This window comes from Micromonospora sp. NPDC048930 (assembly GCF_043197935.1).
Lineage (GTDB): Bacteria > Actinomycetota > Actinomycetes > Mycobacteriales > Micromonosporaceae > Micromonospora.
The window spans coordinates 280,788-336,768 of sequence record NZ_JBICUB010000005.1 but is presented as its reverse complement, the minus strand read 5'-3'; the positions used below and the strand labels follow the sequence as shown (position 1 = coordinate 336,768).

The 55,981-nt window shown below is 72.8% G+C and carries 55 protein-coding genes (2 of these 55 only partly in view); 26 read left to right on the top strand and 29 right to left on the bottom strand.

The genetic code is table 11. The features are described from left to right. Positions 1–671: the 3' portion of an MFS transporter gene (locus ACGFI9_RS16240; protein WP_393178755.1), read on the top strand. Its footprint begins 586 nt before the window's first position; only the last 671 of its 1,257 coding nucleotides appear in the window; its start codon lies off the left edge, out of view; the stop codon is at positions 669–671. A gap of 382 nt (positions 672–1,053) precedes the next feature. Here ACGFI9_RS16240 and ACGFI9_RS16235 read toward each other — a convergent pair whose 3' ends face one another. From ACGFI9_RS16235 to mshA, 3 genes are all read right to left on the bottom strand, one after another. Further along, positions 1,054–2,016: a hypothetical protein gene (locus tag ACGFI9_RS16235; RefSeq protein ID WP_393178754.1), complete on the bottom strand. Its 963-nt coding sequence runs from the start codon at positions 2,014–2,016 to the stop codon at positions 1,054–1,056. A 76-nt stretch (positions 2,017–2,092) separates the two neighbouring features. Then, entirely contained in the window at positions 2,093–2,626 is a 534-nt protein-coding gene (locus tag ACGFI9_RS16230) for a YbjN domain-containing protein (RefSeq protein ID WP_393178753.1), read from the bottom strand. Positions 2,627–2,677: 51 nt separating this feature from the next. Next, complete coding sequence (gene mshA, locus ACGFI9_RS16225) at positions 2,678–4,042, bottom strand: D-inositol-3-phosphate glycosyltransferase (RefSeq protein ID WP_393178752.1); 1,365 nt, start codon at positions 4,040–4,042, stop codon at positions 2,678–2,680. 171 nt (positions 4,043–4,213) lie between these two features. Here mshA and ACGFI9_RS16220 point away from each other — a divergent pair, with 171 nt between their 5' ends. Both ACGFI9_RS16220 and ACGFI9_RS16215 read left to right on the top strand, forming a co-directional pair. Next, positions 4,214–4,978 carry an SDR family NAD(P)-dependent oxidoreductase gene (locus ACGFI9_RS16220; RefSeq protein WP_393178751.1) on the top strand — a complete coding sequence of 255 codons (765 nt, stop codon included), beginning with the start codon at positions 4,214–4,216 and terminating at the stop codon, positions 4,976–4,978. After that, complete coding sequence (locus tag ACGFI9_RS16215; protein ID WP_393178750.1) at positions 4,978–5,757, top strand: class I SAM-dependent methyltransferase; 780 nt, start codon at positions 4,978–4,980, stop codon at positions 5,755–5,757. Before ACGFI9_RS16220 ends, ACGFI9_RS16215 begins: the two co-directional genes overlap by 1 nt. A 139-nt stretch (positions 5,758–5,896) precedes the next feature. On the opposite strand, the gene ACGFI9_RS16210 is transcribed toward ACGFI9_RS16215, so the two are convergent. Next, positions 5,897–6,988: a UDP-N-acetylmuramate dehydrogenase gene (locus ACGFI9_RS16210; RefSeq protein ID WP_393178749.1), complete on the bottom strand. Its 1,092-nt coding sequence runs from the start codon at positions 6,986–6,988 to the stop codon at positions 5,897–5,899. Between the two features lie 70 nt (positions 6,989–7,058). On the opposite strand from ACGFI9_RS16210, the gene ACGFI9_RS16205 reads away from it, so the two are divergent. From ACGFI9_RS16205 to ACGFI9_RS16180, 6 genes are all read left to right on the top strand, one after another. Then, a complete protein-coding gene (locus ACGFI9_RS16205; protein ID WP_393178748.1) occupies positions 7,059–7,814 on the top strand; it encodes a maleylpyruvate isomerase family mycothiol-dependent enzyme in 756 nt (251 codons plus the stop codon). A 209-nt stretch (positions 7,815–8,023) separates the two neighbouring features. Then, a complete protein-coding gene (locus tag ACGFI9_RS16200; protein ID WP_393178747.1) occupies positions 8,024–9,334 on the top strand; it encodes an ABC transporter substrate-binding protein in 1,311 nt (436 codons plus the stop codon). A 72-nt stretch (positions 9,335–9,406) separates the two neighbouring features. Then, complete coding sequence (locus tag ACGFI9_RS16195; RefSeq protein ID WP_393178746.1) at positions 9,407–10,396, top strand: carbohydrate ABC transporter permease; 990 nt, start codon at positions 9,407–9,409, stop codon at positions 10,394–10,396. Beyond that, positions 10,393–11,226, top strand: a complete 834-nt coding sequence (locus ACGFI9_RS16190; RefSeq protein ID WP_393178745.1) for a carbohydrate ABC transporter permease — start codon at positions 10,393–10,395, stop codon at positions 11,224–11,226. Before ACGFI9_RS16195 ends, ACGFI9_RS16190 begins: the two co-directional genes overlap by 4 nt. Next, entirely contained in the window at positions 11,223–12,593 is a 1,371-nt protein-coding gene (locus ACGFI9_RS16185; RefSeq protein ID WP_393178744.1) for a GH1 family beta-glucosidase, read from the top strand. Before ACGFI9_RS16190 ends, ACGFI9_RS16185 begins: the two co-directional genes overlap by 4 nt. A 19-nt stretch (positions 12,594–12,612) precedes the next feature. Next, the gene (locus ACGFI9_RS16180; protein WP_393178743.1) at positions 12,613–13,620 is read left to right on the top strand and encodes a LacI family DNA-binding transcriptional regulator; all 1,008 of its coding nucleotides are present in this window, start codon (positions 12,613–12,615) and stop codon (positions 13,618–13,620) included. A gap of 66 nt (positions 13,621–13,686) precedes the next feature. On the opposite strand, the gene ACGFI9_RS16175 is transcribed toward ACGFI9_RS16180, so the two are convergent. Continuing rightward, positions 13,687–19,338, bottom strand: a complete 5,652-nt coding sequence (locus ACGFI9_RS16175) for a ThuA domain-containing protein (RefSeq protein ID WP_393178742.1) — start codon at positions 19,336–19,338, stop codon at positions 13,687–13,689. Between the two features lie 175 nt (positions 19,339–19,513). Between ACGFI9_RS16175 and ACGFI9_RS16170 the strand changes: the two genes are divergently transcribed. Then, positions 19,514–20,413 (top strand): GNAT family N-acetyltransferase, encoded by a 900-nt coding sequence (locus ACGFI9_RS16170; protein ID WP_393178741.1) that lies wholly within the window; start codon positions 19,514–19,516, stop codon positions 20,411–20,413. A gap of 67 nt (positions 20,414–20,480) precedes the next feature. Here the strand turns inward: ACGFI9_RS16170 and ACGFI9_RS16165 are convergent, their stop codons facing one another. From ACGFI9_RS16165 to ACGFI9_RS16155, 3 genes are all read right to left on the bottom strand, one after another. Further along, positions 20,481–21,938: a hypothetical protein gene (locus ACGFI9_RS16165; RefSeq protein WP_393178740.1), complete on the bottom strand. Its 1,458-nt coding sequence runs from the start codon at positions 21,936–21,938 to the stop codon at positions 20,481–20,483. Between the two features lie 208 nt (positions 21,939–22,146). After that, positions 22,147–22,662, bottom strand: a complete 516-nt coding sequence (locus tag ACGFI9_RS16160; RefSeq protein WP_393178739.1) for an O-acetyl-ADP-ribose deacetylase — start codon at positions 22,660–22,662, stop codon at positions 22,147–22,149. A gap of 1 nt (position 22,663) precedes the next feature. Beyond that, positions 22,664–23,455, bottom strand: a complete 792-nt coding sequence (locus ACGFI9_RS16155) for an EI24 domain-containing protein (protein ID WP_393178738.1) — start codon at positions 23,453–23,455, stop codon at positions 22,664–22,666. Between the two features lie 64 nt (positions 23,456–23,519). Between ACGFI9_RS16155 and ACGFI9_RS16150 the strand changes: the two genes are divergently transcribed. Continuing rightward, on the top strand, positions 23,520–24,509 hold the full coding sequence (locus tag ACGFI9_RS16150) for a helix-turn-helix transcriptional regulator (RefSeq protein WP_393178737.1): 990 nt from the start codon (positions 23,520–23,522) through the stop codon (positions 24,507–24,509). Here the strand turns inward: ACGFI9_RS16150 and ACGFI9_RS16145 are convergent. Continuing rightward, the gene (locus ACGFI9_RS16145) at positions 24,500–25,414 is read right to left on the bottom strand and encodes an SDR family oxidoreductase (RefSeq protein WP_393178736.1); all 915 of its coding nucleotides are present in this window, start codon (positions 25,412–25,414) and stop codon (positions 24,500–24,502) included. The two genes, ACGFI9_RS16150 and ACGFI9_RS16145, sit on opposite strands and share 10 nt — an antisense overlap. Before the next feature lie 57 nt (positions 25,415–25,471). Here ACGFI9_RS16145 and ACGFI9_RS16140 point away from each other — a divergent pair, with 57 nt between their 5' ends. After that, on the top strand, positions 25,472–26,161 hold the full coding sequence (locus ACGFI9_RS16140) for a DNA polymerase beta superfamily protein (RefSeq protein WP_393178905.1): 690 nt from the start codon (positions 25,472–25,474) through the stop codon (positions 26,159–26,161). Positions 26,162–26,183: 22 nt separating this feature from the next. Here the strand turns inward: ACGFI9_RS16140 and ACGFI9_RS16135 are convergent, their stop codons facing one another. From ACGFI9_RS16135 to ACGFI9_RS16115, 5 genes are all read right to left on the bottom strand, one after another. Next, positions 26,184–26,921, bottom strand: a complete 738-nt coding sequence (locus tag ACGFI9_RS16135; protein ID WP_393178735.1) for an alanyl-tRNA editing protein — start codon at positions 26,919–26,921, stop codon at positions 26,184–26,186. Between the two features lie 11 nt (positions 26,922–26,932). Further along, on the bottom strand, positions 26,933–27,820 hold the full coding sequence (locus ACGFI9_RS16130) for an alpha/beta fold hydrolase (RefSeq protein ID WP_393178734.1): 888 nt from the start codon (positions 27,818–27,820) through the stop codon (positions 26,933–26,935). Then, on the bottom strand, positions 27,817–28,137 hold the full coding sequence (locus ACGFI9_RS16125; RefSeq protein WP_393178733.1) for a DUF2516 family protein: 321 nt from the start codon (positions 28,135–28,137) through the stop codon (positions 27,817–27,819). The genes ACGFI9_RS16130 and ACGFI9_RS16125 overlap by 4 nt, the downstream gene beginning before the upstream one ends. A gap of 72 nt (positions 28,138–28,209) precedes the next feature. Next, positions 28,210–28,878 (bottom strand): hypothetical protein, encoded by a 669-nt coding sequence (locus tag ACGFI9_RS16120; RefSeq protein ID WP_393178732.1) that lies wholly within the window; start codon positions 28,876–28,878, stop codon positions 28,210–28,212. Further along, a complete protein-coding gene (locus ACGFI9_RS16115; RefSeq protein WP_393178731.1) occupies positions 28,875–29,507 on the bottom strand; it encodes a helix-turn-helix domain-containing protein in 633 nt (210 codons plus the stop codon). The genes ACGFI9_RS16120 and ACGFI9_RS16115 overlap by 4 nt, the downstream gene beginning before the upstream one ends. 111 nt (positions 29,508–29,618) lie before the next feature. Here ACGFI9_RS16115 and ACGFI9_RS16110 point away from each other — a divergent pair, with 111 nt between their 5' ends. Continuing rightward, positions 29,619–30,416 (top strand): alpha/beta fold hydrolase, encoded by a 798-nt coding sequence (locus ACGFI9_RS16110; protein ID WP_393178730.1) that lies wholly within the window; start codon positions 29,619–29,621, stop codon positions 30,414–30,416. A 253-nt stretch (positions 30,417–30,669) separates the two neighbouring features. Here the strand turns inward: ACGFI9_RS16110 and ACGFI9_RS16105 are convergent, their stop codons facing one another. The 4 genes from ACGFI9_RS16105 to ACGFI9_RS16090 form a co-directional block, all read right to left on the bottom strand. Further along, positions 30,670–31,629, bottom strand: coding sequence for an asparaginase (locus ACGFI9_RS16105; protein WP_393178729.1), 960 nt, complete (start codon positions 31,627–31,629; stop codon positions 30,670–30,672). 94 nt (positions 31,630–31,723) lie between these two features. After that, a complete protein-coding gene (locus ACGFI9_RS16100; RefSeq protein WP_393178728.1) occupies positions 31,724–32,551 on the bottom strand; it encodes a 3-keto-5-aminohexanoate cleavage protein in 828 nt (275 codons plus the stop codon). 118 nt (positions 32,552–32,669) lie between these two features. Continuing rightward, positions 32,670–33,782, bottom strand: coding sequence for a YgfZ/GcvT domain-containing protein (locus ACGFI9_RS16095; protein ID WP_393178727.1), 1,113 nt, complete (start codon positions 33,780–33,782; stop codon positions 32,670–32,672). After that, on the bottom strand, positions 33,779–34,207 hold the full coding sequence (locus ACGFI9_RS16090) for a Fur family transcriptional regulator (RefSeq protein WP_393178726.1): 429 nt from the start codon (positions 34,205–34,207) through the stop codon (positions 33,779–33,781). Before ACGFI9_RS16090 ends, ACGFI9_RS16095 begins: the two co-directional genes overlap by 4 nt. 69 nt (positions 34,208–34,276) lie before the next feature. Between ACGFI9_RS16090 and ACGFI9_RS16085 the strand changes: the two genes are divergently transcribed. Continuing rightward, positions 34,277–35,140 carry an aminotransferase class IV gene (locus ACGFI9_RS16085; RefSeq protein ID WP_393178725.1) on the top strand — a complete coding sequence of 288 codons (864 nt, stop codon included), beginning with the start codon at positions 34,277–34,279 and terminating at the stop codon, positions 35,138–35,140. 27 nt (positions 35,141–35,167) lie between these two features. On the opposite strand, the gene ACGFI9_RS16080 is transcribed toward ACGFI9_RS16085, so the two are convergent. After that, positions 35,168–35,758 (bottom strand): FABP family protein, encoded by a 591-nt coding sequence (locus ACGFI9_RS16080; protein ID WP_393178724.1) that lies wholly within the window; start codon positions 35,756–35,758, stop codon positions 35,168–35,170. Further along, entirely contained in the window at positions 35,752–35,856 is a 105-nt protein-coding gene (gene mtfM, locus ACGFI9_RS16075; RefSeq protein ID WP_274534545.1) for a small membrane protein MtfM, read from the bottom strand. The genes ACGFI9_RS16080 and mtfM overlap by 7 nt, the downstream gene beginning before the upstream one ends. A 12-nt stretch (positions 35,857–35,868) precedes the next feature. Between mtfM and ACGFI9_RS16070 the strand changes: the two genes are divergently transcribed. From ACGFI9_RS16070 to ACGFI9_RS16060, 3 genes are all read left to right on the top strand, one after another. Continuing rightward, positions 35,869–36,243, top strand: a complete 375-nt coding sequence (locus ACGFI9_RS16070; protein WP_123240135.1) for a DsrE family protein — start codon at positions 35,869–35,871, stop codon at positions 36,241–36,243. 87 nt (positions 36,244–36,330) lie between these two features. Then, a complete protein-coding gene (locus ACGFI9_RS16065; RefSeq protein ID WP_393178723.1) occupies positions 36,331–36,711 on the top strand; it encodes an SCP2 sterol-binding domain-containing protein in 381 nt (126 codons plus the stop codon). Further along, complete coding sequence (locus ACGFI9_RS16060; RefSeq protein ID WP_393178722.1) at positions 36,708–38,762, top strand: glycogen debranching N-terminal domain-containing protein; 2,055 nt, start codon at positions 36,708–36,710, stop codon at positions 38,760–38,762. The genes ACGFI9_RS16065 and ACGFI9_RS16060 overlap by 4 nt, the downstream gene beginning before the upstream one ends. A gap of 12 nt (positions 38,763–38,774) precedes the next feature. Here the strand turns inward: ACGFI9_RS16060 and ACGFI9_RS16055 are convergent, their stop codons facing one another. The 6 genes from ACGFI9_RS16055 to ACGFI9_RS16030 all read right to left on the bottom strand — a co-directional run bounded on the left by ACGFI9_RS16055 (position 38,775) and on the right by ACGFI9_RS16030 (position 43,392). After that, on the bottom strand, positions 38,775–39,566 hold the full coding sequence (locus ACGFI9_RS16055) for a hypothetical protein (protein WP_393178904.1): 792 nt from the start codon (positions 39,564–39,566) through the stop codon (positions 38,775–38,777). A 268-nt stretch (positions 39,567–39,834) separates the two neighbouring features. Beyond that, on the bottom strand, positions 39,835–40,158 hold the full coding sequence (locus tag ACGFI9_RS16050; RefSeq protein WP_393178721.1) for a DUF1416 domain-containing protein: 324 nt from the start codon (positions 40,156–40,158) through the stop codon (positions 39,835–39,837). A 5-nt stretch (positions 40,159–40,163) separates the two neighbouring features. Beyond that, positions 40,164–41,012, bottom strand: a complete 849-nt coding sequence (locus tag ACGFI9_RS16045) for a sulfurtransferase (protein WP_393178720.1) — start codon at positions 41,010–41,012, stop codon at positions 40,164–40,166. A 205-nt stretch (positions 41,013–41,217) separates the two neighbouring features. Further along, on the bottom strand, positions 41,218–41,295 hold the full coding sequence (locus ACGFI9_RS16040) for an Ms5788A family Cys-rich leader peptide (protein WP_311202345.1): 78 nt from the start codon (positions 41,293–41,295) through the stop codon (positions 41,218–41,220). Positions 41,296–41,417: 122 nt separating this feature from the next. Further along, a complete protein-coding gene (locus ACGFI9_RS16035; protein WP_393178719.1) occupies positions 41,418–42,200 on the bottom strand; it encodes a DUF2993 domain-containing protein in 783 nt (260 codons plus the stop codon). Positions 42,201–42,342: 142 nt separating this feature from the next. Beyond that, the gene (locus ACGFI9_RS16030) at positions 42,343–43,392 is read right to left on the bottom strand and encodes a hypothetical protein (protein WP_393178718.1); all 1,050 of its coding nucleotides are present in this window, start codon (positions 43,390–43,392) and stop codon (positions 42,343–42,345) included. Positions 43,393–43,636: 244 nt separating this feature from the next. On the opposite strand from ACGFI9_RS16030, the gene ACGFI9_RS16025 reads away from it, so the two are divergent. The 7 genes from ACGFI9_RS16025 (at position 43,637) to pstB (ending at position 50,894) form a co-directional block, all read left to right on the top strand. Continuing rightward, positions 43,637–44,356, top strand: a complete 720-nt coding sequence (locus ACGFI9_RS16025) for a winged-helix domain-containing protein (protein ID WP_393178717.1) — start codon at positions 43,637–43,639, stop codon at positions 44,354–44,356. A 214-nt stretch (positions 44,357–44,570) separates the two neighbouring features. Beyond that, positions 44,571–45,410 (top strand): polysaccharide deacetylase family protein, encoded by an 840-nt coding sequence (locus ACGFI9_RS16020; protein WP_393178716.1) that lies wholly within the window; start codon positions 44,571–44,573, stop codon positions 45,408–45,410. Between the two features lie 147 nt (positions 45,411–45,557). After that, entirely contained in the window at positions 45,558–46,484 is a 927-nt protein-coding gene (gene mshD, locus ACGFI9_RS16015) for a mycothiol synthase (RefSeq protein ID WP_393178715.1), read from the top strand. Between the two features lie 301 nt (positions 46,485–46,785). Next, positions 46,786–47,889, top strand: coding sequence for a phosphate ABC transporter substrate-binding protein PstS (pstS, locus tag ACGFI9_RS16010; RefSeq protein ID WP_393178714.1), 1,104 nt, complete (start codon positions 46,786–46,788; stop codon positions 47,887–47,889). 43 nt (positions 47,890–47,932) lie between these two features. Next, a complete protein-coding gene (gene pstC / locus ACGFI9_RS16005; protein ID WP_393178713.1) occupies positions 47,933–49,012 on the top strand; it encodes a phosphate ABC transporter permease subunit PstC in 1,080 nt (359 codons plus the stop codon). Beyond that, a complete protein-coding gene (gene pstA / locus ACGFI9_RS16000; protein WP_393178712.1) occupies positions 49,009–50,097 on the top strand; it encodes a phosphate ABC transporter permease PstA in 1,089 nt (362 codons plus the stop codon). Before pstC ends, pstA begins: the two co-directional genes overlap by 4 nt. Before the next feature lie 20 nt (positions 50,098–50,117). After that, the gene (gene pstB, locus ACGFI9_RS15995; RefSeq protein WP_393178711.1) at positions 50,118–50,894 is read left to right on the top strand and encodes a phosphate ABC transporter ATP-binding protein PstB; all 777 of its coding nucleotides are present in this window, start codon (positions 50,118–50,120) and stop codon (positions 50,892–50,894) included. A 59-nt stretch (positions 50,895–50,953) separates the two neighbouring features. Here the strand turns inward: pstB and ACGFI9_RS15990 are convergent, their stop codons facing one another. Beyond that, positions 50,954–52,141 (bottom strand): epoxide hydrolase family protein, encoded by a 1,188-nt coding sequence (locus ACGFI9_RS15990; RefSeq protein WP_393178710.1) that lies wholly within the window; start codon positions 52,139–52,141, stop codon positions 50,954–50,956. Positions 52,142–52,204: 63 nt separating this feature from the next. Here ACGFI9_RS15990 and ACGFI9_RS15985 point away from each other — a divergent pair, with 63 nt between their 5' ends. Continuing rightward, a complete protein-coding gene (locus ACGFI9_RS15985) occupies positions 52,205–53,161 on the top strand; it encodes a helix-turn-helix transcriptional regulator (RefSeq protein ID WP_393178709.1) in 957 nt (318 codons plus the stop codon). Between the two features lie 105 nt (positions 53,162–53,266). Here the strand turns inward: ACGFI9_RS15985 and ACGFI9_RS15980 are convergent, their stop codons facing one another. After that, positions 53,267–54,094, bottom strand: a complete 828-nt coding sequence (locus tag ACGFI9_RS15980; protein ID WP_393178708.1) for an NUDIX hydrolase — start codon at positions 54,092–54,094, stop codon at positions 53,267–53,269. A 188-nt stretch (positions 54,095–54,282) separates the two neighbouring features. Between ACGFI9_RS15980 and ACGFI9_RS15975 the strand changes: the two genes are divergently transcribed. Next, on the top strand, positions 54,283–55,251 hold the full coding sequence (locus ACGFI9_RS15975; protein ID WP_393178707.1) for a Gfo/Idh/MocA family protein: 969 nt from the start codon (positions 54,283–54,285) through the stop codon (positions 55,249–55,251). A 42-nt stretch (positions 55,252–55,293) separates the two neighbouring features. Here ACGFI9_RS15975 and ACGFI9_RS15970 read toward each other — a convergent pair whose 3' ends face one another. Then, a protein-coding gene (locus ACGFI9_RS15970) for an anion permease (protein WP_393178706.1) crosses the window boundary here: on the bottom strand, positions 55,294–55,981 show its 3' portion. 314 nt of this gene lie beyond the right edge of the window; 688 of the gene's 1,002 nt are visible here — the last part of the coding sequence; its start codon lies off the right edge, out of view; its stop codon occupies positions 55,294–55,296.

Sequence of the window (55,981 nt, the reverse complement as noted above, 5' to 3'; positions counted from 1 at the left end):
ACCGCCGTACCCGGGTCCCGGTCGTCGCGACCGGCCGGCGGCCGGGGCTGCACACCGCGCTGACCGACCGGGTCTTCCTGGTCTTCGTCGGGCTGACCTTCCTGCTGGCCGTGCTCACCATGCAGACGTCGACGATCATGCCGCTGGCGATGCGCGACGACGGCCTGCGCCCCTCCGCGTACGGCGTGGTGGTGGCGCTGGGCGGCGCGCTGATCGTGGCCGGGCAGCTCTTCGTGCCCCGGCTGATCGCGCCGTACCGGAAGGCGACCGTGCTGTCGGTCTCCACCGGGCTGATGGCGGTCGGCTTCGGCGCGCTGGCCGTCGCCGACCAGTTGCCGCTCTACCTGGCCGCGGCGGTGGTGTGGACGGTCGGCCAGATGCTCGCCGCGCCGCCGAACGCCCAGATCAACGCCGACCTCGCCCCGCCGGAGCTGCGCGCCCGCTACCAGTCGGTCTTCTACCTGACCTTCCCGGCGGCGTCCTTCGTCGCGCCCGCGCTGGGCGGACTCAGCCTCGAGCACCTGGCTGAGCGGCACTGGCTGGTGGTGGGCGCCCTGGGGCTGGTCGCGGCGGCCGGGCACCTGCTGGCCGGGCCGTCCCGGGAACGCCGGGTCGCCGGGCTCCGGGCCGCGGAGGCCGGCCGGGAGAAGGTGCTCACGGCGGGCCGCTGAACGGGCCCGCGAAACGGCGACGAGCGCCCACCACGACCCCCGTCGTGATGGGCGCTCGCACCGTACGCCCGGCGGCGGCGGGCGACACTCACCCCCGTAAGCGTCGCCCGCTCGCGCCGCCGGTTCCACGGGTGGCACCGTCCCCCAACGGTGTGCTCCACCCGATCCCTCGCGCCTCGCCTGCGCGGATCTGATCGATCCGCCGCTCCCCCGAACGATTACAAGCGTGGCGCGGTGCAATAAAGTTAGTTCGCCCGGATCTCGGGATTCAACTCAGATCGCTGTCTCGCCCGTCACAGCACTCGTGTCGGGAATCCGGCTGTTCCTGCTCCGGGCTCTGCGATGGCCAACAGCGAATCCCCGCCAGCCATTCCCCTAAACCTCAGGCGTCCTCTCGATTCGGGTTCTCGGTGCGGAAGAAGTTGCTCTGCCGGCCGTCCCGCATCTGCTCCTGATAGATCAGGTTCAGGCCGCGCAGGTCGAAGGTCCGGAACCAGTCGTCCCAGCTGATCTCCCGGATCCGGCTGCTCTCCCGGTAACCCGGGATGTTGAACGTCAGCACGCCGGGCCGACCCTCCCGCTCGGTGCCGGCGATTGTGGCCGGCTTGGCCCCGCGCGCCCGCGCCCAACGCTGGATCACCTCGTGGTTGGCGGTCACCAGGCTCCGGCCGGGACGCTCCGGACGATCGGCCAGCGACGTGATCTGCTGGGACGAGAGCGTCGAACGGGACGAGGACCGGCCGGTACGCACACCGGTCGCCTTCGCCGCCGCCGTACCGCCGCCCCGGGACGGCGCCGCCTTCCTCGCCGCGGGAGCCTTCTTCACGGCAGGGGCCTTCTTCGCGGCAGGGGCCTTCTTCGCGGCAGGGGCCTTCTTCGCGGCGGGAGCCTTCTTCACGGCAGGGGCCTTCTTCGCGGCGGGAGCCTTCTTCGCCGCGGCCCTCTTCGCCGGCGCCCGCTTCGCGGGGGCGGCCTTCCTGGCCCGCGCACCCGTGACCTTCGCGACCGGCGCCGCCTTGGCCGCAGCGGTCTTCTTGGCCGGCGCCTTCTTGGCGGCCGCCTTCTTCGTGGCCGCGGCCCGCCCGGCCGGCCCGGTGGGCCTGCGTGCCGCGCCGCCGCGTGCCTCGGACCGCAGGGTCCGGGCCAGCGTCTTCACCAGTTCCGGCTTGCGCAGCGCGGAAATCCCCGAGACGCCGCGTCGGCGGAGCTGGTTCCGGATGTCGTCGACCTTCATCCGGGAGATCTCGGACTCGGAAATTCCCGGCGTGTTCGGGGTCTGGTTGCCGGCTTGCCGTTTGGTCCTGGTCGCAGTCGTGCCGCGACCTGAGCTGTTGCGCTGAGCCATGGGACACGCTCCTCGACAGTCCGTCCTCGGCCCGCGGTGGGTCCCAAGTGCCGCACCGCGCGGTGCGGCATACCCGTCAGGACGGGTCCGAACCTCCGACACCCGAGGCGGCACCGGAGGAGGGCTCGAAAAGGTGCGCGAAGGCGGCCAGGTTGGCGGTCGACTCGCCCCGCTTGACCCGCCACTCCCACTCACGGCGGATGGCGGTGCCGAAGCCGATCTCCAGCATGCTGTCGAAGGACTCGTCGGCGTACGTCAGCACCGCGCCGAGCAGCCGGTCCAGCTCGTCCTCGTCCACCCCGGCCAGGTTGACCCGGCCGGTCAGGTAGACGTCGCCGACCGCGTCGATGGAGAAGGACACCCCGTACATCCGTGCGTTGCGCTGGAGCAGCCAGGCCCAGAGCTCCTCGCGGCGCTCGTCGGGCTGGCGCATCACGAACGCCTCGACCCGCAGCGCGTGCTCGCCGACGATCAGGTTGCAGACCGTCTTGAGCTTGTGCGTGCCCGGCAGGGTGACCGCGTACGACGCCTCGCCGGTGGACTCCCACTCCAGCTCGCGCTCGGCGCAGACGGACTCGATCAGCGCGGCGACCTCACTCCTGCGGCTCATCGCACCCACTCTACGGTCGCGCCGCGCCCGGTGCCGCGCGGCGGCCGCCGGTCACCAGGAGCAGGAGAGGGCCGCGTCGCCGGCGAGCGCCCCGGCCAGCCGGGCCCGCTGCTCGCTGATCGCCTCGCCGTACACGGCGAGCAGGCCGGAGACCGTGCGGTGCCAGGAGAAGTCGCGGGCGTGACGCTCCGCGCCCCGGCCCAGCGCCACCCGGCGCATCCGGTCCGGCAGCAGGCGGGCCAGCGTACGGGCCCAGTCGACCGGGTCGTGGCCGTCGATGAGCATCCCGCTGACGCCGTCCCGCACGGCGGTCACCAGGCCCCCCACGGCGGCCGCCAGCACCGGCGTACCGCACGCCTGGGCCTCCAGCGCGACCAGCCCGAACGACTCGTTGTACGAGGGCACCGCGACCAGGTCGGCGGCGCGGTAGAGGGCGGGCAGGTTCTCGCCGGTCTGCGGCGGCAGGAAGCACACCCGGTCGGCGACGCCGAGCGAGTTGGCCAGCTCGATCAGGGCGGTGGGCCGGTCCAGGCCGCTGCCGCTGGGGCCGCCGCAGATCACCACGGTCAGCTCGGCGGCGAGCGCGGGATCCCGCTCGCGGAGCGCGGCGACCGCCCGGATCAGCACGTCGGGCGCCTTCAGCGGCTGGATCCGGCCGACGAAGGCCACCACGTACCCGCTGGTGGGAAGCCCGAGGCGGCGGCGGGCGGCGCGCACGGCGGCGTCCCGGTCGCCGGCGGGCGGGCGGAACCGGTCGAGGTCCACGCCCGGCTCCACCACCGCCACCCGGGCGGGGTCCGCGTCGTACCGGTCGATCAGGTCGCGGGCCTCGACCCGCGTGTTGGCGACCAGCCGGTCGGCCTCGGCGACCACCTGCTCCTCGCCGATGACGCGGGCCTTCGGCTCGGGCCGGTCACCGGCCGCGAGCTGGGCGTTCTTGACCTTCGCCAGGGTGTGCGCGGTGTGCACCAGCGGCACGCCCCAGCGCTCCTTGGCCAGCCAGCCGACCTGGCCGGAGAGCCAGTAGTGCGAGTGGATCAGGTCGTAGTGGCCCGGCGGGCGGGCCGCCTCGGCGCGCAGCACGCCGGCGGTGAACGCGCAGAGCTGCCCGGGCAGTTCCTCCTTGGTCAGCCCTTCGAGCGGGCCGGAGGTCACGTGCCGGACGTGGACGCCGGGCGCCATCTCGACCACCGGCGGCAGGTCGCCGGAGGTGGCGCGGGTGAAGATCTCCACCTCGACGTCGGCCTCGGCCAGCCGCCGGGCGACCTCGAGGATGTAGACGTTCATGCCGCCCGCGTCGCCCGTGCCGGGCTGGTGCAGGGGCGAGGTGTGCACGGAGAGGGTCGCGATGCGCCGGGGCCGCGGCCACGGCAGGGTGCCTCGCTGACGACCGACACCGGTGTGCAACTCCGCCACGTCCGCTCCCTCTGTCACGGTTGATGCCGTCCCGCACGACCGGCGCTTCTCGGTCAACCTCCGCGCCGGATGTCATCTTCCCCATCGGGCTTCGGAAATGCGTACCGGCCGGTCCCGGGCGTGACGGACCTCATCACCGCCCCGATGCGAGGTCCGGGAGAGAATGACCGGATGACCTCTGTCGCGATCGTCACCGGGGCGTCCAGCGGGATCGGTGCGGCCACCGCCCGCCGGCTGGCCGCCGAGGGTTTCCACGTGCTCGCCGCCGCCCGGCGTACCGACCGGCTGGCCGATCTGGTCACCGAGATCGGGGCGGCCGGCGGCGCGGCCACCGCGGTGGAGTGCGACGTCACCTCCGACGAGTCGGTCGCGGGCCTGGCCGCCGCGGCCGCCGCCGCGCCCGGCCCGGTCACCCTGCTGGTCAACAACGCCGGCGGGGCCCGGGGTCTGGATCCGGTGGAGTCCGGGAACGTGGGCGACTGGCAGTGGATGTACGAGGTGAACGTCCTCGGCACGGTCCGGGTCACCCAGGCGCTGCTGCCCGCGCTGGTGGCGTCCGGCGCCGGCACCATCGTGATCATCAGCTCCACCGCCGGCCAGGTGGTCTACGAGGGCGGCGGCGGCTACACCGCGGCCAAGCACGCGCAGACCGCGGTGGCCGGCACGCTGCGGCTGGAGCTGTGCGGCCGTCCGGTGCGCGTGATCGAGATCGACCCCGGGATGGTGAAGACCGAGGAGTTCGGCCTGGTCCGGTTCGACGGCGACGCCGACCGCGCCGCCGCGGTGTACGCCGGCGTGCCCGAGCCGCTGGTCGCCGAGGACATCGCCGACTGTGTCGCCTGGTGCGCCACCCGGCCGCACCACGTGAACATTGACCAGCTGGTGGTCCGCCCGCTGGCCCAGGCCGCCCAGCACAAGGTGCACCGGGTGAGCTGATGAAACCGCTCGGGGTCGTCACCCGGGGGACGACGAATCCCAACCGGCTGCGGCGGGTGGACAACTGGATCGTCGAGACCTGCGGGGAAGCCCTGCGTGCCGCCGCCGACCCGCTGGTGGTCGACCTGGGCTACGGCGCCACCCCGATCACCGCCGTCGAGCTGCGGGCCCGGCTCGCGGCCGGGGTCCGGGCCGACGTCCGGGTGGTCGGGCTGGAGATCGATCCGGTACGCGTGGCCGCCGCCCAGCCGGCAGCGGATCCACCCGGGCTGACCTTCGCCCGGGGCGGCTTCGAACTGGCCGGCCTCCGGCCCGCCCTGGTCCGGGCGTTCAACGTGCTGCGCCAGTACGACGAGAGCGAGGTGGCCGACGCCTGGCGTACGGTCACCGGGCGGCTGGCCCCGGGCGGGCTGCTGGTCGAGGGGACCTGCGACGAGCTGGGGCGGCTCGGCGGCTGGGTGCTGCTCGACGCGACCGGCCCGCGCACGCTGACCCTGGCCGCGAAGCTGACCACCCTGGAGAGCCCGGCCCAGCTCGCCGAGCGGCTGCCCAAGGCGCTGATCCACCGCAACGTGCCGGGTGAACGGATCCACGACCTGATCCGCGCCCTGGACGACGCCTGGCAGGCCGCCGCCGGCTACGCCCCGTTCGGCCCCCGCGAGCGCTGGACCCGCACGGTCGCCGCGGTCAAGCAGGCCGGCTGGCCCGTCCTGGACCGCCCCCGCCGCTGGCGCCGCGGCGAACTCACCCTCCCCTGGCCAGCAATCTCCCCCAGCTGACCCCACCCCACCCCGGGCGATCTTGCACTTCTGGCGGGGACAAAGCCGCCTATATCGGTATAAGGCGGTAGCCGCAAGTGCAAGATCGGCGAGGGTTGGGGAGGGTGAGTGCCGCGGGGACGCGGTGGGTGGGGGGGGGTCAGATGATGCAGTTGATGAGGACGGGTTCGGGGTGGAGGGTGACGCCGAAGCGGTCGTGGACGCCGTCGCGGATCTCCCGGGCCAGGGCGACCAGGGCCGCCGTGCGGGCGGTGCCGCTGCGGTTGGTGAGGGCGAGGGTGTGCTTGCTGGAGATGGCGACCCCCTCCGGGCCGGCGTACCCCTTGCCGAAGCCGGCCTTGTCGATCAGCCAGGCGGCGCTGACCTTGACCACGTCCCCGGCGCCCGGCCAGGCCGGCGGCTCGCCGAGGTCGGCCGCGCGCTCCCGCAGCAGCTCGTACGCCTCCCGTTCCAGCACCGGGTTGGTGAAGAACGAGCCCACCGACCAGGTGTCCGGGTCGTCCGCGTCCAGCACCATGCCCTTGCCGGCGCGCAGCCGCAGCACGGTGGCCCGGGCGTCGGCCAGCGGCACCCGGTCGCCCACCTCGACGCCGAGCGCGCGGGCCAGTTCGGCGTAGCGGACCGGACCGGAGAGCGGGGAGCGGGCGAGCCGGAAGTCGACCGTGAGCACGACCCAGCGGTCGCTGTACTTGAAGATGCTGCCCCGGTACGCGAACCCGCAGTCGGCCGCGTCGATCCGCACCACCGTGCCGTGGGTGCGGTCGTACGCCTCGACGCCGACGATCGTCTCGGCCACCTCCTGCCCGTACGCCCCGACGTTCTGGATCGGCGTGGCGCCCGCCGAGCCGGGGACACCGGAGAGGCACTCCAGCCCGGACCAGCCGCGCTCGACGGTGGCGGCGACCAGGTCGTCCCAGGGCTCGCCGGCCTCGACACGTACGGTGACCGTGTCGGCATCCTCGGCGACGACCCGGAACCCCCGGGACCGGATCAGCACGACGGTGCCGGCGAAGCCCTGGTCGCCGATCACCACGTTGCTGCCGCCGGCCAGCACGAGGACCGGCTCGTCCCGCGACTCCGCTTCCTGCACCTTTCGCACGATTTCCTCGGCGCTGGTGGCGGTCTCCAACCGGTTGGCGGCGCCACCGAGACGGAGCGTGGTGTAGGGCGCCAGGGTGGCCGGGTCGGTCGGGTGGGCTCCGGTGGCCGGTTCGGCGTAGACGTCTGACACGCCTTTCACCCTAGGCTGAGGGGTAGCCGCGGCACCCACTGGTGGCCCGGTCACCCCCGGGAGGATTGCGATGAGCAGACTGCACGGCACGAAGGACTTCTGGATCGGCGCGTTGCGGACCGAGGGCCCCGCGTTCGCCGCCGCCGTCGCGGAGGCGCCCCCGGAGACACCGGTGCTCTCCTGTCCCGGCTGGACGGTCGCCGACCTCGCGCACCACCTCACCCGGACCTACGCCTGGGCCCGCACGGTGGTGACCGCCGGGACGACCACTCGACCGGAGCGGCGCGACCCGGAGCCGCCGGCCGGACTGACCCCGGCACAGTGGTACCGGCAGGAGTACGACCAGCTCATGGCGCTTTTCGAGAGCCTCGACCCGGAGACTCCGGCGTGGAACTTCGCGCCGCAGCCGAAGAAGTCAGCGTTCTGGCCACGCCGGATGGCGCACGAGACGGCGGTCCACCGCTGGGACGCCCAGCTCGCCATCGGCGCCGGGGAACCGGTCGAGGCCAAGCTCGCGGCCGACGGGGTGAGCGAGGTGCTGGACACCTGGCTCCCGGCGGGTCGGCGGATCACCCCGGGCCAGTGGCACGGGGTGGTGCAGCTGGCCGCGACGGACGCGGCCCAGCACTGGTACCTGCGGCTGCGCGGCGAGGGGGTGGCCCTGCTGGACACCGCGACGATCCTGGACCACGACGACCACAACGCCCGGGCCCAGGTCACCGGCACCGCCAGCGACCTGCTGCTGGCGCTGATGGGCCGGATCAGCTTCGACGCTCTCGGGGTGGCCGGCGACCGGCGGCTGCTGGACGGACTGCGGGTGGGCTGACGCCCGCCCCGGGTGGCACCGGCCCGGACGACACGACGCGGAGAGCGGCCTTGCCCCGACGGAAGGCCGCTCTCCGCATTTTCGTAACGGCCTGAGAGCGCTCTCTTGACAGGAGCCTGTGACAGCCACCACCCTTTCGTGAGAGCGCTCTCTGAGTACCGGAAACCACTCTCCACCACCCGTAACGACCTAGAGGGGTCAGATAAGAGATGGGCACCTTCACGCGCCGCCGCCTGGCGGCGGTGGCCCTCGTCGCCACCACCGCACTGCTCGGCGCCACCGGCTGCGGTGGCGCCGACGACGAGGCCGCCGCCGACGGGCCGGTCACGCTCACCGTCGACGTCTTCGGCCAGTTCGGCTACGAGGACCTCTACAAGGAGTACATGGCCAGCCACCCCGACGTGAAGATCGTCGAGCGGGGCACCGGCAGCAACCTGGACGAGTACTCGCCGAAGCTCACCCAGTGGCTCGCCGCCGGCAAGGGCGCGGGCGACATCGTCGCCATCGAGGAGGGCCTGCTCGTCGAGTACAAGGCCAACCCGCAGAACTTCGTCAACCTGCTCGACCACGGCGCCGGCGAGCTGAAGGGCAACTTCCTCGACTGGAAGTGGAACCAGGGCCTCACCGCCGACGGCAAGCAGCTGATCGGCCTCGGCACCGACGTCGGCGGCATGGCCATGTGCTACCGCAAGGACCTGTTCGCCAAGGCCGGCCTGCCCACCGACCGCGAGGCGGTGTCCAGGCTCTGGCCCACCTGGCAGGACTACATCAAGGTCGGCGAGCAGTTCAAGGCGAAGAACACCGGCGCCGCGTTCCTCGACGCCGCGACCAACACCTTCAACACCATCCTGCTGCAGACCGCCGGCAACACCAGCGGCTACAGCTACTACGACACCAGCAACAACCTGGTCGTGGACAGCAACCCGGCGGTCAAGCAGGCGTACGACACCACGATGGACATCATCGACTCCGGCCTCTCCGGCAAGTACGGCTCCTGGTCGGAGGAGTGGGTCTCGGCGTTCAAGCAGTCCAAGTTCGCCACCATCGCCTGCCCCGCCTGGATGACCGGCGTCATCGAGGGCAACGCCGGCCCGGGCGCCAAGGGCAAGTGGGACATCGCCCAGATCCCCGGCAACGGCGGCAACTGGGGCGGCTCCTTCCTGGCCGTGCCGAAGCAGAGCAAGCACCAGGCCGAGGCGATCGAGCTGGCCAAGTTCCTGACGAGCGCCAAGGGTCAGATCGGCGCCTTCAAGGCCAAGGGCCCGCTGCCGTCCTCGCCCCAGGCGCTGGCGGATCCGGCGATCGTCGACTCGACGAACGCGTACTTCTCGAACGCCCCGGTCGGCAAGATCTTCGCCGCCGGCGCCACCAGCCTGAAGCCGGTCTACATGGGCCCGAAGAACCAGGCCGTCCGCACCGAGGTGGAGAACGCGGTCCGCACCGTCGAGCTGGGCAAGCGCACCCCGGAGCAGGGCTGGACCGACGCGGTCGAGAACGCCAAGAAGGCCGCTGCCAAGTAACCCGAGCCAGGCGTGCGGGCGGGCCCCGGCGACCCGGGGTACCGCCCGCACGGCGGAAAGGAGTCACGGGCCATGGCAGTCCAGCTCGACGCCCGCCCGCCGGTCAGACCGGCGCACCGCATCGCCCGCCCGAGCCGGGGCGCCCGGCTCAGCCGCTTCGACACGAAGTACTCGCCGTACCTCTACATCGCCCCGTTCTTCCTGCTCTTCGGGGTCTTCGGGATCTACCCGCTGGCCTACACGTTCTGGGTCTCGCTGCACGACTGGGACCTGCTCGGCGCCGACCACCCCTTCGTCGGATTCGACAACTACAGCCAGCTCCTGGCCGACCCGGACTTCTGGCACTCGGTGGTCAACACCCTCGGCATCTTCGTCATCTCCACGATCCCGCAGCTGCTGGCCGCCCTCTGGCTGGCCAACCTGCTCAACCGCCGGCTCCGGGCCCGGACCACGTGGCGGATGGCGGTGCTGATCCCGAACGTCACCTCCACCGCCGCGGTGGCGATCGTCTTCGCCGTCCTCTTCGGCCGCGAATTCGGCATGATCAACTGGCTCCTCGACCACGTCGGCATCGACGCGATCGACTGGAAGGCCAACCGGATCGCCTCCTGGGTGGCCATCTCCACCATGGTCGACTGGCGGTGGACCGGCTACAACGCGCTGATCTTCCTGGCCGCCATGCAGGCCATCCCGCGCGACCTCTACGAGTCCGCCTCGATCGACGGTGCGAGCCGATCGCGGCAGTTCTGGTCGATCACCGTGCCGCTGCTCAAGCCGACGATCATCTTCGCGGTCATCATCTCCACCATCGGCGGCCTCCAGCTCTTCACCGAGCCCCGGCTCTTCAACTCCGGCACCAACGCGATCCGCGGCGGACCGCTCCGCGAGTCGCAGACGGTGACCATGTACATGTTCGAGAACGCGTTCGCGCCGCACTACAACTTCGGCTACGGCTCGGCGATCGCCTGGCTGCTCTTCGCGCTGATCGCGGTGGTCGCGGCCGTCAACGTCCTGCTCCTCCGCCGGCTCGGCGGCGGCGCCCGCAAGGAGGGCTCCCGATGACCCGCCTCTGGTCGGCCGGCCGGCTCACCTACCTGGCCCTGACCCTCACGGCCGTCCTGTCGATCTTCCCGATCTACTGGATGTTCGTGGTGGCCAGCCGGACCAGCGACGCGATGGGCCAGGTCCCGCCCCCGGTCACCCCGGGCGGCAACCTCGGCGCCAACATCGCCCGGCTCTTCGAGAACACCGACGCGTACTTCCTCACCGGCCTGATCAACTCGGCCATCGTGGCCGGCACGGTCACGGTCTCGGTGGTCTTCTTCTCCACGCTGGCCGGGTTCGCCTTCGCCAAGCTGCGGTTCCGGGGGCGCAACGCGCTGCTGCTGGTCATCGTCGCCACCATGATGGTCCCCACCCAGCTCGGCGTCATCCCGCTGTACCTGCTGATGACCAGGCTGAACTGGAACGACCGGCTGCCCGCGGTGATCGTGCCGGCGCTGGTCACCGGGTTCGGCGTGTTCATGATGCGCCAGTACGCCGGCCAGGCGGTCAGCACCGAACTGATCGAGGCGGCCCGGGTGGACGGCTGCAACACCGCGCGGATCTACTGGAACGTGGTGCTGCCGGCGCTGCGCCCGGCCGCCGCGGTGCTGGGCCTGCTCACCTTCATGACCACCTGGAACGACTTCCTCTGGCCGTACGCGGTGCTCAACGATCCGGAGAACCCCACCGTGCAGCTGTCGCTGCGGGCCCTGTCCGACGGCTACTACCAGGACATGTCACAGGTGTTCACCGGGACGGCCATCGCCACCCTGCCCCTGCTGCTGGTGTTCATCGTGTTCGGCCGCCAGATCATCGGCGGCATCATGGAAGGTGCGGTCAAGGCGTGAGTGAGCTGCGGTTCCCCGAAGGCTTCGTCTGGGGTGCGGCCACCGCCGCGTACCAGATCGAGGGCGCCGCCCGGGAGGACGGTCGCGGCCCGTCCATCTGGGACACCTTCAGCCGTACGCCGGGAAAGGTGTTCCAGGGGCACACCGGCGACGTGGCCTGCGACCACTACCACCGGTACGCCGACGACGTGGCGCTGATGGCGGAGCTGGGCCTCGCGGCGTACCGCTTCTCGATCGCCTGGCCGCGGATCCGGCCCGACGGCACCGGTCCGGTCAACCCGCGCGGTCTGGACTTCTACGACCGGCTGGTGGACACCCTGCTGGGCCGGGGCATCGACCCGTTCGTCACGCTCTACCACTGGGACCTGCCGCAGGCGCTGGAGGACCGGGGCGGGTGGACCGTCCGGGAGACCGCCGAGCACTTCGCCGACTACGCGATCGCCGTGCACCGGCGACTCGGTGACCGGGTGCGCACCTGGACCACGCTCAACGAGCCGTGGTGCTCGGCGTACCTCGGCTACGGCAACGGGATGCACGCGCCCGGCCGGACGGACGCGGGGGACGCCTTCCGCGCCGTACACCATCTGCTGCTCGGCCACGGCCTGGCCGCCCGGGCGCTGCGCGCGGCCGGCGCGGAGATCCTGGGGATCACCCTCAACCTGGCCGACGTGCAGCCGGCGGACCCCGACAGCGCGGCGGACGCCGCTGCGGTACGGCTGATCGACGGCCTGCAGAACCGGATCTTCCTCGACCCGCTGACGGGCGCCGGCTACCCGGACGACGTGCTGGCGCACCTGAGCGGGATGGTCGAGCCGGACTTCATCCGGGACGGGGACGAGAAGCTGATCGCCGCGCCGCTCGACCTGCTCGGGATCAACTACTACTCCCCCAGCTACGTCGCCGGCCGGCCGGGCGGCGCGGGCGGCGGCGCGTACCCGGGCAGCGAGGGCAGGGTGGAGTTCCTGCCGCCGGCCGGGCCGCTGACCGACATGGGCTGGATGATCGAGCCGGCCGGCCTCACCCGGCTGCTGGAGCGGGTCGCGGCCGACTACCCCGGGCTGCCGCTGGTCATCACGGAGAACGGCGCGGCCTTCGCCGACCGGAAGGGCGCCGGCGAGGCTGGCGGGGTGGCCGACGGCGACCGGGTGGCCTACCTCGACGGCCATCTGCGCGCGGCGCACCGGGCCATCGCCCGTGGGGTGGACCTGCGGGGTTATCTCGTATGGTCATTGCTGGACAACTTCGAATGGGCCGAGGGCTACCGGAAGCGGTTCGGGATCGTCCACGTCGACTACCTGACCCAGCGGCGCACACCGAAGGAAAGTGCCCGCTGGTACCAGGAGGTGATCTCCCGGAACGGGCTGTGACGAGATGGTGGTGACGGGGATGACGACGGCACAACGGCCGACCCTGGAGGCGGTGGCGAAGCGGGCAGGCGTGTCTCGGGCCACGGTCTCCCGGGTGGTCAACGGTTCCACCACGGTCGCGGAACCGATCCAGCAGGCGGTCCGCCGGGCGGTCGAGGAGCTCGGGTACGTCCCGAACCTCGCCGCCCGCAGCCTGGTCACCCAGCGCACCGACTCGATCGCGCTGGTGCTGCCCGAGGCGGCCACCCGGGTCTTCTCCGACGACCAGGTCTTCCCGGGGATCATCCGCGGGGCGGCCCAGGAGTTGGAGGCGGCGGACAAGCAGCTCGTGCTGATGCTGGCCGGCTCGCCGGCCGGCCACGAACGGGTCGAGCGGTACACCACCGGCCGGCACGTCGACGGGGTGCTCTTCGCCTCGCTGCACGGCGAGGACCCGCTCCCCGGCAAGCTGGCCCGGCTGGGCATCCCGGTGGTGTGCAGCGGCCGGCCGCTGGACGGGGCCGAGGTGCCGTACGTCGACGTCGACCACGTCGGCGGGGTCGCCCGGGCGGTCCGGTACCTGATCGAGAGTGGTCGGCGGCGGATCGCCACCATCGCCGGCCCGCAGGACATGGTCGCCGGCATCGAGCGGCTGGAGGGCTACCGGAACACGGTCGCCGAGGCCGGCCTGCCGGAGCTGGTCGCGTACGGCGACTTCACCCGGGAGTCCGGCACCGCGGCCATGCGGCAGCTGCTCGCCGCGCACCCGGACCTGGACGCGGTCTTCGCCGCCTCCGACCTGATGGCGCACGCCGCGCTGCGGACCCTCCGCGAGGCGGGGCGGTTGGTGCCGGCGGACGTCGCGGTGATCGGCTTCGACGACATCGAGACGGCGGCGTACACCGAGCCGCCGCTGACCACGATCCGGCAGCCGATAGTGGAGCTGGGCCGGGCGATGACCCGGCAGCTGCTCCGGATCGCGGCGGGCGAGGAGGTCGAGCAGGCACTGTTGCTGCCGACGGAACTCGTCGTCCGCGAGTCGGCGTAGCCAGGGCAGGCACGGGCCGGGGCCGGGGGTGTGACACCCCCGGCCCCGGCCGTCTCGACCTGCCGGCTACGCGCCGGACAATCGCGCGATCATCGCGTCCGCGTCCCGGACCAGGACCGCCCGCACCTCGGCGTTGGGTACGACCTTCGGGTCACCGGCCAGCTCCCGGACCGAGCGGAGCTCCCGTACCGCCTGGCTGTCGAGCCCCTGGGTCGCGAACCGGCCGGCCCGGTCCAGCGGCTTGTGCAGCTTGGTCGCGCTCTCCGCCGACAGCCAACCGGTGGCCCGGAACCGGTCCACCAGGTTGCCCATGTCCTCGATCGAGGTGGTCACGGTGAAGCTGATCGACCGGGTCGACCGGTTGCCCGCCTCGTCGGTCGTCACCACCGTCACCGTGTGCTCGCCGAGCGACAGCTCGTAGAGCGGCAGCAGGGTGTTGTCCAGGATCGGCCGCCCGTCGAGCGTCCCGACCAGCGACGCGACCCCCGACGTGCCGTCGGTCGCCGAGTACGTGATCCGCACGTCCTGGCTGTCGCCGTACCGGGCGCCGGCCGCCACCCCCGACAGGAGGACCGCCGGGGCGGTGGCGTCGATCTTCAGTACGGCGGACTTCACGTCCTCGACGTTGCCCGCCCGGTCCGTCGCGCGGTACCGGAGGGTGTGGCTGCCGTCGCCGCGCACCTCCACCGAGTCCGTGTACGGCGTCCACGCGCCCCCGTCGAGCGAGTACTCGATCCTGGCCACCCCGGACGTCTGGTCGGTGGCCGTGATGGTGACCGGCACCGCACCGGCGTGCCACCCGGCGTCGCCCGGCGGGGCGAACGTCGCGGCGGAGACCGGCGCGGTCCCGTCGAGCGTGAGCACCAGCTTCCGCGGCTCCTCGACGTTGCCCGCCAGGTCCACCGAGCGGTACTCGACGGTGTGCTCGCCGTCGCCGGCCACCAGGATCGGCCCGGTGTACGGGGTCCACCCGCCGCCGGTCCGGTACTCGGTCCGCGCCACGCCACTGTCCTCGTCGGTGGCCTTGAGGGTCACCGTGACGTCGGAGCGGAACCAGCTGCCGTCGCCGTCCGGCTCGGCCGGGGAGGTCGTCGCCCGGGTGGTCGGCGCGGCCGTGTCCGCCGGCAGTTCCTTGAGCCGGATGTTGCGGAAGGAGACGTCGTCACCGTTGCCGTGGTTCTGGATGCCGATGTAGCTGGGCTGCCGCATCCGCGCCGGGTCCGTGTTGACGTACTGGTTGATCTGCACGCCGTTCAGGTAGACCCGGATGCTCTGGCCCCGCACGACGATCTCGTACGAGTTCCACTGCCCCGGCGGCTTGAGCGCGGCGTCCCGGGCGGCCAGGTCGGCCGACTGGAAGCTGTAGATCGCCCCCGTCGTCCGGTCCGGCGCGTCCGTGGCGTCGATCTGGATCTCGTACCCCTGGTTGACGGCCACCCAGGGGTCGTTGCCCGGGTTCGGGAACCCGACAAAGACCCCGGAGTTGTCGTCCCCGGCCATCTTCCAGTCCAGCTTCAGGCTGTAGTCGGTGAAGCTCTGGTCGTACCAGTGCAGGCCCAGCCCGCCGTACGACAGCAGGGTGCAGTCGGCGGCGTGCAGGAATCCGCCCGGCCCGGCCTGCTTCCAGTTCGCGAGGCTCGCGGAGGTGCCGTCGAAGAGGCTGGTCCAGCCGGCCTCCGGGGCGGTCGGCGTGCAGGCGTTCTGCGGCGCGTCGTCGAGCCGGAAGAAGTCGAACGACGCCGGATTGCCGGTGCCGTTGAAGGCGGCCAGCCCCACCTTCGGGTTCGGCACGGCGGCGAGGTCCCGGGGCCGCCCGACGGTCGTCCACTGCTCACCGTCCGTCGAGTACGCCGCGGTCAGGGTCCGCCCGTCGCTGGTCACCTTCATCCAGACGGTGTGCGGGAAGTCCACGGCCAGGTTCGGCGAGCGATCGACGGCGCCGCCGTCGATCGGCGAGCCGCCCTGCTGCTGGATGAACTCGAAGTTGCGTACCCCGCTGTCGGTCCTGATGAACGAGAACTTGACGAAGTTCGGGTCGTCGCCGTGGACGATGAGACCCGCCTGCTCCCAGGTGTCGGTGTGGTCGATGGTCACCTTGGTCACGGCCTGCCACGCCCCGTCGGGGGCGTCCTGGAGCAGGATGTTCTTCGCGTCGGTGGCGCCGCCGTACATGTCACCGGCGAGCGCGTCGATCTGCAGCGACCCGCCGACGAGCCGGTAGTGCGCCGGATCCTCGCGCAGCACGGTCCACCGGCACCGGTCGACGACCTCGCCGGTGAACTCGTCGTCCGGGTTCACCTCGGCGGACGGGTCGGCGCAGGGCGGGGCCACCCGGTAAGTGTTCACCGTGACGGTGGCCGACGCGGCCAGTCCGGACGGATCCCGCACGGTGACCTTGGCCGTGTGGATGCCGGCCTCGGTGTAGGTGTGCGTGGGGTTCTGCTCGGTCGAGGTCGCGCCGTCACCGAACTCCCAGGCGTAGCTGAGCGGGTCACCGTCCCGGTCGGCGCCGGCGGCGGTGAACCGCACGGTCGCCGGGATCTCCGCCTGCGTGACGTCGGCCGAGGCGGTCACCTCCGGGCGGGTGCTCGACGCCACGCCCTTGCCGTGGAAGGTGAACTCGTCGACGTCGAAGAGCCCGCCGCCCGAGCCCTTGAACACCAGGTAGAGCCGGTGGGTGCCGCCGGGGTCGGCGACCGGGACGACCGGGCTGTCGACGTAGGTGTCCCAGCCGCCGGTGTTCGCCACGGCCATGCTGGCGACCAGCGGGCCGTCCGGCCGGTCGGTCCGGAACTCCAGGGTGCCGCCGCCCCCACCGGAGGAGACCCGGGCCTGGACCCCGGTGATGCCGGTCAGGTTGTACGTGTCGAACGCGATCCAGTCGCCGTTGTCGATGTATCCGACGCGCTTCCCGCCGTGCGCGGTGCCCGCGTCGACGACCTGGATCCCGTTGGCCTCGGTGAGGTGCTCGCCCTGCCGCACCCGGGGCTGGAGGACCAGCCGGGTCTGCCCGGTGAGTGGCGGCACGCCCGCCGCACCCCGGTCGGTGTAGGTCGCCGCGACCACGCCGTAGAGGTTGGCGTCGGCGCTGTGGCCGTCCTCGGCGACGGTGTCGAGCACCCCCTCGCAGGCGTGCGTCTGGACCAGCCCGTGGCTGTGCGTGTCGTGGCCGAGGGCGTAGTCGATCTGCACGGTCCCGCAGTCGACCTCGCCGTCCTCGGGGTCGGTGACGGTCGCCTTGAACGGCACCCGGTCACCGAACTGGAAGACGCCGCCGGCGGGCGGGCTGGTGAACTCGAGGCGCGGCGCCGTGTTGCCGACCGTGATCTGCACGGTCGCCGTCCCGGTGGTGCCGGCCTGGTCGGTCAGGGTGAGCCGGGCGGTGAACTGGCCGTTCGTGGTGTAGGTGAAGGTCGGGTCGGGCGCGGTGGAGTCGACCGTGCCGTCACCGTCGAAGTCCCAGGCGTACGTGAACGAGTCGCCCGGGTCGGGATCCCGGGACCCGGCGGAGGAGAAGGTGACGGTGAGCGGGGCCCGGCCGGAGGTCGGGTCGGCGCTCACCGCCGGGATCGGGGCGCGCTTGCCCTTGACGTAGTCGATCCGGTAGACGGCCGAGTCCGGCGCGCCGCCGAAGTATCCGCTGCCGTAGTCGAGGACGTAGAGGGAGCCGTCGGGGCCGAACTCGATGTCCATCGGCCGGACGATCTGCTCCGGGAACGGGTTGATGCTCAGCGGCCGGCCGGCGTCGTCCAGCACGACGTTCTTGATCCAGCCCCGGCCCCAGTCCGCGGCGAAGAATGTGCCGTCGTAGTACGCGGGGAACTTGGTGTCCGACTTCAGGTCGGGGTCGTACCGGTAGACCGGGCCGCCCATCGGCGACTCGCTGCCGTCGCCGAACTCCGGCACCGACGCGCCGTCGTACGCGATCCACGCCGGCTGCGCGGCCGGCAGGTCCTGCTTGCCGGTGTTGTGCGGCGAGGTGTTCCGGGGGGCGGCGCAGTCGAACTTCGGCCCGGAGGTCCCGGTGGCGAAGTCGTAGTCGTTGTACGCGACGTTCGGACCGACGCAATACGGCCACCCGAAGTTGCCGGGGCCGCGGATCTGGTTGAACTCCACCATCCCGGCCGGGCCGCGGTTCGGGTCGGCGGCGCCGGCGTCCGGGCCGTACTCACCGAGGTAGAGCCAGCCGGTCTCCGGGTCGACGGTGAAGCGGAACGGGTTGCGGAAGCCCATCGCGTAGATCTCGGGGCGGGTGCCGGCGGTGCCGGCCGGGAAGAGGTTGCCCTCCGGCGCCCGGTAGCTGCCGTCGGCGGCCACCTTGATGCGCAGCACCTTGCCGCGCAGGTCGTTGGGGTTGGCCGAGGAACGCTGCGCGTCGTAGGCCGGGTTGCGGCTGGCCCGCTCGTCGATCGGGTTGTAGCCATTGGAGGCGAACGGGTTGGTGTCGTCGCCGGTGGAGAGGTAGAGGTTGCCGGCCGCGTCGAAGGCGATGTCGCCACCGGCGTGGCAGCAGATGCCCCGGTTGGCGGGCACTTCGAGGATCTTCTGCTCGCTGGCCAGGTCCAGGGTGCCGCCATTGAGCGTGAACCGGGACAGCCGGTTGACCCCGTCGAAGGGGGCGAAGTCGGCGCTGGTGCCGTCGTTCGGCGCGTCCCCCTCGGGGGTGTTCAGCGGTGGCGCGTAGTAGAGGTAGATCCAGCCGTTGGTGGCGAACCCGGGGTCGACCCCGATGCCCTGCAACCCGTCCTCGTCGTGGTTGTAGACCGGGACCCGGCCGGCGAGGCTGGTCACGCCCTGCGGCGTGGTGAGGAAGACCCGACCGTCACGGGAGGTGTGCAGCACCCGTCGGTCGGGCAGCACCGCGAGGTTCATCGGCTCGCCGGTGGTGTCCACGCCCTTGGCGAGGGTGACCTGCGCGAAGTTGTCGTCGACGGTCGCCCCGCAGTCCGCCGGCACGGCCCCGGCGGCCGTCTTGATCCCGCCGAGCAGGTGCTTGAGGAACTCCGGCTCGGTGTACGAGGCGTCGGTGTGGCCGCCGCCGGTGTACCAGGACCGGCCGCCGTCGTACTGCTGGCACCAGGCGATCGGGTGGCTGGTGCCCATCGCGCCCGTCCCCGGGCCGTACGACCGCTCGTCGAGGGCCGCGAGCACGTGCACCTTGCCGCGCGGGTCGGCGCGGTAGTTGTACCACTCGTCGGTACGGACCCACCGGTCCGGCAGCGGCTCGGTGGACGGGTGCACGTGGTCGTCCACCTTGACCGTGGCCTGCTGGATGGCCGGGTGGGAGTTGAAGTACGCGCCGACGAGCTTGCCGTACCACGGCCACTCGTACTCGGTGTCCGAGGCGGCGTGCACGCCCGCGTACCCGCCGCCGGAGCGGATGTACCGCTCGAAGGCCGCCTGCTGGTCGCCGTCGAGCACGTCGCCGGTGGTGGAGAGCCAGACCACCACGTCGTACCGGGCCAGGTTCGCGTCGGTGAACGCTCCGGCGTCCTCGGTCGCGTCGACCGCGAAGTTGTTCTCCTGCCCGAGCTTCTGGATCGCCGCGATCCCGGCCGGGATCGAATCGTGCCGGAAGCCCGCGGTCTTGGAGAAGACCAGGGCCCGGAAGCTCGACTCGGCCGCCGCGGCCGGCGTCGACAGACTCCCGGCTATCGGCAGCGCCAGCAGCGCACCGAGCGCTGCCGACAGCAGACGGCGTAGCGGTGTACGGGACACGGCGCCTCCTCACCCGATCGACCAACATCTACGCGGACCTTAACGGCCCCGAAACACAAAGGACAGAGCCCATCGACAAAACTTCTGATGGTGCGAGCGGAACTTTCTCTACGAGGAGGCGAAAGTGGTGTTTAACCTGTCGCACGCACCGCGGGGCCACGGCTACGGTCGGCCCGTGTCAGTGATCCGTCCCGCCCGTCCCGACGACGCGCCCGCCGTGGTGGCGCTGCGTACGGTGGTCCACCCGTACCTGGTGCGCGGCGTCGAGTCCACCCGCCGCATGATCGCCGAACCGCCGCCCGGCGAGGACTGGGCGGCCTTCGTGGCCGAGGCGGACGGCCGGGTGGTCGGCTGGGTGTCCGCGTTCCGCAACGTCCGCACCTCCGCCGAGGGCGTCGGCGAGATCGCCCTGCTGCACGTACATCCCGAACACCGTCGGCGCGGCCTGGGGCACCGCCTGCTCGACCGCGCGCTGGACCACCTCCGGCCACTGGGCGTACGCCGGATCCGCACCTGGGCCCGGGCCGAGTCGCTGGACTTCGCCCGGCGCAACGGCTTCGTGCCCAGCCGGGAGATGCGCTACTCGGCGCTCGCTCTCGACCCGGCCCCGCCGGCGCCGAAGCCGCCTCCCGGCGTACGCCTGCACCCGCTCACCGGGATCGACCCGCGCCGGATGTACGAGCTGGAGGCGGTCACCTCCGCCGACGAGCCCGGCGACCTCGCCACCGACGTGCTCAGCTACGAGACCTGGCGGTACGACGTCTGGGACAACGTCGGGCTGGACCACGCGTCCAGCGTCGCGGCCGAGGTCGACGGAGACCTGGTCGCCTACAGCCTGGTGCTGCGCGACGGCGACCGGATGTGGTCGGACTTCACCGGCACCGTCCCGGAGCACCGCGGCCGGGGCCTGGCCCGCCTGGTGAAGCAGGCCGCCCTGCACCGGGCCGCGACATCGGGGGTACGCACCGCGTACACCTCGAACGACGAGGCGAACGCGCCGATGCTGGCCGTGAACACCCGGCTCGGCTACCGGCCGGTCGCCGCCCAGTGGTCCTGCCTGCGGGAGGTGACCTAGGCAGGTTCAGGCGCACCGGTCCCGACGGGCGGCGGGCTGCCACACGCCGCCGCGGCGCCCCGAGCCGCTAGGCGGGGGCCAGCAGGGGAACCCCGTCCACCACCCGCCGGGTGCGGTAGCGCTCGGCGAGGATCCGGCCCAACTCACCGGACCTGTCCACCTTCCCGGGGTCGTTGGTCAGCACGACCAGTGCGGGGCGGTGCGGGCTGTCGAGCATGGCTCGCAGGCGGGGCAGCGCGTCCGGGATCTTCTCGATGGGCTTTCCCCACAGGTACGGGTAGTCGGTCGTCCGCTGCGCGAGGAAGTAGATGTCGCTCTGCGAGACGAGCACGAAGATCCGGTCGTGCGGGGAGGTCTCGGCGCGGATGGCCGCCGCGATCCGCTCGTCCCGGCGCGCGAGGCCGTAGTAGGGGATCCGCTGCTGCCGCTCGTCGGGGGTGGCCGGCACCAACGCGGCGAGCCAGATCAACTGGGGCAGCAGGGTGATGACGGCTGCCCCGGCCCGCAGCCGCGGCCGGCGGATGGCGGCGATCGCGGCCGCGGCCAGCACCGTGAGCGGCGGGAGCAGCTGCAGGTAGTAGTGCGGCCAGTACGAGCCACCGAGGTTCACGCCCAGGGCTGCGCCGCCGAGCCAGGCCAACAGGACCCACCTCGCCGACGGCGCGCCGCGCAGCAGCCAGAGCCCGACGCCGGCAGCCGCCGCCACGACCGCCAGGTCCCGAGCGGCGGGACCGAGGCTACCGGTGAAGTCCGTCCAGCGGGCGCCGGGACCGGCTGCGGCGCCACCCATCGCGGCGAACTGGTAGCCGGCGAGTGCCGTCCAGTAGTCGCGCCAGCCGAGCTGCCAGCCGTGCAGGGCGGACAACCCGACCGGTAGCGCGGACGCAGCCAGGAAGAGCGCCGGAGGCGACCCGGCCACCCGCCCACGCCGCGTACGGAGGCGGGCCACGACCAGACCAACGGCGATCCCGTCCAGGCCGGACGGCTTCATCGTGGTGGCGACGCCCGCCGCGAGGCCGGCCGTGACGAGCCAACCCGCCGACCGGTACCGGCACCAGAGCAGCGCGGCCGCCACGGCCAGGGTCGCCGGGGCGCTGGCGAGCAGTTCCCCGTTCAGGGTGAAGCCCTCGAGGTGGGGGGCGACCCCGATCACGGCGTACAGTCCGGCCGCGGCGACCCCGGCCCGACGACCAACCAGGAGCCAGCCGATCAATCCGACCAGCACCGTGATGGCCAGCCCCGCGAGCACCGCACCGAGCCGGATGGTCCAGCCCTCGTCGTCGATCCAAAGTAGGAACCGGTACGTCAGCAGCAGGCCCTGCGGACGGTCCAGCCACGCCTCCCCGTACAGCCGGGCCCCCCGGGACCACTGCTGTACGACGTGCGCGTAACCCCCCTCGTCCATGCCGAGCCCGGCCCAGAGGAAGGGCATGCGGAGCAGGCCGGCGAGCACCGCGCAGGCCAGGATCGCTGCGGCCGCCCGGCGGGTGGCGGGGCTGCGTCGGTCGGGCCGATGCGGCGTCATCCTCATGTCCTCGGGTTCGCCCCGGGCAGGGCCGGTCAGCGGACCGAGCGCTTACCCGCTCCGGCCCCCGTCACGCCTGCGAGCACCTCGCGCGGGTGCCTGCCGGGGCAGCCGTGGGCCCGGTCGTCGGCAGAGGGTTCCGTGAAGATCAGCCGGTGCGTCGACGCCCGTGCGCGCGCCGGCCCGGTCCGCTCTCGGCGGGCCGGGCTCAGCCGGCTTCGGCGATCCGCGCGGCGACCGCGTACGGGCCGGTCCCGAAGAGGACCAGCCGGGCCTCGGTGACGTGGGTCGGGGTGGCCGCCCGCAGCACGGTCAGCGCCTGGCGCACGGCGTCCTCGACGGGCCAGCCGTATACGCCGGCGGAGATCAGCGGGAAGGCGACGGTCGCCGCGCCCAGCTCGTCGGCGACCCGCAAGCTGTTGGCGTAGCAGGCGCGCAGCAGCGCGGACCGGTCCTCCCGGGATGAGAAGACCGGGCCGACGGTGTGGATCACCCAGCGGGCGGGCAGGTTGCCGGCGGTGGTGGCGACCGCCTGGCCGGTCGGCAGGCCCTTGCCGTACCGGGAGGCGCGCAGCGCCCGGCACTCCGCCAGGATCGCCGGCCCGCCCTTGCGGTGGATCGCCCCGTCCACTCCTCCGCCGCCGAGCAGCGACGAGTTGGCCGCGTTGACTATCGCGTCGACCTGCTGGGCGGTGATGTCCCCCTCGACCAGGTTGATCTCCATGTCAGCCCTCCTGGACGGACTGCCCGAGGGACCGGCGGGCCAGCAGGGTGGCCCCGGCGACGGCGGCCGGCATGACCAGCACCGCGCCGAGCGGGATCAGGAAACAGAGGAAGACGGCCACCCCGAAGCCCAGGGTGGTCGGCCGGTCCGCCTTGAGCAGGGAGCGACGGTCCGGCAGCCGCATGCCGCGCCGGTAGAAGGGCGCGCCAACCAGCTCCAGGGCGAGGAACCAGCCACCCACCAGGGCGCCGATCACCGGGACGACGGTCTGGCCGACCACCGGGATGAAGCCGGCGGCGAAGAGGGGTACGCCGACCAGCGCGGAGATCGCCACCAGCCGGAGCGAGTCGAGGATGCTGCGCCGCAGCGAGGCCCAGAACGGCACCTCGACCGCGCCCGGGGTGCCGCCCAGCCGGTCCTCGACCCGTTCGGAGATCTTCTCGTAGAACGGGTCGCCGATGGCCAGGGTGACCGCGGTGAAGGTGAGCACTCCGAGCAGGCCGGCCAGCCCCACGATGGCCAACCCGGCGACCACCCGGATCAGCCCCCGCCAGGTCCCCGACCAGTCGTCGGCGAACGGGGTGACCAGCGCGGCCAGGTCGTCCACGAAGTACAGCAGGGTGGCGAACGCGGCGACGAAGAGCGCCCCGGAGATCAGCGCCGGCACGATCCCGAGCAGCATCAGCCCGGGGCTGCGGACGTACAGGGCGAGGCCGCGCAGCAGCAGGCCGGCGCCGGTGAGGAAACGGGACACGGCGCCGGTCACGGGCGCGGCGAGGCGGGGTACGTCCACGACCGGACAGCCTAGTGGCCGACCGCATCCCGCCCCGGGACGCGCGGACCGGCAGGATGGTCGGGTGCGCGCGTCCCGGCTGATCTCGTTGATCCTGCTGCTCCAGTCGCGGGAGACGATGACCGCCGCCGAGCTGGCCCGCGAGCTGGAGGTCTCCGAGCGCACCGTCTACCGGGACGTGCTGGCCCTCTCCGCGGCCGGGGTGCCGGTGTACGCGGACCGGGGCCGGGCCGGTGGCTACCGCCTGCTCGGCGGCTACCGGACCCGGCTCACCGGGCTGACCCGGGACGAGGCGGAGGCGCTGTTCCTGGCCGGGCTGCCCGGGCCGGCCGGTGACATGGGGCTGGCCGACGCGGTGGCCGCCGCCGAGCTGAAGGTGCTCGCCGCGCTGCCGCCGAGCCTGCGGGACGCGCCCGCCCGGACCGGGCAGCGGTTCCACCTGGACGTGCCGGGCTGGTTCCGGGAGTCCACGCCCCCGGCGTGGTTGGCCGAGCTGGCCCGCGCGGTCTGGCGGGACCGGGTGGTCGAGTTGCGCTACCGGCGCGGCGACCGGGAGGTGACCCGCACGGTCGAGCCGTACGGGCTGGTGCTGAAGAGCGGCGTCTGGTATCTGGTCGGCCGGGTCGGCGACGGGTACCGGACGTACCGGGTGGACCGGGTGGTCGGCGTCGAGGCGGGCGACGACACCTTCGACCGCGACGAGGGCTTCGACCTGGGGGCGTACTGGCGGGAGCAGGCGGAGGCGTTCCTGCGGAGCATGCTGCGGGCCGAGGTCACCGTCCGGCTCAGCCCCGCCGGGCTGCGCGCGCTCCGGTACGTGGCCGAGGCCCCCTTCGCGTACGAGGAGGCGGTGGCCGGGGCGGGCGAACCCGACGGGCAGGGGTGGGTGGTGACCCGGCTGCCCGTCGAGTCCGTGCCGGTGGCGTACACCGTGCTGCTCGGGCTCGGTCCGGAGGTGGAGGTGCTCGACCCGCCCGAGCTGCGGGCCCGGTTCGCCGAGGCGGCCCGCCGCGCGGCGGCGCTCTACGACGTGGGGCCGGAGGCTCAGCGGTAGCCGGTGTCGTCCGCCGGCTTCCCGGGCTTGACCACCTCGTCGTGGTACCGCGCCCACTCCGGGCGGGTGCCGTCCAGGTCGGTGAAGCCGTACACCTGGGCCAGGCCGCCGCTGTCCACGGACTTCCCGTTCCAGCGGGCCCGGTCCGGGTCGGCGGCCAGGGCGGCCACGGCCCGCCCGACGAAGGCCGGCGTCTCCGACATGACGAAGTGCGGCTCCTTCGCCGCGCCGTCGCGCCAGTTGGCCTCGGTGACCCCGAAGTGCTCCAGCATCGCCTCGGAGCGCAGCCAGCCGGGGGTGAGCGCGACCGCGGTGCACCCGTGCGGCGCCAGCTCGTGCGCCTGCGTGAAGGCGAGCCGGTTGACCGAGACCTTGGCCAGGTCGTAGAAGACCGAGAGCCGGTACGCGGTGTCGTTGTACTCCTTGGTGCCGTCGCCGATCTCGACGACCAGGCCGCCCGGGTTGCGGATCAGCAGCGGCAGGGCGAAGTGGCTGGTGATGATGTGGGTGTCCACGGCCAGCCGGAGGGTGCGGAAGCCGGCGTCGAGCGGTTGCTCCCAGACCGGCTTCTCCCAGGTGATCAGCGGATCGGCACCCCAGATGTCGTTCACCAGCACGTCCAGCCGGCCCTGCTCGGCGTCGATCCGCTTCACCAGGCCGCGTACCTGCCCGGGGTCGAGGTGGTCGACCGCGACGGCGATGCCGGTGCCGCCGGCGGCGGTGATCAGCTCGGCGGTCTCCTCGATGGTCTCCGGCCGGTCCATCTCCGAGCGGCGCGCCCGGGTGGTCCGGCCGGTGGCGTAGACGGTGGCCCCGGCGGCGCCGAGCTGGACGGCGATCTGCCGGCCGGCGCCCCGGGTCGCCCCGGCGACGAGCGCGATCTTCCCTGTCAGCGGTTTCGTCATGCCCCCACCGTGGCACCGATACCTGACAGCCGAAGTCCGATTTTCCGGGTGATCCGGATCCGCCATCATGGCCGCATGCACCTGCTGCTCTCCGGCATCGTCGGCTCGGTCGCGTACGGGCTGGCCGGCCCCGGCTCGGACGTGGACCGGATCGGCGTCTTCGCCGCGCCCACGGTGGCCTTCCACGGCCTGCACCCGCCGCGGGAGTCGGTGGTCACCACCGACCCGGACGTCACCCTGCACGAGGCGAGGAAGTACGTCCTCCTGGCGTTGAGCGGCAACCCCACCGCGACCGAGCTGATGTGGCTGCCGGACGACTGCTACGAGACCCGGACTGAGTTCGGCGAGCGGCTCATCGGGATCCGCGCGGCCTTCCTCAGCGCGCCCCGGGTGCGGGACGCCTACCTCGGCTACGCCACCCAGCAGTTCCGCAAGCTGACCACCCGCGATGCCTCCACGGGTGGGCGGCAGCGTTCGGCGAAGCACGCCCGGCACCTGGCCCGGCTGCTGCACCAGGGGCGGGTGCTCTACGAGACCGGCGAGCTGGAGATCCGGCTGGCCGACCCGGAGTGGTTCCGGGCCTTCGGCGAGCGGGTCGCGGGCGGCGCGCTGGACGAGGCCGAGGCGCTGGTCGCGGCGGCCCAGCGGGACTTCGACCGGATCCGTACGCCGTTGCCGGACCGGCCGGACGAGGAGGCCGTGGAGCGCTGGCTGCTCGACGTCCGGGCCGCCCACCTGCCGCGCTGACCGCTCGCTGCGCGGACCGACCTCAGTCGACCAGTCGCACCCTGACCCGGCGGTTGGCCCGCCCCTTGCTCTCCACCTTGACCACCTGGACCTTGCCGATCTGGGCGGTGGAGGCGACGTGGGTGCCGCCGTCGGCCTGCACGTCCAGCCCGACGATGTCGACGATGCGGACCTCCTGCTCGTCCGGCGGGATCAGGTTGGACTGGGTACGGATGATGTCCGGCAGGGCCAGCGCCTCGCCTCGGGGCAGCACCCGGACCGCGACCGCCCGGTCCGCGGCCACCTCGGCGTTGACCAGCTCCTCGATCCGGGACTTGAAGTCCGGCGGCACCTCGGGAAGGTTGAAGTCCATCCGGGCCTCGCCGGGCTCCATGTTGCCGCCGGTGACCAGCGCGCCGAAGTCGCGGAAGACCACCCCGCAGAGCACGTGCAACCCCGAGTGGGTACGCATCAGCATGGTCCGCCGGGCGTCCTCGACCGCGCCGGTGACCGCCGTACCGGCCGGCGGCAACGGGTCACCCTCGGCCGGGATCAGCCACAGGTCGTCACCCTTGCGGGTGCCCACGATCCGGGTCTGCGCGCCCTGCCAGAGCAGCACCCCGTGGTCCGGCGGCTGCCCGCCACCGCCCGGGTAGAAGGCCGACCGGTCCAGCACGATGCCCTGCTCGGGATCAGCCGCCAGCACCGTGCACGCCCACTCCCGCAGGGTGGGGTCGGCGAGGTCGAGGCGGTGCGTACGGCCGTGGTGTGTGACGCCCATGGACGGGGAGGTTACCCGTTGAGGAACGTCGAGATCCGCTCCCGCAGGTCGGCGCGTTCCGTCCAGAGCACGCCCGGCCGGTCGTAGACGTGCAGGGTCGCGTGCGGGAGGGCGGCGGCCAACCGCTCGGCGACCGACACCGGGTGCAGGTCGTCGCCGGCGCAGGCGATGACCAGCGCCGGGGCGGTGACCGGGCCGAGGGCCTTGGCGTCCCGCAGCGGGGCCTGCTCCGGCAGGCTGGCCAGCCCCGGCGCGAGCCCGTCCCGGAGCAGCTGGTCCAGCCGCTGCCGCAGGTACGCCCACCCGGCCGGCGTGTTGCGGACCGACGGCGGCAGCTCCAGCGACACCACGTCGGCCAGCGCCGACGCGTCCCCGTCCGCCACCGCGTCGAGCAGGTCGGTCAGCCGGGTCCGGGCCACCTCGCCGCGCGGGGTGTCCAGCACGGCGGGCAGGAAGAAGACGAGTTTCTCGAAGCGTTCCGGGCTCTCGACGAGCAGCCGGCAGAGCGCGCCCGCGCCGAGGCTGGCCCCGAAGGCCCGGCTGGCGCCGCCGAGGTCGGCGATGGCCCGCAGGTCACGGGCCAGGTCGAGGTAGCTCCACGGGCCGGGCGGGGAGTCGGAGCGGCCGTGCCCCCGGAACTGGAAGAAGACCTTCCGCCCGGTGACCGCGCTGGCGAACGGACGGGTGGTGGCGATGCCGTTGCCGAGCCCGTGCGCGAACACCGTCACCGGGTCGCCGGTGCCGGTGACCAGCCGCTCCAGCCGTACGCCGTGCGGGGTGGTGACCAGCTCGGTCTCCGGCTCCGGCAGGGCGGGGCGGCCGGTGCGGGGCGCCCCCGGGCCGGGGCCCCACGTTCGGGGGCCGCCGTCGGGCGGCGGGGGCCAGCGGAAGCTTCTCACCAGAAGCCTCGGCCGTCGTGCAGGTCGCGCAGTCCGACCCGGACGTCCAGCAGGTAGATGAGCGCCGCCGCGATGCCGATCAGGCCGAAGATGCTCAGCACGCCGCCCCCGACGCCGAGCAGGGTCAGCACCATGCAGACCGCCAGGATCGCGATCCAGCCGCCCTTGGGCAGGGTGCCGATCGCGGCGAACGCGTCGGAGCGCTGGGTGATCGCGTGCACCAGGGAGACGGCCTCGATGACCAGGGCGAAGACGAGCAGGAGCAGCTCGATCCAGAAGCGGACGTCGTCTACGAAGATCGGCGCGGCGTAGGCCATGTCGGCAAGCTTATGCCGAGACCCCGGAAACGTCCGACAGGACGCTGTCCGGGGTCTCGGTCCAGGGTCGACTCACTCGGCGGCCGGACGGGTCCGCTTCGTGGTCTTCGGCAGCTTCGCCGACGGGGTGGCGGGCTTCGCGGCGGTGGCCTTGGCGGCGGTGGCCTTGGTGGCCCGGGTCCGCTTCACCGCGGCCGGCTTGCTCGCCACGGCCTCGGCCACCTCGACCGGGGACGGCGCCTCGGCCGGCTTCGCGGCCTCGGTGGCCGGCGCGGCCCCGGTCGCCTCGATGTCCGCGTTCACCGTGTCGGCGGCCTCCAGCACACCGGCGCCGACCATCCGCTCGCCACGGGCGACCAGCTCCGCGTACGTGGCCAGGGCGCGGGCCTGCGCGGCCTGGGCGCCGGCCAGGGCCCGCTCCTGCGCGGCCTGGGCGCCCGCCACCACGGCGGCGGCGTTGCGGCTGGCGGCCTCGCGGAGCTTGTCCAGGTCGAGGTCGGTCGGCACGCCCTTCTCCCGCAGCCCGGTGGCGGTCAGGTTGGCGGTCTTCAGCGTCGCGGTCGCCTTCTGGCGCAGCTCGACGCCGGTGACGACGGCCTTGCCGCCGAACTCGGCGACGACCCGGGTGCCGAGGTCGCTGACCACGGTGGGGAGCTTGCGCAGCTGCTGGAGGGCCAGCTCACCGGCGCCGGCAGCGGCGTAGATGGGGGCCGGGATGCGGTTGGTCTTCGGCTGGGTCATGACTTTTCCTCCTCGGCCGCACCGGCGGCCTTGCGGACCACCCGGCGGGTGGTCTTCTTCTGGGGGGCGGCGGTGGTCGGGGCGGGCGTGGCGCCCGCCTCGGTGACGGCGACCGACTCGAGGACCGCCTCGGTCGGGGTGCCGTCCGGCGTCGTGGGTCCGGTCGCGGCCGGCGCGACGGTGGCCGGGGCCTCCGGCGCGCTCCTCGGCTCGGTCGCGGCCGGGGTCGGCTCGGTGGCCCGGGTCGGCTCGGTGCCCGCCTGCGCGGCGGCGGTCGCCTCGGCCAGCCGGGCGTTCTCCCGGCGGAACGTCTCGTAGATCTGGGTGAGCGACTGCTTCTGGGCCATGGTCAGCTCGGGGTCGACGGCGATCGCCGCGAGCACACCCTGCCCCTCCTTGTCGTCCAGCAGTCCGGCCCGCAGGTACATGGCCGGGGTGGAGACGCGCAGGGCGCTGGCGAGCTGCTGGAGCACCTCGGCGCTCGGCTTGCGGAGCCCGCGCTCGATCTGACTGAGGTACGGGTTGCTGACGCCGGCCTGCTCGGCGAGCTGGCGCAGCGAGATCTTCGCGTTACGGCGCAGGTCACGAATGAACCCGCCGACGTCGGGAAGCTCCTTACCGGTGGCCATGACTCCACGCTAGCTCGCGGTGCTAGCTCCTGCAAGCAAAGTGCTAGCCAGAGTTAGCGAGGTCACGGATAGCCGCTTGCGTGCCCGGTGTCCCGTCCGTACCGTGCCCCCGTGGCAAAGATCGAAGTCAACGGCGCCCAGCTCACGTACGACGAGGCCGGCAGCGGGAGCGCGGTGGTGCTGCTGCACGCCGGCATCGCGGACCGGCGGATGTGGCGCGCTCAGCTGCCCGCGCTGGCGGCACGGCACCGGGTGATCGTCCCCGACCTGCGCGGCTACGGCGACTCCGAACTGCCACCCGCCCCGTTCGCGCACCACGACGACGTGATCGGGCTGCTCGACGCGCTGGGCCTGGACCGGGCCGCCCTGGTCGGCTGCTCGTTCGGCGGTAAGGTCGCGGTGGACACCGCGCTGGCGTACCCGGCGCGGGTGTCCGCTGTGGCCCTGCTCGGCGCGCCGGTCTCCGGCAACGAGTGGTCCGAGGAGACCGAACAGCTCTGGGAGGAGCTGGTCGGCGACGTGGACCCGCAGGACTTCACCGCCACCGCCGCCGGCGAGGTGCGGTTCTGGGTGGTCGGGCCATCCCGCAAGCCGGCGGACGTCGACCCGGAGCTGATCCGGTTCGCCGAGGAGATGGACCGCCGGGCGCTCGCCGCCGAGCTGGCGCTCAGCGCCGTGGAGGTCGGTGAGCTCGACCCGCCGGCGATCGACCGGCTGGGCGAGCTGGGCATGCCGGTGCTGGCCGGGGCCGGCGCGGACGACCTCGGGGACATCCGCCGGCTGGCCGACCGGATCGCCGCCGAGGCTCCGCACGGCGTGCGCCTGCCCGACGTCCCGGACGCCGCGCACCTGCTGCCGCTCGAAAAGCCCGAACCGGTCAACGCCGCCCTGCTCGACTTCCTCCCCTGAGCGGCGCCGGGCTCGCCGGCGCGACCTCGGAGAGCGCCACGGTAACCTGGCCGCCAAGCGTTCCGAGGCGATTCGTCCGCTCCGACGGCGTGGGGCGGCACAGACCTGAGAGCGGTATGTCTCTCAGGCATATTTATGCCTCAGAGACATACCGCTCCTGACTCATGTGCCGGCTGCTGCGGCGGTCGGGCGGCACCCCCGCCGCGCGGGCGCCGGTCGTGCCGCCACTACGGGAGCACCACCGGCGCCCGGGTCACCAGACCGGGCGGACCGCGCCCACCGGGAGGCCGCCGCCGAGCAGCGGCACGTCGGCGTACTCCGCCAGCACCGGAGCCTCGACGCCGAGCCGGCGCAGCCCCGCGACCAGCACCGGCATCCGGGCCCGGGCGGCACCGTCGTCGATCTTGAGAGCCACGGCGCCGACGCCGGGGACCGCCGCCGCGATGACGCCCTCCGCGCCGACCTTCGCCAACAGCCCGGGTACGCCCCGCATCAGCCGGGTGTCGTCGGCCTGGGTGCCGCCCACCAGCTCCGGGAACGTCCGCATCGCGTCCGCCACGGTCCGCTCGACGGTGCCCGGCTCGGCGGAGACCAGCCGCAGGTACGCCCGCGCCAGCCCGGTCAGCGACACGGCGAGGACTGGCGCACCGCAGCCGTCCACCCCGACGGCCGCCGCCGCTTCCCCGGTGAACTCCTCGATGGCGGCGGTCAACCGCTGCTGGAGCGGGTGCTCCGGCCGCCAGTAACCGTCCAGCGGCCAGCCGGCGGCGAGGCAGGTCAACAGCATCCCGGTGTGCTTGCCCGAGCAGTTCATCTGGATCCGCCGCGGCCCGCCGCCGGACCGCAGCACCGCCTCCCGGGCCGCCTCACCGACCGGCAGGTCCGGCGGGCAGTGCAGGGCCCCCTCGTCCAGCCCGGCCCGCTGGAGCAGGCCGGTGACCCGCTCCACGTGGAACCCCTCGCCCGCGTGGCTGGCCGCGACCAGCGCCACGTCCGCCGCGTCGGTCAGCGGCAGCCCGGCCCGGAGCATCCCGATCGCCTGCATCGGCTTGTTGGACGACCGGGGGAAGATCGGCGAGCCGACATCACCCGCCGCGGCCACCGGCGTGCCGGCGGCGTCGAGCACCACCACGGAACCACGGTGCAGGCTCTCCACGAACCCGGACCGGACCACCTCGGCGAGCGGCACGCCGCCCTCGTACGTCTTTCCCACGGGGTGGACGGTACCGACGGGCCGGACGAGCCCGGCACCGGGGTGACCAGCGGCGTCGGCCGGCCTCGTACAGGAGCGCCGGGCGGAGCGTGGCTTACAGGCCGAGCAGCGCCCGGGCCTCGGTGGTGGTCAGCGGCGGGCGCTGGGCGAGCTGTGCGAAGCCGACCGCGCGGGCGACCAGTTGCATGTTGGACTCCACCGGCCGGCCCTTGGCGTAGGTGACGGTGTCCTCCATGCCGACCCGGAGGTGCCCGCCAGCCGACAGGGACGCCAGCATCACCGGGATGGTGCTGCGGCCGATCCCGGTGGCCGAGAAGGTGGTGCCCGGCGGCAGGTCGCGCAGCATCTGCTCGGCGGCGACCAGGGTGGCGGTGGTGCCCGGCATGCCGCCCGGCACGCCCATCACGAAGTCGACGTGCACGTGCCCGCCGTGCGGCAGGCCGTACTTGCCGAGCAGGCGCTGGAGGGCGGTGAGATGACCGAGGTCGAAGATCTCGTACTCGGGGACGACGCCCTTCTCCTGCATCCGGGTGTGCAGGTCGACGATGAACTCCCAGCGGTTCATGAAGACGTCGTCGCCGAAGTTGACCGTGCCCATGGTGCAGGAGGCCATGTCCGGGCCGGCGTCCAGCACGGCCAGCCGGTCGGCCTCCGGGTCGGTCACCGCGCCGCCGGAGGAGAGCTGCACGATCAGGTCGGTGCTCTCCCGCAGCGCGGCCACGGTCTCCTGCAGCCGGCCCTGGTCGAGGGTGGGCTTCGCCTCGTCGTCGCGGATGTGGACGTGGATCACGGAGGCGCCGAGCGCCTCGCACTCCTTGGCGGTCAGCAGCAGCTCGTCGAGGGTCACCGGCAGCGCCGGCACCTCCGCCTTGGCCGACTCCGCGCCGGTCGGGGCAACCGTGATCAACGTCCCTGTCGTCATGCCCGGATCCTAGACCGCCGGTTCCCTTCCGGTCGACAGGCGAGACGCAGCAGAATTCCGTGAATCGACCTCACCAAACGGAAGATTTTCCGCCCGAGGGCCGCCGGGGCGGTATCCCTTACGCCGGTTCGATGGCGGCGGCCGTCTCCCCGACCATCAGCCGGGCGTCGTCGGCGACGTTGCGCTTGACCACGGCGAGGGCGATCTGACCGAGCTCGTAGTGGTGCACCGCGGTGCCCACGAAGCCGACCGTCCGGCCGTCCAGGGTCACCGGCGTGCCGGCGGTCGGCGGCTGGTCGGTGGTCACCCCGTCCAGGTGCAGCAGCACGAGACGACGCGGCGGCTTGCCCAGGTTGTGCACCCGGGCCACCGTCTCCTGGCCCCGGTAGCAACCCTTGTCCAGGTGCACGGCCGGGGCGATGAGGTCGACCTCGGCGGGGATGGTCCGGTGATCGGTGTCAACCCCGGCCCGGGCCCGTCGGGCGGCCACCCGGACCGCCTCGTACGCCCACAGCCCGGCCACCGGCACCCCGGCTCCCCGCAGCTCGTCCACCACCCCAGCCATGGCCGGGCGAGGCACCAGCAGGTCCACGCCGAGCGCCACCCGCCGGGCCCACCCGCCGACCGGCAGCGGCTTCACGTCGTACACCACGGTGGGCCGGGACGGCAGCTCGCCGGAGCGGAACTTCGGGCCCGGCACCGCGACCACGTCGGGCGCGGCCAGCCCGGTGACCCCGAGGGTGGCGAGCGCGCCGGTGGCCTCCGGCCCGACCAGCGAGAGCAGGGCGTGGTCGGCGGTCGCGTCGCGCGGCTCCACCTTGCTGAAGAACCGCATCTTCTCCAGGTACGACAGCAGCCCGGTGGTCATCCCGGGCTCGGTGTCCAGCCAGGTGGTCTCCCCGTCCTCGGTGACCATGGCGTGCTGCTCGACGTGCCCGTGCGGGGAGAGGACCAGCAGCTCGGTGCCCTGCCAGGGGCTGAGCGCGGCGAGGTGCTGGCTGGTCAGGGTGTGCAGCCAGCCGATCCGCTCCTCGCCCGGCACCGCCACCACGCCCCGGTGCGAGCGGTCCACCAGACCCACCCCGGTGGCGAGCGTGCGCTGCTCGCGCATCGGGTCGCCGTAGTGGGCGGCGACCGGGCCGACCCCGGCCGCCCGGTGGGCCGGCTCGGGCTGGTCCCGGGTCTCCTCGTCGATCGCCTCGGCGGCCACCGCACCCGCGATGTCGATCATTTACGTCCCCCGTCCTCGCACTGCCCGCAGACGCCGAAGAGCGCCACGTGCCCGATGTCGACCTGGAACCCCCGCTGCGCGGCCAACTGGTCGGCGAGCGGCCGGAGCAGCTCGGGCTCGATCTCGTCGATCGCGCCGCACTCCCGGCAGACCAGGTGGACGTGCTGGTGCTCGCCCGCCGCGTGGTAGGTCGGCGACCCGTGCGACAGGTGGGTGTGGGTCACCAGGCCGAGCCGTTCGAGCAGCTCCAGCGTCCGGTAGATGGTGGTGATGTTGACCCCGGCGGCGACCTCGCGGACCGCCGTGTGCACCTGCTCCGGCGTGGCGTGCCCCAGCTCCATGACCGCCTGCAGGACCAGCTGCCGCTGCGCCGTCAGCCGCAGCCCACGGGAGCGGAGCAGTTCCGCCAGGGAGGATTCGGACACCGTCCGATCATAGTTCGGCCGCCGCGCCGCACCCGCCGTCGCGGGGGTACGCTACTACCCTCGTCGGTCGTGGTGGCATCACGGGTGGCCGTGCTCGGGCGGGGGGTCGTACCGGCCGGGGAGGCGGTGCTGCGCGGCGACGACCGGGGCGTGCTGCACGGCGACGGCCTCTTCGAGACCATGCACCTGCGCGGCGGGGAGCCGTGGCTGCGCGACGCGCACCTGGCCCGGCTGCGGGCCGGCGCGGCGGCGGTCGAGCTGGACCTGCCGCCCACCGGCGCGCTGGTCGGCCTGCTCGACGCGGTCCGCGCCGGGTGGCCGCCCGAGGTGGAGGGGGCGCTGCGGCTGGTCTGCACCCGGGGACCGGAGGGCGGCGGGCCGCCGACGGTCTACGCCACGCTGGGCGAGGTGCCGGCGGCGACGAAGCGGGCCCGGCGGGACGGGGTGACCGTCGCGACCCTGCCGCTCGGGGTGACCGCGCGGTCCCGCCCCGAGCTGGGCTGGCTGCCGGTCGGGGTCAAGTCCACCTCGTACGCGGTGAGCACCGCGGCCCGCCGCTGGGCGGCCCGCACCGGCGTGGACGACGTGCTCTGGGTCTCCACCGACGGGTACGCGCTGGAGGGCCCGAGCGCCAACCTGGTCTGGCTCGACGGCACCACGCTCTGCACAGTGCCGGCGGCGGCCACCGGCGTGCTGCCCGGGGTGACCGTCCGCTGGCTCCTCGACCACGCGGCCGAGCTGGGCCTGCGGGCCGAGGAACGCCTGATCACCCCGGCGGAGCTGCACGAGGCCGACGGGGTTTGGCTTACCTCGTCCCTCCGCGGCCCCGCCGAGATCACGTCTCTCGACCACACTCCCATCTCCCGTTCCCCCCACACCCCCACGCTCCGCGCCCTCTCTGGCTTCCCCCTGGCGGATACCGAAACGGGTTGATCAAGGAGTTTGGGTGGGGGGTGGGGGTCAGCCGGCTACGCGGATGAGGCGGGCGGAGAGGTGGGGGCTCAGGGCGTGGCCCATGGCGGCCATCTCCTGGGCGTAGAGCAGGGCGCCCTCGACGATGCCGAACAGGCGGGCACCCGCGGTGACCTCCTTGGCCGTCGCGGTACGCAGCACCGCGTCGGTGGCGAACTCGATCTGGGTGCCCTTGCGCTTGCCGATGTACAGCTCCATCACGCCGGTCGGCGTGGTCATCAGCGCTTCCAGTTCGTCGGTGACCCGGTCACCGTCCAGCACCGGACGCCACCAGCCCACCTCGCGACCGGCCGGCCGGACCGGGCGGCTCTGCTCGTCGAGGATCCAGGCGCGGGACTCGTAGAGCAGGAACGGCCGGCCGTCGTGGCTGATCCGGATCTCCTGCGCGAAGTCGAAGTCCTCGATGGTGGGGAACCCGCCCCGGCCACGCCCGCGCCACACCCCGATGTACGGCAGCAGGCCGTCCAGGCTCCGGTGCAGCTTCGGGCCGACGCGCAGGTCGTGGCTCTCCTCGTACGGGTACGGGTCGACCGGCGGCGCGTTCAGCCACGGCGGCTGCAGCGGGTTCTCACTCACCACTTACCTCTCGAAATCTTCACGGCCAGATAGACCAGGCCACCGGCGAGCGCGCCCAGGCCGGCGACCAGCAGGCTGACGAACCCGATCTCGGTAACCATCCCGGCCATCCTATGCTGGGCGGCATGGCCCGCACTCTGGTCGTCAAGGCCACCGCCGGCGCCGACGCCCCCGAGCGTTGCGCGCAGGCCTTCACCGTCGCCGCCACCGCGGCCGCCGCCGGCGTGGACGTGTCGCTCTGGTTGACCGGGGAGTCGACCTGGTTCGCGCTGCCCGGGCGGGCGCAGGACTTCGAGCTGCCGCACTCCGCGCCGCTGGCCGAGCTGCTGCACGTGATCCTGGCCACCGGCAAGGTGACCGCCTGCACCCAGTGCGCGGCCCGCCGGGACATCGGCCAGGATGACGTCATCCCCGGCGTACGCATCGCGGGCGCGGCGGTCTTCGTCGAGGAGGCGATGGCCGAGGGAGCGCAGGCCCTGGTCTACTGAGGTCAGCCGGCCTCGGCCCGGGATGTTCGCTTCGGGTGGAGCGCCGATTTCACCCGATATTTCCGACTGCTTGCCTACGATTCGGATGTGGGCGAGGCGATCGAGCGGTTCTTCGCGTCACTGCCGGCGCGTGCCCCGGTGGTGCTGCCCGGCCCGACCCGCGGCATCCTCCAGATCGACCTGACCAGCGACAACCGCACCGAGCACTGGTACCTGGAGATGGGGCCGGGCACGGTCCGGGTGGGCCGGGAACAGCGGCCGGCCGACGCCATCTTCACCGTCAGCGCCGAACTGTTCGAGGAACTGGCCACCGGCCGGGAGGCCGGGATGGCGGCGGTGCTGCGCAACGAGGCCACGTTCAGCGGCAACGTCGTGCTCTTCCTGGTGTTCCGGCGCTTCTTCCCCGACCCGCCCGGCACCCGGGATCCCCGGGAGACCGCCCGCGAGGACCTCGGACGGCCGGAATGATGGAGCGCGTCAGCATCCTGGACGGCAACACCTTCCTGGTCAGCGACCGGCGCGGCAACATCGAGCCGTCCTTCGACTTCCCCACCGGGCTCTTCTCCTTCGACACCCGGTTCCTCTCCACCTGGGTCCTCACCCTCAACGGCGAGAAGCTGCACGCCCTCTCCATCGACGACTCCCAGTCGTACCGGACGCGGTTCTTCATGGTCCCCGGCGAACCGACCCACTACCTGGACGCCAAGGTCTCGGTGATCCGCAGCCGGTCGATCGGCGGCAGCTTCGACGAGGAACTGACCCTGCTCAACCACGCGGAGCAGGACGTCGAGTTCACCCTGCGACTCGACATCGGCTCCGACTTCGCGGACCTGTTCGAGATCAAGCACAAGCGGCAGAAGAAGGGACGCACCACGCCCACCGTCGGACCGAACGAGCTGCGGCTCACCTACCGCCGGGAGGGCTTCCACCGGGAGGCGGTGATCAGCACGACCGCGCCCGCCGAGATCGACGAGAGCGGCATGACCTTCCGGGTCCAGGTCGGGCCGCACGGCGAGTGGACCACCCGGCTGCACATCGCCACCGTCATCTACGGCGCCCGGGGTGAGGACATCCGGGCCACCCTGCCGTTGGGCGGGCACCGCTCGGTCGCGGCCATCCACGCCGAACAGAACGAACTGATCGCGCGGGCCCCGAAGCTCGGCTGCGACTGCGAACCGCTGGCCGGGGCGTACCGGCGCAGCCTCAACGACCTGGCCGCCCTCCGGTACGAGTCGATCGCGCTCGGCGTACGGCTGCTCGCCGCCGGCCTGCCCTGGTTCATGACCCTGTTCGGGCGGGACAGCATCTTCACCTCGCTCCAGGTGCTGCCGTTCCTGCCCGAGATGGTGCCGCCGACCATCGTCATGCTGGCCGGACTGCAGGGCAGCCGGCTGGACGACTTCCGGGACGAGGAGCCGGGCAAGATCCTGCACGAGCTGCGGTACGGCGAGACCGCGGGATTCGAGGAACAGCCGCACTCGCCGTACTACGGCTCGGCCGACACGACCGCGCTCTTCGTGATCCTGCTCGACGAGTACGAACGGTGGACCGGGGACGCGAAGCTGATCCGGATGCTGGAGCACGAGGCCCGGGCGGCGCTGGCCTGGCTCGACACGTACGGGGACCTGCTGGGCACCGGATACGTCTGGTACATGACCCGCAACCCGGAGACCGGCCTGCAGAACCAGTGCTGGAAGGACTCCTGGGACTCCATCTCGTACTCCGACGGCCGGCTGCCCGAGTTCCCCCGGGCCACCTGTGAACTCCAGGGGTACGCGTACGACGCCAAGCTGCGCGGTGCCCGGCTGGCCCGGAAGGTCTGGAACGACCCGGCGTACGCCGACCGGCTGGAACGCGAGGCGGCCGCGCTGAAGGAGCGGTTCAACCGGGACTTCTGGATCCCGGACCGGGAGTACTACGCGCTGGCCCTGGACCCGGACGGGCGGCACGTGGACGCGCTCTCCTCCAACATCGGGCACCTGCTGTGGAGCGGCATCGTCGACGAGTCACGGGCGGCGGTCGTGGTCCGGCACCTGCTCGGTCCGCGCCTCTTCTCCGGCTGGGGCGTGCGCACCCTCGCCGACGACCAGGGCCGGTACAACCCGGTCGGCTACCACGTCGGCACGGTCTGGCCGTTCGACAACTCGATCATCGCCTGGGGACTGTGGAAGTACGGCTTCCGGAAAGAGGCCGGCAAGATCTGCGAGGCGATGCTCAGCGCCTCCCGCTACTTCCAGGGGCGGCTGCCCGAGGCGTTCGCCGGCTACGAACGCGACCTCACCGACTATCCCGTGCAGTACCCGACCGCGTGCAGCCCGCAGGCCTGGTCGGCCGGCACCCCCCTGCTGCTGCTCCGGGTGATGCTCGGCCTGGAGCCGCAGGGCGAGCACCTGATCATCGACCCCGCCGTCCCGCCAGGGATGGGCCGGGTGGAACTGCTCGACATCCCCGGCCGCTGGGGCCAGGTGGACGCCCTGGGTCGCAGCCGCACCCCGCACGACCACAACCACGAGCAGTGAGCCCGCGGCAGGTCAGCCGGCGCAGCCGGTGGAGGCGGCCAGCCGCAGCCGGTCGCCGGTGGCGTCGACCAGCACGACGACGGATCCGCTGCGGTAGGCGTACCGCTCCGGGCGGTCGACCACGACGGCGCCGAGCGGCCGGAGCGCGGCCAGCGAGGCCGGCACCGGGCCGACATCGACGTTGACCGTCCGGGCGCGACCACCCGCCGGGCAGGGCGCCGAGACCTGCGCGGCGCCCGGCGGCGCGGCCTGGCCCAGCGCCCGCAGCGCCGCGGTCAGCTCCGGCCCGACGGGGTACCCGAGCAGGGGGTCGATGATCTCGGTGTCGGCGGGACGGCAGCCGGTGGCGGCGGAGAAACGGACAAGACCGTCGGCCACCACCCGACCGTCGATCGCGACGAACTCCCCCGCGTCGGCCCGCAACCGGGGCCGGCCGACCTCCGTGGCGACCCCGGCCCGCCAGTCGGCAGGCAGCCGCTGCGCCACCCGGTCCAGCAGCGCGCGTTCGCCGCCGGCGGCCACCGCCACGTCCAGGCCCCGGGTCAGCGACGCCCCGTCGGCCAGCGGGGTGACCCGGCAGCCCCGCTCCACCCGGGCCGGGGTCAGCTCCCAGGCGTCGTCAGCGAGCGCGGCCACCAGGCGGCCGATCGCCCGGTCCACCACCGACGCCGCCTCGCCGAGGGTGCGCTGCTCCTTCACGGTCGGCGGGTCGTGCCGCACCGACCACCAGGTCAGGCCGGCGAGCAGCACCGCCCAGGCCACCGTCACCGGCACCAGCCAGCGCAGCCAACGCCGGCCGGGCACCGGCTGGTCGGGACGGGACGGCGGGGCGTACCCCGCCTGCACGGCACCACTCACCCGGCCATCGTGTCACGCGCCGTCTCCCGCCCCCACCACCCCCGCGCGCCCGCCCCGGGCGGGAAGGGCCTGATTCACGGAAAGAGTGGCCTCCGCGGCCCGGGAAGCCGCTCTTTCCGTGAATCAGCGCGGATCCCGGGGGGGGGTGGGTGGGGGCGGGGGTGGGTGTGGCCCGCCACCCGGGTGGGCGGCGGGCCACGGATCAGAGCGTGGGTCAGGCGGCGACCGTGACGGACACCTCGTTGATCCCGCGGGCGGCGGTGACGGCGGTGTCGCCGTTGCCGTGCCGGGAGAGCGCCCGCAGGGTCCAGTCGCCCGGCGCGGCGAAGAACCGGAACTGGCCCGCCGGGGAGGTCACCACCTCGGCGGTGAACTCGCCGGTGGAGTCGAGCAGCCGGACGTACGCGCCCGGGACGGCCTCACCGGACTCGGCCCGGACCAGGCCCGTGATCACGGTCTCCTTCTCCAGGTCCAGGCTGGCCGGCAGCGGGGCGGCCTGGTCGGGAGCGGCGCAACCGGCGGCGGTAGGAGCAGTCATGATGATCAGGCCTCCCCGGGCTCATCGCCGAGCGCCACCGGCACGCCGACCAGCGAGCCGTACTCGGTCCAGGATCCGTCGTAGTTCTTCACGTTGCGGTGCCCGAGCAGTTCCTGGAGGACGAACCAGGTGTGCGAGGAGCGCTCACCGATCCGGCAGTACGCGATGGTCTCCTTGCTGTCGTCCAGCCCGGCGTCGGCGTAGATCTTGCGCAGCTCGTCGTCGGACTTGAAGGTGCCGTCCTCGTTCGCCGCCTTCGACCACGGGACGCTGATCGCCGTCGGCACGTGGCCGGCCCGCTGGGCCTGCTCCTGCGGCAGGTGGGCGGGGGCGAGCAGCCGGCCCGCGTACTCGTCGGGGCTGCGCACGTCGACCAGGTTCTTGGTGCCGATTGCGGCGACGACCTCGTCGCGGAAGGCGCGGATCGAGGTGTCCGGCTCCTGCGCGACGTACGTCGTAGCCGGGCGCTCCACCTTGTCGGTGACCAGCGGGCGGGCGTCCAGCTCCCACTTCTTGCGGCCGCCGTCGAGCAGCTTCACGTCGCGGTGACCGTAGAGCTTGAAGTACCAGTACGCGTACGCGGCGAACCAGTTGTTGTTGCCGCCGTACAGGATGACGGTGTCCTCGTTGGCGATGCCCCGCGCCGAGAGCAGCGCCTCGAACTGGGCCTTGTTGACGAAGTCCCGGCGGACCGGGTCCTGCAGGTCGGTCTTCCAGTCGAGCTTGATGGCACCGGCGATGTGGCCGGTGTCGTAGGCCGAGGTGTCCTCGTCGACCTCGACGAAGACGACGCCCGGGGCGTCGATGTTCTTCTCGGCCCACTCGGCCGAGACCAGTGCGGTGTCGCGACTCATCAGATCACTCCCTGTGAGGATGGACGGTGAGCCTGCGCGCGGAGATCGAAATTGATGATTGTCGCACCACGCGCGGGACCCAGAGCTAGGAACGGATCACGGGTACGTGCGACGGCGCCGCTGCCGGGCGATCAGGGGGAACACCGGAGGGTACGCGGACCCTGCGTGCCGGTGGCCGCCTAGGCGGCCGAGAACAGCCCCGCCGTCAGATGACGGGGCGACACAGGCAGGTGGCCACGCGGCACAGGTCGACCGCGCGCCGTTTGGTGAGGAGCGTCCCCATGAGGACGGAGACTACCAGCACCTCCGCCGGACGCCACCGGCCCGACCAGCATCCGGGACGACGGCCGGGCCGGAGGAACGCCGACGGCCCGGCCGATGGCCGGGCCGTGAGCAGGGCTGACGTCAGCCGACGGAGTTGATCGGGACGTTCTTCGCGTCCGCGGTGACCACCAGCCCGTCCGGCTTCGGTTCCACCTTGCGGACGGTGAGCTGGAACGGCAGCTCCGGCAGGGGCACGTCGATCGAGATGCCCCTGGCGTAGTTGGCCAGCAGCCTCCGGGCCAGCGGCAGGTTCGGCAGGCCCTCGGCGGTCAGGTCGTTGAAGCGCAGTGCGACCTTGCCGTTGGCGACGGTCACGTCGGCGGTGCCGTTGACGGTGAGCTTGGCGCCCAGGATGTCCACCGGCGCGGTGACCGCCAGCTTGCCGTTCTGCTCGCCGAGCTTCAGACCGGGCCGGTCGAGCAGCTTGGCCAGGCTGTCGTAGGCGATCGTGGCGCGTCCGTCGACGCTCTCGGCGGTCACGTCCCCCTGCCGGGTGCGGAGGGTGTCCAGCGACGCCTTCACGTTGCGGGCGTCCACGTCCAGCCGGGGCACGTCGACCGCGTCGCCCTGCACCTTGCCCTGCACGTCGGTCAGCACGATGGAGATGTGCTGGTACTTCCCGGCCAGCACCTGGGTGAGGAACGGGAAGCCGCCCACGTCGACCTTGGGTGGGGCGGACCGCACGTCCTGCTTGGCGACCTCCTGCTTCACCTGCTCGGCGATGGCCCGCTCGGCCGCGCCGGCCGCCAGCCGGTCGGCCACCGCCAGCAACCCGGCCAGGACCAGGAGCAGCACCACGAAACCGGTCAGCACCCGGCGGCCGCGTCGCCGGGGTCGCTCCTCGTACGCCGGGGCCTCTGCCACGCCGCCTCCTGCCCTCCTGCCGGTCGCCGCTGCGCGGCGCACGCTCCTCACGGTCCGGATCCACCGGACGACGGGCTGCGGCCCGTCGCCGTCCCACGGCGCAACGGTACTTACCCGGGGCGCCGATTCCCCAACCGCGCGGTCAGAGGAACAGCACGCACATCACGTACGCGGCCGGCGCGGCGAGCGCGAACCCGCCCAGCGGGCCCTGCATGTGCCGGGCGATCCACATGGTCGGCGGCTCGCCGGCCATCAGCCGGCCCGCCTCGGCGTACCCGACGGCGAGGTCGGCCAGCACGGCGGTGGCCGCGGTGACCAGGCCGACCAGGGCGGCGCTGGTCGGGGTGAAGCCGACCAGGTAGCTGCCGAGCACCGCGCTGGTCAGCGTACCGAGCATGGCGCCGAGGACCACCCCGGCGGCGCCCCGGGGCACCTGTGGGGCGAGCCGGGGCCAGGGCGCCACCGCGTCGGTCAGCCGGGCCACCAGCAGGGCGACGCCGGTGGCGGTGAGACAGACGGTGATCGCCTGGGTGCCCTTCGGGATCCGGCTGAGCACGATCAGCGTGGCGAACGCGACCACGCCGACCACGATCAGCAGGGTGCTGCCGAGCGAGTCGGTCACCCGGACCCGGTCCACCCGGCGGACGAGCTGGCCGAGCACGCCGAGCACGAACCCGGCGGCCGCGGCGTACCCGAGCGGGGCCAGCCCGGCGATCTCGGACTGCACCGCGGCGGCGTCGGCGATGCCGGCCACCCCCGCGCTGACCAGCGCGACCACCAGCAGCGCGGGCGGGCGCATGGCCATCGTCCAGGCGAGCACGAAGAGCAGCTGGACGCCGAAGATGATGAACGCGAAGGGCAGCCGGTGCCCCGGGCCGGCGGTCTGCGCGCCGAGCACCAGGCCGACGCCGAGCAGCGCGGCGAAGCCGGCGACGGTGAGCGCCAGCGGGCGGCGTACCGGGACCGGCGGCACCTCCTCCTCGGGCGCCTCGTCGGTCTCGTCGTCCGGGCGCCGCCCCGGGCCGCCCTTGCGGAGCCGGCGCGGGCCCTTCCGCTCCGGCCGCTCCCCGCCGTCATCGGCCGGACCGGTACGCGGACCCGGCGGGTAGCCACGGGTGGGGCCGGCCGGCCCCGGACGCGCGTCGTCGGCCCACGGGTCGCGGCCAGTGTCGGGCGAGGTCGAGGGAAACACGCCCCGATCGTGCCAGACCGGGCCGGCCGGGCGGAGGTCACGGTTTCGGCAACGTTAAAACCTGAGCCGCGATCCGGGGCAGAACAGACAAACAGGAAACGGCGCGGAGGTGACGGCCGGGCTATCGGTTACGCTCAAGCCGTTACCCGCCCGTCAGCGACGCCGGGACCCACGCAAGTTCTCAGCGCCACCCCACAACAGGAGTGTCGCTGGTCGCGCGCGGCCGAGGGCCGCCGGGACGGAGGTGATCGTGGAGCTCCTGCTGCTGGTGACCGCGCGTGCAGGTGAACCATCGGCGGTGCTGCCGGCGCTCGACCTGCTGCCGCACTCGGTCCGCACCGCGCCGCGCGACGTGCGCACGCTGGTCTCCGGCCCGAGCCCGGACGCCGTGCTGGTGGACGCCCGCTCGGAGCTGAGCGAGGCCCGCGCGACCTGTCGGATGCTGCACGCCACCGGGCTCGGCGTGCCGCTGGTCGCGGTGGTCACCGAGGCCGGGCTGATCGCGCTGAACGCGGACTGGGGCGTGGACGACGTCATCCTGGCCGGGGCCGGGCCGGCCGAGGTGGAGGCCCGGCTGCGGCTCGCGGTCGGCCGGTTGAGCAACGCGACGGCCGGTGCCGGCGGCTCGATCCGGGCCGGCGAGCTCACCATCGACCCGGACACCTACGCGGCCAAGCTCAAGGGACGCCCGCTCGACCTCACCTACAAGGAGTTCGAGCTGCTGAAGTTCCTGGCCCAGCACCCGGGCCGGGTGTTCACCCGGGACCAGCTGCTCCGCGAGGTCTGGGGGTACGACTACTTCGGCGGCACCCGCACCGTGGACGTGCACGTCCGGCGGCTGCGGGCCAAGCTCGGCTCGGAGTACGAGTCGATGATCGGCACCGTGCGCCAGGTCGGCTACAAGTTCGTCGTGCCGCCGTCCCGCTCGCTGCCGGAGTCGGAGCCCGCTCCGCTGCCGGTCTGAGCCGCCGGGCCGGAGGCCGATCCGCCGCCGATCTGACCGGAATCGCGGCCGTTCCCCTCTTCGGAGGTCTTGCACCCTAAACGCCCTTTTTGCCCAGGTAGTCAGCCCTATTCTGACTGCCGGATTGGCCGGGGGCGAAGGGGGCGACGGTGCGTACGGTGACCACGGGGGCGATGGCGGCTGGACGCCCCGATCCGAACAGGCAGGGCGACTGATGTCCACCCTGCGCGCGGCCGGCCTGGTGACCCTGGTGCTCGCCGCGCTGCTCGGCTCGGCGTACGCGCTCGGGCGCAGCCTGGTCCCCGAGCAGGAGCACAACGCCGGGGTGAAGGCGAGCGTGAACAGCCCGCACTACGCCGACCAACCGCCCAGCCAGGACTTCCCCGGGCCGCCGCGGCACAGCCCCAGCCCGTCCCCGAGCGCGTCGACGCCGGCGTCCGACGACGGGGATGGCCCGTACGGCAGCCGCACCTCCACCGGCTCGTCGCGGGTCGCGCTCACCTTCGACGACGGCCCGGACCCGCGGTACACGCCGCAGGTGCTCGCCCTGCTCAAGGAGTACGGCGTCAAGGCCACCTTCTGCGTGGTCGGGGAGAACGCGGAGAGCCACCCGAACCTGATCCAGGCGATCGTGGCCGACGGCCACACCCTCTGCAACCACTCCTGGAACCACGACGTCAACCTGGGCAAGCGCTCGCCGGACGCGATCCGGGCCGACCTGCTCCGGACCAGCGACGCGATCCGGGCCGCGGTGCCGGGCGCGCGGATCGGGTACTTCCGGCAGCCCGGCGGGGCCTGGACCCGCCCGGTGGTGTCGACCTGCGAAGAGCTGGGCATGACCCCGCTGCACTGGGCGGTCGACCCGGCGGACTGGACGGTGCCGGGCGCCGCGAACATCGCCAGCACCGTGATGACGCAGACCGGGCCGGGCTCGATCGTGCTGCTGCACGACGCCGGCGGCGACCGGTCGGGCACGGTCGAGGCGTTGCGGCACCTCCTGCCCGAGCTGCTGGACCGCTACCAGCTGGAGGCGCTGCCCGTCGACGCCACGTGACCGCCGCCACCGCAACGGTCCCCGCGTCGGGCATGATCGGCGGCCCGCCGGCCGATACGGTGACGGCATGAGCGAGCGTCAGCGAGCGAATCATCCGCTCAGCGCGAAGGTGCCTCATGCCGACGCCGAGCGCAGCGAGGCGGCGGCATGAGCAGCAGCGAGCCCACCGCCGACCGGGTCGCCCGCGCGGACCGGCTGGCGCCGGTCGAGGTGGCCGAGGTGCTGGCGCTGGCCCGCATCGCCGGGGACGCCGACGGCGCCGACCCGCTCGACGAGCACGTGCTGCTGCGGCTGCGGGACCCGGAGGCGCCCGCCGTGCACCTCACCGCCCGGGCCACGGACGAGACCCTCACCGGGTACGCCCACCTGGACACGACCGACCCGGCGAACGGCATCGGGGTAGAGTTGGTGGTGCACCCGGCGTACCGGCGGCGGGGCACCGGGCGGGCGCTGGCCCGGGGCGTGCTGGCCGCGGCCGCCGGGCCGCTGCGCGCCTGGGCGCACGGCGACCACCCGTCTGCCGCCGCGCTCGCGGTCGACCTGGGCTTCGCCCGCGCCCGGGTGCTCTGGCAGCTGCGCCGGCCGCTGACCGCCGCGCTTCCCGAGCCGGCCCTGCCCGAGGGCGTGGAGCTGCGCGCCTTCCGGCCCGGCGAGGACGACGAGGCGTGGCTCGCGGTCAACAACGCGGCCTTCGCCCACCATCCGGAGCAGGGCCGGTGGACCCTCGCCGACCTGCGGGTACGCCTCGCCGAGCAGTGGTTCGACCCGGCCGGCTTCCTGCTCGCGGTGGACTCGGCGACCGGCCGGCTGCTCGGCTTCCACTGGACCAAGGTGCACGAGCGGCCGGGCTCGGCCCGGATCGGCGAGGTCTACGTGCTCGGGGTGGACCCGGCGGCGCACCGGGGCGGGCTGGGCCGGGTGCTGACCACCGCCGGGCTGGCGTACCTGCGGGACCGGCGCGGGCTGGACCGGGTGATGCTCTACGTCGACGAGTCCAACACCCCGGCGGTGGCGCTCTACGAGCGGCTCGGCTTCGCCCGCTGGTCGGCCCACGTCAACTACCAACTCGGCTGAGCCACGCCCGGGCCGCGGCGTCCCGCCCAGCAGTCACGGTGGTGTCACGCCCTGGACTCGGCCGGGTAACAGCTGCCCGGAAAAATCGTATTAATAGCGATAGCGGGTCGCGAGTTCACGTAACGGACAACCCTTCCTCAGCCCACGGCCACCGCGCCGGCCGCACCTGTTCATCTCCCGTTCACTTCCGACCGGCGAACCGTCTACCTGGCACTTCTACCTTTCGTGTCAGCCGGTCAGCGCCGGCACCCGGGCCGCGACCCGGGCGACCTGACCAAAAACGTGAAGGGAAACCCCTCAGGTGAAGCTCCAGCGGCACGGCGCCATCGCCTGCCTCGCTCTTACCGCGGTGCTCGGTCTCAGCGCGTGCGGCTCGGACAACAACGAGCCGACCGGCACCTCCGCCTCCGGCTCCGCCGCCGCCGTCGACTGCGGCAAGGGCACGCTGAACGCGCAGGGCTCCTCCGCGCAGAAGAACGCGATGGCCGAGTGGATCAAGGCGTACCAGCAGAAGTGCGCCGGCACCACGATCAACTACGAGCCCACCGGTTCGGGCGCCGGCATCCAGGCCTTCATCGCCGGCACCGCCGACTTCGCCGGCTCCGACTCGGCCCTCAAGCCGGAGGAGCAGCCGCAGGCCGACGCCAAGTGCGCCGGCGGCCAGGCCCTCAACCTGCCGATGGTGATCGGCCCGGTCGCGGTCGTCTACAACGTCAGCGGCGTGGACAACCTCCAGCTCAAGCCGGCCACCCTGGCGAAGATCTTCGCCGGCAAGGTGACCAAGTGGGACGACCCGGCGATCAAGGCCGACAACCCGAGCGCCAAGCTGCCGTCGACCGCGATCCAGGCGGTGCACCGCTCCGACGAGTCGGGCACCACCGACAACTTCACCAAGTACCTCTCCAAGACCGCCGAGGCGGACTGGACCTTCGACCACGCCAAGGCGTGGAAGGCCCCGGGTGGCGTCGGCGCGGCCAAGTCCGACGGTGTGGCCAGCAAGGTCAAGAGCACCGAGGGCACCATCAGCTACGTCGAGTGGTCGTACGCCGAGAACGCCGGCCTGAAGAAGGCCAAGGTCCAGAACGGTGCCGGTGAGTGGGCCGAGCTGACCGCCGAGTCGGCCGGCAAGACCATCGCCGGGGCCAAGATCGAGGGCCAGGGCAACGACCTCAAGATGTCGATCGACTACAACACCAAGGAGGCCGGGGCGTACCCGATCGTCCTGGTGACCTACGAGATCGTCTGCAGCAAGGGCCTCGCGGCCGACAAGCTGCCGCTGGTGAAGGGCCTGCTGGGCCACGCCGCCAGCAGCGAGGGCCAGGCCGACCTGGTCGAGCTGGGCTACGCCCCGCTGCCGGACTCGGTCCGCACCAAGGTCGAGACCGCGGTCAAGAGCCTCGCCTGACGCGCTGACCGACACCACCTCCTCTATCGAAGCGAGCGAGCAGATGGGTGACACCCCTCACCGCTCGGCGCACGCCGGCACCGGCGGGACCCGCGTGGCCACGAGCCACGAGTGGCCCGCCGGTGCCTCGGCGCGTGTGGCCGAGCCCTCCGGCAACCCTGGTACGCCCGGTCTCGGCGGCGGCGGTGCGCTGCCCCGCGCCAAGGCGTTCGGCGCGGAACGGGCGTTCCGTGGCCTGACCCTGGCCGCCGGTACCTTCGTGCTGGTCGTCATCGCGGCGATCGCGATCTTCCTGATCGCCAAGGCCGTGCCGGCGCTGCAGGCGAACACCGAGTCCTTCTGGACCTTCGAGGGCTGGTTCCCGAACGACAACCCGCCGAAGTTCGGCATCGGCGCGCTCGCCTTCGGTACCGTGCTCACCGCGCTGCTGGCCCTGCTCATCGCGGTGCCGGTCGCGCTGGGCATCGCCCTCTACCTCTCCCACTACGCCCCGCGCCGGCTGGGCAACGCCCTGGGCTTCCTGATCGACCTGCTGGCCGCCGTGCCCAGCGTGGTCTTCGGGCTCTGGGGCCGCGACTACTTCGCCCAGCCGGTCGCCGACCTGTCCGCCTGGCTGAACAAGTACTTCGGCTGGATCCCGATCTTCGGCGAGGGCCCGTACGGGAACTCGATCCTGCTCGGCTCGGTGGTCCTGGCGATCATGGTGCTGCCGATCGTCACCTCGCTCTCCCGCGAGGTGTTCCGGCAGACCCCGACCGCGAACGAGGAGGCCGCCCTCGCGCTGGGCGCCACCCGCTGGGAGATGGTCCGCACCGCCGTCCTCCCGTACGGCCGCCCCGGCGTCATCGCCGCGGTGATGCTCGGCCTGGGCCGCGCGCTGGGCGAGACCATCGCCCTGGCGCTGACCCTCGGCTCGACCTACGCCATCTCGTTCAACGTCCTGCAGAGCGGCGGCAACACCATCGCCGCGAACATCGCGAACCGGTTCGCCGAGGCGAACGACACCGGGCGGGGCGCCCTCATCGCCTCCGGCCTGGTGCTCTTCGCGATCACGCTGATCGTCAACATCACCGCCCGGGCGATCATCTACCGCCGCCGAGAGTTCACGGAGTCGGCCGCATGACCATGACAGTCACCAGTCACCGCCCGCAGCCGCCGGCCCAGCCGGCCACGCTGCGGGCCAAGCGACTTCCGGGGTACGCCGCGCCGGCCATCGCCGTCGTGGCCCTGCTGGCCGCCGCCGGCCTCGTGTACGGCACCGGCCTCGGCGGCCCGGTGCTGGTCGTGGTCGTCGCGGCGCTGCTCTACCTGGCCGGCCTCTTCCTCGCCGCGAACGCGGTGGAGGGCCGGCGGTCCGCCCGCAACCGGACCTGGAGCGCGCTGATCCACTCCGCCTTCGTGCTGGCGGTGCTGCCGCTGGCCTCGGTGGTGTGGACCCTGGTCAGCAAGGGCGCCGAGCGGCTCGACGGCAACTTCTTCGGCACCTCGATGAACAACATCGGGGCCCGGGACGCCAACGGCGGCGCGTACCACGCCATCGTGGGCACGCTGGAGCAGGTCGGCATCGCCACCCTGATCACCGTCCCGCTCGGGGTGCTCTGCGCGATCTACGTGGTCGAGTACGGCCGGGGCCGGTTCGCCTTCACCATCCGCTTCTTCGTGGACGTGATGACCGGCATCCCGTCGATCGTCACCGGCCTGTTCGTGCTGGCCTTCTGGGTGCTGATCGTCTCCCCGTGGTTCAACGACGGGCGGCCGGGCTTCTCCGGCTTCGCCGCCGCCCTGGCGCTGAGCGTGCTCATGCTGCCGACCGTGGTCCGCTCCACCGAGGAGATGCTCCGCCTCGTCCCGGCGCCGCTGCGCGAGGGCGCGTACGCCCTCGGCGTGCCGAAGTGGAAGACCATCCTGCGGGTCGTTTTGCCGACCGCGTTGCCGGGCATCGTCACCGGCATCATGCTCGCCATCGCGCGGGCCGCCGGTGAGACCGCCCCGGTACTGCTCGTCGCCGGCGGCGGCGCGGCGATCAACTTCAACCCGTTCGAGAACAACCAGTCGTCGCTGGCTCTCTTCGTCTACCAGCAGGCCGGCGAGGCCTCGAAGTACTCGCCGGCGCGGGCGTGGACCGCGGCGCTGACCCTGGTCGCCCTCGTCCTCATCCTGACCGTCGCGGCGAAGTTGCTGGCCCGTCGCAACCGGCTCGGCCGATGAACCCCGGAGGTACCGCCACCATGGCCAAGCGCATCGAAGCCACCAACGTCACCGCGTACTACGGCGGTTTCAAGGCGATCGAGAACATCAACCTGACCGTCGAGCCGAAGACGGTCACCGCCCTGATCGGGCCGTCGGGCTGCGGCAAGTCCACCTTCCTGCGGTCCATCAACCGGATGCACGAGGTGCTCCCCGGGGCCCGGGTCGAGGGCAGCCTGACCATCGACAACCAGGACATCTACGACCGGGACGTGGACGTCACCGCGGTCCGCCGGATGATCGGCATGGTCTTCCAGCGGCCCAACCCGTTCCCCACCATGAGCATCTTCGAGAACGTGGTGGCCGGCCTGCGGCTGAACGGGGTCCGGAAGAAGTCCATCCTGGAGGAGGCGGCGGAGAAGGCGCTCCGCTCGGCGAACCTCTGGGACGAGGTGAAGGACCGGCTCGGCAAGCCGGGCGCCGGCCTCTCCGGCGGTCAGCAGCAGCGGCTCTGCATCGCCCGGACCATCGCGGTCGAGCCGCAGGTGGTGCTGATGGACGAGCCCTGCTCGGCGCTCGACCCGATCTCCACGCTGGCCATCGAGGACCTGATGTTCCAGCTCAAGGACAAGTTCACCATCATCATCGTCACCCACAACATGCAGCAGGCCGCCCGGGTGTCGGACCGGACCGCCTTCTTCTCCATCGAGAAGACCGGCGACCCGGGCCGGCTGATCGAGTACGACAACACCCAGAAGATCTTCAGCAACCCGAGCCAGAAGAAGACCGAGGACTACATCACCGGCCGCTTCGGCTGAGTCGCTGTGCCCGGTCCGCGAGGGGCGTCGGTCGATCCGGCCGACGCCCCTCGGCGTGTTCACCGCAGCTTCGCGAAGAACTGCCGGATGTCCCGTACCAGCAGGTCGGGCGCGTCGTGCGCGGCGAAGTGGCTGCCCCGGTCATAGGTGTTCCAGGACACGATCTTCTTGTGGTCCCGCTCGGCGAGGGTACGGATCGACTGGAAGTCCCAGGCGAAGTTGGCCAGCCCCAGCGGCACGGTGGTCGGCTCCAACGGTTCCGTGCCCCGGCCGTTGACCTTCTGCGTCGGGTGCACCACCTCGGCGTCCTCGTAGTAGTAGCGGGCCGCCGAGGCGGCGGTGTTGGTCAGCCAGTAGATCGTCGTGTTGGTCAGCACGTAGTCGGGGTCGAGCTGCTCCCCCATCAGCTGGGCCAGCCAGCCGAGCAGGCCGGCCGGCGAGTCGGCGAGCGCGTGCGCCACGTTCTGCGGCTCGGTCGAGTGCAGCTTGTCGTAGCCGCCCTTGCGCTGGACGAACCAGTCGGCGAACGCCACCTTGCCCCGCTCCTCCTCGGTGAGGGCGGCCAGCTCGTCGGCGTCCCCGGACGGCAGCGAGAAGATCTGGCTGACGTGCACCCCGAGCACGTGCGCCGGGTCGACCCGGCCCACCTCGGGAGCGACGAACGAGCCGAGGTCGTTACCGGCCGCCCCGTAGCGGTCGTAGCCGAGGCGGCGCATCAGCTCGGCCCAGGCGCGGGCCACCCGGAACCGGTTCCATCCCCGCTCCCGGGTCGGCCCGGAGAAGCCGAACCCGGGTACCGACGGGATCACCAGGTGGAAGGCGTCGGCCGGGTCACCGCCGTGGGCCCGGGGGTCGGTGAGCGGGCCGATCACGTCCAGCCACTCGACCACCGTGGTCGGCCAGCCGTGGGTGAGGATCAGCGGGGTGGCGTCCGGCTCGGCCGAGCGGACGTGCAGGAAGTGCACGTTCTGCCCGTCGATCTCGGTGGTGAACTGCGGGTACGCGTTGAGCCTCGCCTCCCAGGCCCGCCAGTCGTACGTCGTCCGCCAGCGCTCGACGAGCCGCCGCACGTAGCCGACCGGGACGCCGTACTCCCAGCCGGGCGGGACCGGGCCGGCGGGGGCGGCGCCGGGGTCGGCGGGCAGTTCCTCGGCCCAGCGGGTCCGGGTCAGCCGGTCGGCGAGGTCGTCCAGCTCGGCCTGCGGGACGTCGATACGGAACGGGACGATCGCGGTGTTGTCTGCCATGCCCTAGACGGTAGGGGCCGATTAGGAAGACTCCGTTCCTAATGAGCCGGCAGAATCCAAAGAATGTTGGAGACCTCGGCGCGACTGCTGCGCCTGCTGTCGCTGTTGCAGACCCCGCGCGAGTGGACGGGCACGGAGCTGGCCGAACGCCTCTCGGTGAGCACCCGGACCGTCCGCAACGACGTGGAGCGGCTGCGCGCCCTCGGCTATCCGGTGCACGGCACCCGGGGCGCGGTCGGCGGCTACCGGCTCGGCGCGGGCGCCGCCCTGCCCCCGCTGCTCCTCGACGACGAGGAGGCGGTCGCGGTGGCGGTCGGGCTGCGTACCGCGGCCGGTGGCAGCGTAGCGGGCATCGAGGAGACCTCGCTGCGGGCGCTCGCCAAGCTGGAGCAGGTGCTCCCCCACCGGCTGCGCCGCCGGGTCACCGCGCTGCACACCCACACCGTGCGGGTGCCGCACGACCAGCCCGGCCCGACCGTGGCGGCCGAGACGCTCAGCGTGCTCAGCGCCGCCTGCCGGGACCGGGAACGGCTGCGCTTCGACTACGTCCGGCACGACGGTACGGCGGACCGCCGGGACGTCGAGCCGTACCGGCTGGTCAACTGGGGTCGCCGCTGGTACCTGGTCGCCTTCGACCCGCAGCGGGACGACTGGCGGACCTTCCGGGTGGACCGGATCAGTCCGCGTACCCCGACCGGCCCCCGGTTCGCGCCCCGGGAGCTGCCCGAGGACGTGGTGGACCGGGTCCGGCGCGGGGTGTCCGCAGCCGCCTGGCGGCACCGGGCCCGGATCCGGGTGCACGCCCCCGCCGAGGTGGTGGCCGAGCGGATCAACCCGGCGGTCGGCAGCGTCGAGCCGGTCGACGCGCAGACCTGCCTGCTGCACACCGGTGCCGACCGGCTGGAGACCATCGCGGTCTGGGTGGGCCTCCTCGACCTGGACTTCACCGTCGAGAACCCGCCCGAGCTGGCCGAGGTGCTCCGCGCCCTCGCCGCCCGCTACCTCCGCGCCGCCGGCTGACCCCCGCCGCGCCGCCCCGGGCATACCGTCGATCTTGCAGTTTCTGTTGCCGATCCGTGGCGCTCTGCCCCTTCTGCCAGCACCACAACTGCAAGATCGTCGGGGTCAGCGGAGGGTGAAGCGGGGCTCGCCGTCGTCGGGGAGGTCGAGGCGGGGGGTCACGGGGGTGGCGGCGTCGCGGGTGGCGGCGGTGTCCACCACGCCGGGGAGGGTGGCCGCGGCAGCGACCTCGGCGAGGGTGACCAGGGTGGGCGGGAGCATGGTCAGCTCGCCGGCCTCCGCCCTGGCCAGGGCGTCCGCCGGGCGCAGCCACAGCGTGTGGTCGGCCTCGCCGGAGACGTCCCGGGTCCGCTGCCCCTCCGGCAGCAGGGCGACGAAGAAGTACGTGTCGAACCGGCGCGGCTCGAACTCCGGGGTGATCCACCGGCTCCACGGCAGCAGCAGGTCGGACCGGAGGGTGAGGCCCCGCCCCGCCAGCAGGTCGGCGAAGCCGGCCCGCCGGGCCACCAGGTCCTGCCGGGCCGCCTCCCAGTCGTCCCCGCTCACATCGCCCACCACCGTCCCGCCGCCCGGGCCGGCCAGCAGCACGCCCGCCTCCTCGAAGACCTCCCGGGCGGCGGCGCAGACCACCGCCTGCGCGGCGTCCGGGGCGAGCCGCAGCCGCTCGCCCCAGCCGGCCGGCGTCGGGCCGGCCCAGCCCAGGTGGGCCTGCGAATCGGAGCGGTCGACGCCGCCGCCGGGGAAGGCGTACATCCCGCCGAAGGTCATCGCGGCCACCCGGCGGATCAGGTACACCTCGAAGTCGGTGCCGGCCGGGCGGAGCAGCAGGACGGTGGCGGCGACCCGGGGCACGGCCGGCACGCCGCCCTCGGCGCGGAACCGGCGGGCGTGCTCCACCAGGGCGGGGGGTGCGGCGAAGCCGTCGATCGTCATGACCTGAGCCTAGTTCCCGGCAGTGGATCATGCGTTCGGCGGCGGGACGGCCGCGACGGCGTCAGATCGGCCGCTACGGACCCGGATCGAGCGGCATGCCGGAGCAGCCGTTGCCAAGCCCGGTTCCTGATTTCCCGACGGGTGGATCTTCTTCTCGCCGGCACGGCCGCCCGGGATAGCGTCCCGGCATGACGCGTTGGGGAATCCTGGCCACCGGACACATCGCCGGCCGTTTCGCCGAGGACCTGCGGCTGGTGCCGGGGGCGGAGCTGGTCGCCGTCGGCTCGCGCACCCGGGAGAGCGCCGAGCTCTTCGCTGCCCGCCACGACGTGCCCCGGGCGTACGCCTCCTGGGCGGAGCTGGCCGCGGACCCGGACGTCGACGTGATCTACGTGGCCACGCCGCACGCCGCGCACCACGAGGCGACCATGACCTGCCTGGCCGGGGAGAAGGCCGTGCTGGTGGAGAAGCCCTGCACGCTGGACCTGGCGACCAGCACCGAGCTGGTCGAGACCGCCCGCCGCCGGGGCCTCTTCCTGATGGAGGCCATGTGGATGCGGACCAACCCCCTCATCCTCCGGGTGCTGGAGCTGGTCCGGGACGGCGCGATCGGCGAGGTGACCCACGTACGGGCCGACTTCGGGGCGGCCGGGCCGTTCCCGCCGGAGCACCGGATGCGCGCCCGGACGCTGGGCGGCGGGGCCCTGCTCGACCTCGGGGTCTACCCGGTGAGCCTGGCCCACCTGCTGCTCGGGGTGCCGCAGCACGTGCGGGCCTGGGCGCGGCTGAGCCCGGAGGGCGTGGACGAGAACACCGGGCTGGTGTTCGGCTGGGACTCGGGCGCGGTGGCCATGTTGAGCTGCGGGATGGTCGGCGCCACCGCGATCACCGCGTCGATCACCGGCACCACCGGCCGGATCGACCTGCCCGAGCCGTTCTACCGGCCCGGCGCGGCGGTGCTGCACCGCCTCGGGGCCGAGCCCGAGACCATCCCGGCGGACCTGACGGGCGGCGGCTACCAGTACGAGGCGATCGAGGTGCAGCGCTGCCTGGCCGCCGGGCTGATCGAGAGCCAGTTGGTGCCGCACTCCGCCACCCTCGAGGTGATGGCGCTGCTGGACGACGTCCGGGCCCGGATCGGCGTCTCCTACGCGTGAGGGCCTCCTGCCGTCGGCAGGAGGCCCTCACGGGCGTCAGCCTCAGAACAGCGGGCGGACCAGCAGGTACGCCAGGCAGGCGATGGCCGCCGCCGCCGGGAAGGTGATGATCCAGGCGATGACGATGTTGCCGGCCACGTTCCAACGGACCGCGGAGAGCCGCTTGGTCGCGCCGACACCCATGATCGCCGAGGTGATCGTGTGGGTGGTGGAGATCGGGGCCTTCAGCACCAGGGCGTTGAAGTAGAGCACCGCGCTGGCCACCGTCTCGGCCGCAAAGCCCTCCGGCGGGCCCAGGTCGATGATCTTGCGACCGAGGGTACGGATGATCCGCCAGCCGCCGGCGTACGTGCCGGCCGCCAGCATGGCCGCCGAGGTCCAGAACACCCACTGCGGGATGTGGGTCTTGTCGTGCTGGTAGCCGCCCGTGTAGAGGGCCAGGACGATGATGCCCATGGTCTTGGCGGCGTCCTGCATGCCGTGGCCGACCGACATGGCGGCGGCTGAGGCGGTCTGCGCCCAGCGGAAGCCCCGGTTGAGCTTGCCGGGCTGCCCCTTCCGGAAGAGCCAGATGATCAGCAGCATCACCAGGAAGCCGAGCAGCAGACCGACGACCGGCGAGAGCACCATCGGGATGATGACCTTCTCGACGATGTTGCCCCACTGCACGACGCCGCCGGAGAAGAGGGTGGCGCCGACCAGGCCGCCGAAGAGGGCGTGCGAGGAGGAC

Coding starts and splice junctions, on each gene's coding strand:
- ACGFI9_RS16235 (WP_393178754.1), bottom strand. CDS start 2,016: ATGGCTCAGCGCAACAGCTCAGGTCGCGGCACGACTGCGACCAGGACC.
- ACGFI9_RS16230 (WP_393178753.1), bottom strand. CDS start 2,626: ATGAGCCGCAGGAGTGAGGTCGCCGCGCTGATCGAGTCCGTCTGCGCC.
- ACGFI9_RS16220 (WP_393178751.1), top strand. CDS start 4,214: ATGACCTCTGTCGCGATCGTCACCGGGGCGTCCAGCGGGATCGGTGCG.
- ACGFI9_RS16215 (WP_393178750.1), top strand. CDS start 4,978: ATGAAACCGCTCGGGGTCGTCACCCGGGGGACGACGAATCCCAACCGG.
- ACGFI9_RS16205 (WP_393178748.1), top strand. CDS start 7,059: ATGAGCAGACTGCACGGCACGAAGGACTTCTGGATCGGCGCGTTGCGG.
- ACGFI9_RS16200 (WP_393178747.1), top strand. CDS start 8,024: ATGGGCACCTTCACGCGCCGCCGCCTGGCGGCGGTGGCCCTCGTCGCC.
- ACGFI9_RS16195 (WP_393178746.1), top strand. CDS start 9,407: ATGGCAGTCCAGCTCGACGCCCGCCCGCCGGTCAGACCGGCGCACCGC.
- ACGFI9_RS16190 (WP_393178745.1), top strand. CDS start 10,393: ATGACCCGCCTCTGGTCGGCCGGCCGGCTCACCTACCTGGCCCTGACC.
- ACGFI9_RS16180 (WP_393178743.1), top strand. CDS start 12,613: ATGACGACGGCACAACGGCCGACCCTGGAGGCGGTGGCGAAGCGGGCA.
- ACGFI9_RS16165 (WP_393178740.1), bottom strand. CDS start 21,938: ATGACGCCGCATCGGCCCGACCGACGCAGCCCCGCCACCCGCCGGGCG.
- ACGFI9_RS16160 (WP_393178739.1), bottom strand. CDS start 22,662: ATGGAGATCAACCTGGTCGAGGGGGACATCACCGCCCAGCAGGTCGAC.
- ACGFI9_RS16145 (WP_393178736.1), bottom strand. CDS start 25,414: ATGACGAAACCGCTGACAGGGAAGATCGCGCTCGTCGCCGGGGCGACC.
- ACGFI9_RS16135 (WP_393178735.1), bottom strand. CDS start 26,921: ATGGGCGTCACACACCACGGCCGTACGCACCGCCTCGACCTCGCCGAC.
- ACGFI9_RS16125 (WP_393178733.1), bottom strand. CDS start 28,137: ATGGCCTACGCCGCGCCGATCTTCGTAGACGACGTCCGCTTCTGGATC.
- ACGFI9_RS16120 (WP_393178732.1), bottom strand. CDS start 28,878: ATGACCCAGCCGAAGACCAACCGCATCCCGGCCCCCATCTACGCCGCT.
- ACGFI9_RS16115 (WP_393178731.1), bottom strand. CDS start 29,507: ATGGCCACCGGTAAGGAGCTTCCCGACGTCGGCGGGTTCATTCGTGAC.
- ACGFI9_RS16100 (WP_393178728.1), bottom strand. CDS start 32,551: ATGACGACAGGGACGTTGATCACGGTTGCCCCGACCGGCGCGGAGTCG.
- ACGFI9_RS16095 (WP_393178727.1), bottom strand. CDS start 33,782: ATGATCGACATCGCGGGTGCGGTGGCCGCCGAGGCGATCGACGAGGAG.
- mtfM (WP_274534545.1), bottom strand. CDS start 35,856: ATGGTTACCGAGATCGGGTTCGTCAGCCTGCTGGTCGCCGGCCTGGGC.
- ACGFI9_RS16070 (WP_123240135.1), top strand. CDS start 35,869: ATGCTGGGCGGCATGGCCCGCACTCTGGTCGTCAAGGCCACCGCCGGC.
- ACGFI9_RS16060 (WP_393178722.1), top strand. CDS start 36,708: ATGATGGAGCGCGTCAGCATCCTGGACGGCAACACCTTCCTGGTCAGC.
- ACGFI9_RS16050 (WP_393178721.1), bottom strand. CDS start 40,158: ATGACTGCTCCTACCGCCGCCGGTTGCGCCGCTCCCGACCAGGCCGCC.
- ACGFI9_RS16045 (WP_393178720.1), bottom strand. CDS start 41,012: ATGAGTCGCGACACCGCACTGGTCTCGGCCGAGTGGGCCGAGAAGAAC.
- ACGFI9_RS16040 (WP_311202345.1), bottom strand. CDS start 41,295: ATGGGGACGCTCCTCACCAAACGGCGCGCGGTCGACCTGTGCCGCGTG.
- ACGFI9_RS16020 (WP_393178716.1), top strand. CDS start 44,571: ATGTCCACCCTGCGCGCGGCCGGCCTGGTGACCCTGGTGCTCGCCGCG.
- mshD (WP_393178715.1), top strand. CDS start 45,558: ATGAGCAGCAGCGAGCCCACCGCCGACCGGGTCGCCCGCGCGGACCGG.
- pstC (WP_393178713.1), top strand. CDS start 47,933: ATGGGTGACACCCCTCACCGCTCGGCGCACGCCGGCACCGGCGGGACC.
- pstA (WP_393178712.1), top strand. CDS start 49,009: ATGACCATGACAGTCACCAGTCACCGCCCGCAGCCGCCGGCCCAGCCG.
- pstB (WP_393178711.1), top strand. CDS start 50,118: ATGGCCAAGCGCATCGAAGCCACCAACGTCACCGCGTACTACGGCGGT.
- ACGFI9_RS15990 (WP_393178710.1), bottom strand. CDS start 52,141: ATGGCAGACAACACCGCGATCGTCCCGTTCCGTATCGACGTCCCGCAG.
- ACGFI9_RS15985 (WP_393178709.1), top strand. CDS start 52,205: ATGTTGGAGACCTCGGCGCGACTGCTGCGCCTGCTGTCGCTGTTGCAG.
- ACGFI9_RS15980 (WP_393178708.1), bottom strand. CDS start 54,094: ATGACGATCGACGGCTTCGCCGCACCCCCCGCCCTGGTGGAGCACGCC.
- ACGFI9_RS15975 (WP_393178707.1), top strand. CDS start 54,283: ATGACGCGTTGGGGAATCCTGGCCACCGGACACATCGCCGGCCGTTTC.